Source organism: Pseudomonas soli (assembly GCF_021283165.2).
GTDB classification, from domain to species: domain Bacteria; phylum Pseudomonadota; class Gammaproteobacteria; order Pseudomonadales; family Pseudomonadaceae; genus Aquipseudomonas; species Aquipseudomonas soli.
This window is the reverse complement of sequence record NZ_CP128543.1, coordinates 1,239,682-1,294,906: the sequence shown is the minus strand read 5'-3', so window position 1 is coordinate 1,294,906 and position 55,225 is coordinate 1,239,682. Positions and strand designations below refer to the sequence as shown.

At 64.3% G+C, this 55,225-nt stretch carries 60 protein-coding genes and 1 tRNA gene (1 of these 61 cut by a window edge); 55 read left to right on the top strand and 6 right to left on the bottom strand.

The genetic code is table 11. From position 1 onward, the window contains the following. The first annotated feature begins 43 nt into the window (after positions 1–43). Complete coding sequence (gene dspII / locus LU688_RS05905; RefSeq protein WP_094010150.1) at positions 44–1,150, top strand: enoyl-CoA hydratase/isomerase DspII; 1,107 nt, start codon at positions 44–46, stop codon at positions 1,148–1,150. 27 nt (positions 1,151–1,177) lie between these two features. On the opposite strand, the gene LU688_RS05900 is transcribed toward dspII, so the two are convergent. Further along, positions 1,178–1,615 (bottom strand): hypothetical protein, encoded by a 438-nt coding sequence (locus LU688_RS05900; RefSeq protein ID WP_160290811.1) that lies wholly within the window; start codon positions 1,613–1,615, stop codon positions 1,178–1,180. 212 nt (positions 1,616–1,827) lie between these two features. On the opposite strand from LU688_RS05900, the gene LU688_RS05895 reads away from it, so the two are divergent. From LU688_RS05895 to LU688_RS05715, 37 genes are all read left to right on the top strand, one after another. Further along, entirely contained in the window at positions 1,828–3,318 is a 1,491-nt protein-coding gene (locus LU688_RS05895) for a sensor domain-containing diguanylate cyclase (RefSeq protein ID WP_046856882.1), read from the top strand. Beyond that, entirely contained in the window at positions 3,311–3,532 is a 222-nt protein-coding gene (locus LU688_RS05890; protein ID WP_023631641.1) for a cysteine-rich CWC family protein, read from the top strand. Before LU688_RS05895 ends, LU688_RS05890 begins: the two co-directional genes overlap by 8 nt. Positions 3,533–3,564: 32 nt before the next feature. Then, positions 3,565–4,257: a pseudouridine synthase gene (locus LU688_RS05885; protein WP_160290812.1), complete on the top strand. Its 693-nt coding sequence runs from the start codon at positions 3,565–3,567 to the stop codon at positions 4,255–4,257. Positions 4,258–4,635: 378 nt separating this feature from the next. Then, positions 4,636–5,520 carry an alpha/beta fold hydrolase gene (locus tag LU688_RS05880; protein WP_232888109.1) on the top strand — a complete coding sequence of 295 codons (885 nt, stop codon included), beginning with the start codon at positions 4,636–4,638 and terminating at the stop codon, positions 5,518–5,520. 116 nt (positions 5,521–5,636) lie between these two features. Continuing rightward, positions 5,637–5,710: transfer RNA gene (locus tag LU688_RS05875), tRNA-Gly, on the top strand. Between the two features lie 241 nt (positions 5,711–5,951). Next, positions 5,952–7,880, top strand: a complete 1,929-nt coding sequence (locus LU688_RS05870) for a tyrosine-type recombinase/integrase (RefSeq protein ID WP_003158602.1) — start codon at positions 5,952–5,954, stop codon at positions 7,878–7,880. Between the two features lie 551 nt (positions 7,881–8,431). Continuing rightward, positions 8,432–9,187, top strand: a complete 756-nt coding sequence (locus tag LU688_RS05865) for a hypothetical protein (RefSeq protein WP_003158603.1) — start codon at positions 8,432–8,434, stop codon at positions 9,185–9,187. 118 nt (positions 9,188–9,305) lie between these two features. Then, positions 9,306–9,518 (top strand): AlpA family transcriptional regulator, encoded by a 213-nt coding sequence (locus LU688_RS05860; protein ID WP_003158604.1) that lies wholly within the window; start codon positions 9,306–9,308, stop codon positions 9,516–9,518. Between the two features lie 42 nt (positions 9,519–9,560). Then, positions 9,561–10,436, top strand: a complete 876-nt coding sequence (locus LU688_RS05855) for a ParA family protein (protein WP_003158605.1) — start codon at positions 9,561–9,563, stop codon at positions 10,434–10,436. Next, positions 10,420–10,668 (top strand): hypothetical protein, encoded by a 249-nt coding sequence (locus LU688_RS05850; protein WP_003158606.1) that lies wholly within the window; start codon positions 10,420–10,422, stop codon positions 10,666–10,668. The genes LU688_RS05855 and LU688_RS05850 overlap by 17 nt, the downstream gene beginning before the upstream one ends. Further along, complete coding sequence (locus tag LU688_RS05845) at positions 10,661–12,289, top strand: ParB family protein (protein WP_003158607.1); 1,629 nt, start codon at positions 10,661–10,663, stop codon at positions 12,287–12,289. Before LU688_RS05850 ends, LU688_RS05845 begins: the two co-directional genes overlap by 8 nt. A gap of 15 nt (positions 12,290–12,304) precedes the next feature. Beyond that, complete coding sequence (locus tag LU688_RS05840; protein ID WP_003158608.1) at positions 12,305–12,865, top strand: DUF2857 domain-containing protein; 561 nt, start codon at positions 12,305–12,307, stop codon at positions 12,863–12,865. A 3-nt stretch (positions 12,866–12,868) separates the two neighbouring features. After that, positions 12,869–14,113, top strand: coding sequence for an STY4528 family pathogenicity island replication protein (locus LU688_RS05835; protein WP_003158609.1), 1,245 nt, complete (start codon positions 12,869–12,871; stop codon positions 14,111–14,113). 317 nt (positions 14,114–14,430) lie between these two features. Beyond that, positions 14,431–15,216: a PFL_4669 family integrating conjugative element protein gene (locus LU688_RS05830; RefSeq protein ID WP_003158610.1), complete on the top strand. Its 786-nt coding sequence runs from the start codon at positions 14,431–14,433 to the stop codon at positions 15,214–15,216. Further along, on the top strand, positions 15,213–15,740 hold the full coding sequence (locus tag LU688_RS05825; protein WP_003158611.1) for a DUF3158 family protein: 528 nt from the start codon (positions 15,213–15,215) through the stop codon (positions 15,738–15,740). The genes LU688_RS05830 and LU688_RS05825 overlap by 4 nt, the downstream gene beginning before the upstream one ends. Positions 15,741–15,813: 73 nt before the next feature. After that, positions 15,814–16,254, top strand: coding sequence for a single-stranded DNA-binding protein (locus LU688_RS05820; RefSeq protein WP_003158612.1), 441 nt, complete (start codon positions 15,814–15,816; stop codon positions 16,252–16,254). A 269-nt stretch (positions 16,255–16,523) separates the two neighbouring features. Then, complete coding sequence (locus LU688_RS05815) at positions 16,524–18,548, top strand: DNA topoisomerase III (protein WP_003158613.1); 2,025 nt, start codon at positions 16,524–16,526, stop codon at positions 18,546–18,548. A 524-nt stretch (positions 18,549–19,072) separates the two neighbouring features. Next, complete coding sequence (locus tag LU688_RS05810) at positions 19,073–19,318, top strand: hypothetical protein (protein ID WP_003158614.1); 246 nt, start codon at positions 19,073–19,075, stop codon at positions 19,316–19,318. Positions 19,319–19,646: 328 nt separating this feature from the next. Next, entirely contained in the window at positions 19,647–19,859 is a 213-nt protein-coding gene (locus LU688_RS05805) for a hypothetical protein (protein WP_003158617.1), read from the top strand. A gap of 21 nt (positions 19,860–19,880) precedes the next feature. Beyond that, on the top strand, positions 19,881–20,273 hold the full coding sequence (locus LU688_RS05800; protein WP_003158618.1) for a hypothetical protein: 393 nt from the start codon (positions 19,881–19,883) through the stop codon (positions 20,271–20,273). A gap of 212 nt (positions 20,274–20,485) precedes the next feature. Then, positions 20,486–21,223: a DUF5983 family protein gene (locus LU688_RS05795; protein WP_003158619.1), complete on the top strand. Its 738-nt coding sequence runs from the start codon at positions 20,486–20,488 to the stop codon at positions 21,221–21,223. A 94-nt stretch (positions 21,224–21,317) separates the two neighbouring features. Then, on the top strand, positions 21,318–21,596 hold the full coding sequence (locus LU688_RS05790) for a hypothetical protein (protein WP_003158620.1): 279 nt from the start codon (positions 21,318–21,320) through the stop codon (positions 21,594–21,596). Between the two features lie 279 nt (positions 21,597–21,875). Further along, positions 21,876–22,688, top strand: coding sequence for a hypothetical protein (locus LU688_RS05785; RefSeq protein WP_003158621.1), 813 nt, complete (start codon positions 21,876–21,878; stop codon positions 22,686–22,688). Between the two features lie 376 nt (positions 22,689–23,064). Next, on the top strand, positions 23,065–23,979 hold the full coding sequence (locus tag LU688_RS05780) for a DUF3577 domain-containing protein (protein ID WP_003158622.1): 915 nt from the start codon (positions 23,065–23,067) through the stop codon (positions 23,977–23,979). Between the two features lie 54 nt (positions 23,980–24,033). Next, on the top strand, positions 24,034–24,732 hold the full coding sequence (locus tag LU688_RS05775; RefSeq protein ID WP_003158623.1) for a DUF3275 family protein: 699 nt from the start codon (positions 24,034–24,036) through the stop codon (positions 24,730–24,732). Positions 24,733–24,826: 94 nt separating this feature from the next. Next, entirely contained in the window at positions 24,827–25,228 is a 402-nt protein-coding gene (locus LU688_RS05770) for a hypothetical protein (protein ID WP_003158624.1), read from the top strand. Positions 25,229–25,310: 82 nt separating this feature from the next. Next, a complete protein-coding gene (locus tag LU688_RS05765; RefSeq protein WP_003158625.1) occupies positions 25,311–25,961 on the top strand; it encodes a hypothetical protein in 651 nt (216 codons plus the stop codon). 64 nt (positions 25,962–26,025) lie between these two features. Further along, complete coding sequence (locus LU688_RS05760; RefSeq protein WP_003158626.1) at positions 26,026–27,147, top strand: DUF6094 domain-containing protein; 1,122 nt, start codon at positions 26,026–26,028, stop codon at positions 27,145–27,147. A 166-nt stretch (positions 27,148–27,313) separates the two neighbouring features. Beyond that, positions 27,314–27,559: a plasmid related protein gene (locus tag LU688_RS05755; RefSeq protein ID WP_425311439.1), complete on the top strand. Its 246-nt coding sequence runs from the start codon at positions 27,314–27,316 to the stop codon at positions 27,557–27,559. A 137-nt stretch (positions 27,560–27,696) separates the two neighbouring features. Further along, positions 27,697–29,976, top strand: coding sequence for a helicase-related protein (locus LU688_RS05750; RefSeq protein ID WP_003158628.1), 2,280 nt, complete (start codon positions 27,697–27,699; stop codon positions 29,974–29,976). A gap of 233 nt (positions 29,977–30,209) precedes the next feature. Beyond that, positions 30,210–30,788 (top strand): PFGI-1 class ICE element type IV pilus protein PilL2, encoded by a 579-nt coding sequence (pilL2, locus tag LU688_RS05745; protein WP_003158629.1) that lies wholly within the window; start codon positions 30,210–30,212, stop codon positions 30,786–30,788. Continuing rightward, positions 30,785–31,426: a hypothetical protein gene (locus tag LU688_RS05740; RefSeq protein WP_003158630.1), complete on the top strand. Its 642-nt coding sequence runs from the start codon at positions 30,785–30,787 to the stop codon at positions 31,424–31,426. Before pilL2 ends, LU688_RS05740 begins: the two co-directional genes overlap by 4 nt. 14 nt (positions 31,427–31,440) lie before the next feature. Then, positions 31,441–32,178: a TIGR03759 family integrating conjugative element protein gene (locus LU688_RS05735; protein WP_003158631.1), complete on the top strand. Its 738-nt coding sequence runs from the start codon at positions 31,441–31,443 to the stop codon at positions 32,176–32,178. Next, positions 32,160–32,765, top strand: coding sequence for a transglycosylase SLT domain-containing protein (locus LU688_RS05730; RefSeq protein WP_003158632.1), 606 nt, complete (start codon positions 32,160–32,162; stop codon positions 32,763–32,765). The genes LU688_RS05735 and LU688_RS05730 overlap by 19 nt, the downstream gene beginning before the upstream one ends. After that, positions 32,762–33,310, top strand: coding sequence for an integrating conjugative element protein (locus LU688_RS05725; protein ID WP_003158633.1), 549 nt, complete (start codon positions 32,762–32,764; stop codon positions 33,308–33,310). The genes LU688_RS05730 and LU688_RS05725 overlap by 4 nt, the downstream gene beginning before the upstream one ends. Positions 33,311–33,314: 4 nt before the next feature. Next, positions 33,315–35,501 (top strand): type IV conjugative transfer system coupling protein TraD, encoded by a 2,187-nt coding sequence (gene traD / locus LU688_RS05720; RefSeq protein ID WP_003158634.1) that lies wholly within the window; start codon positions 33,315–33,317, stop codon positions 35,499–35,501. Then, entirely contained in the window at positions 35,498–36,247 is a 750-nt protein-coding gene (locus LU688_RS05715) for a TIGR03747 family integrating conjugative element membrane protein (protein ID WP_003158635.1), read from the top strand. Before traD ends, LU688_RS05715 begins: the two co-directional genes overlap by 4 nt. Here the strand turns inward: LU688_RS05715 and LU688_RS05710 are convergent, their stop codons facing one another. Then, positions 36,248–37,618 (bottom strand): hypothetical protein, encoded by a 1,371-nt coding sequence (locus LU688_RS05710; protein WP_003158636.1) that lies wholly within the window; start codon positions 37,616–37,618, stop codon positions 36,248–36,250. A 161-nt stretch (positions 37,619–37,779) separates the two neighbouring features. On the opposite strand from LU688_RS05710, the gene LU688_RS05705 reads away from it, so the two are divergent. From LU688_RS05705 to LU688_RS05630, 16 genes are all read left to right on the top strand, one after another. Continuing rightward, positions 37,780–38,160 carry an integrative conjugative element protein, RAQPRD family gene (locus LU688_RS05705; protein WP_003158637.1) on the top strand — a complete coding sequence of 127 codons (381 nt, stop codon included), beginning with the start codon at positions 37,780–37,782 and terminating at the stop codon, positions 38,158–38,160. Further along, positions 38,157–38,390 carry a TIGR03758 family integrating conjugative element protein gene (locus tag LU688_RS05700; RefSeq protein WP_003050225.1) on the top strand — a complete coding sequence of 78 codons (234 nt, stop codon included), beginning with the start codon at positions 38,157–38,159 and terminating at the stop codon, positions 38,388–38,390. The genes LU688_RS05705 and LU688_RS05700 overlap by 4 nt, the downstream gene beginning before the upstream one ends. Positions 38,391–38,406: 16 nt before the next feature. Then, positions 38,407–38,766: a TIGR03745 family integrating conjugative element membrane protein gene (locus tag LU688_RS05695; RefSeq protein ID WP_003158638.1), complete on the top strand. Its 360-nt coding sequence runs from the start codon at positions 38,407–38,409 to the stop codon at positions 38,764–38,766. 12 nt (positions 38,767–38,778) lie between these two features. After that, a complete protein-coding gene (locus tag LU688_RS05690) occupies positions 38,779–39,189 on the top strand; it encodes a TIGR03750 family conjugal transfer protein (protein ID WP_003158639.1) in 411 nt (136 codons plus the stop codon). Beyond that, entirely contained in the window at positions 39,186–39,875 is a 690-nt protein-coding gene (locus LU688_RS05685) for a PFL_4703 family integrating conjugative element protein (protein WP_003158640.1), read from the top strand. The genes LU688_RS05690 and LU688_RS05685 overlap by 4 nt, the downstream gene beginning before the upstream one ends. After that, complete coding sequence (locus LU688_RS05680) at positions 39,872–40,804, top strand: TIGR03749 family integrating conjugative element protein (protein WP_003158641.1); 933 nt, start codon at positions 39,872–39,874, stop codon at positions 40,802–40,804. Before LU688_RS05685 ends, LU688_RS05680 begins: the two co-directional genes overlap by 4 nt. Continuing rightward, entirely contained in the window at positions 40,794–42,212 is a 1,419-nt protein-coding gene (locus LU688_RS05675; protein WP_003158643.1) for a TIGR03752 family integrating conjugative element protein, read from the top strand. Before LU688_RS05680 ends, LU688_RS05675 begins: the two co-directional genes overlap by 11 nt. After that, positions 42,193–42,633, top strand: a complete 441-nt coding sequence (locus tag LU688_RS05670) for a TIGR03751 family conjugal transfer lipoprotein (protein ID WP_003158644.1) — start codon at positions 42,193–42,195, stop codon at positions 42,631–42,633. The genes LU688_RS05675 and LU688_RS05670 overlap by 20 nt, the downstream gene beginning before the upstream one ends. Continuing rightward, positions 42,633–45,503, top strand: coding sequence for a conjugative transfer ATPase (locus LU688_RS05665; RefSeq protein ID WP_003158645.1), 2,871 nt, complete (start codon positions 42,633–42,635; stop codon positions 45,501–45,503). The genes LU688_RS05670 and LU688_RS05665 overlap by 1 nt, the downstream gene beginning before the upstream one ends. A gap of 15 nt (positions 45,504–45,518) precedes the next feature. Then, positions 45,519–46,271 carry a DsbA family protein gene (locus LU688_RS05660; RefSeq protein ID WP_031299380.1) on the top strand — a complete coding sequence of 251 codons (753 nt, stop codon included), beginning with the start codon at positions 45,519–45,521 and terminating at the stop codon, positions 46,269–46,271. Between the two features lie 186 nt (positions 46,272–46,457). Continuing rightward, positions 46,458–46,952 carry a RadC family protein gene (gene radC / locus LU688_RS05655; RefSeq protein WP_003158647.1) on the top strand — a complete coding sequence of 165 codons (495 nt, stop codon included), beginning with the start codon at positions 46,458–46,460 and terminating at the stop codon, positions 46,950–46,952. Positions 46,953–47,095: 143 nt separating this feature from the next. Further along, complete coding sequence (locus LU688_RS05650; RefSeq protein ID WP_003158648.1) at positions 47,096–47,542, top strand: TIGR03757 family integrating conjugative element protein; 447 nt, start codon at positions 47,096–47,098, stop codon at positions 47,540–47,542. Beyond that, positions 47,539–48,486, top strand: coding sequence for a TIGR03756 family integrating conjugative element protein (locus LU688_RS05645; protein ID WP_003158649.1), 948 nt, complete (start codon positions 47,539–47,541; stop codon positions 48,484–48,486). The genes LU688_RS05650 and LU688_RS05645 overlap by 4 nt, the downstream gene beginning before the upstream one ends. A gap of 10 nt (positions 48,487–48,496) precedes the next feature. Then, a complete protein-coding gene (locus LU688_RS05640) occupies positions 48,497–49,891 on the top strand; it encodes an integrating conjugative element protein (RefSeq protein WP_003158650.1) in 1,395 nt (464 codons plus the stop codon). After that, positions 49,888–50,247, top strand: coding sequence for a hypothetical protein (locus tag LU688_RS05635; RefSeq protein ID WP_003158651.1), 360 nt, complete (start codon positions 49,888–49,890; stop codon positions 50,245–50,247). The genes LU688_RS05640 and LU688_RS05635 overlap by 4 nt, the downstream gene beginning before the upstream one ends. A gap of 15 nt (positions 50,248–50,262) precedes the next feature. After that, on the top strand, positions 50,263–51,786 hold the full coding sequence (locus LU688_RS05630) for a conjugal transfer protein TraG N-terminal domain-containing protein (RefSeq protein WP_003158652.1): 1,524 nt from the start codon (positions 50,263–50,265) through the stop codon (positions 51,784–51,786). Between the two features lie 6 nt (positions 51,787–51,792). Here LU688_RS05630 and LU688_RS05625 read toward each other — a convergent pair whose 3' ends face one another. From LU688_RS05625 to LU688_RS05615, 3 genes are read right to left on the bottom strand one after another with little or no spacing between them, the layout of a single operon-like run. Further along, positions 51,793–52,155 (bottom strand): DUF3742 family protein, encoded by a 363-nt coding sequence (locus tag LU688_RS05625; protein ID WP_003158653.1) that lies wholly within the window; start codon positions 52,153–52,155, stop codon positions 51,793–51,795. A 27-nt stretch (positions 52,156–52,182) separates the two neighbouring features. Beyond that, on the bottom strand, positions 52,183–52,641 hold the full coding sequence (locus tag LU688_RS05620; protein ID WP_003158654.1) for a type II toxin-antitoxin system YhaV family toxin: 459 nt from the start codon (positions 52,639–52,641) through the stop codon (positions 52,183–52,185). Next, on the bottom strand, positions 52,641–52,958 hold the full coding sequence (locus LU688_RS05615; RefSeq protein ID WP_003158655.1) for a type II toxin-antitoxin system PrlF family antitoxin: 318 nt from the start codon (positions 52,956–52,958) through the stop codon (positions 52,641–52,643). Before LU688_RS05615 ends, LU688_RS05620 begins: the two co-directional genes overlap by 1 nt. Positions 52,959–53,269: 311 nt before the next feature. Between LU688_RS05615 and mobH the strand changes: the two genes are divergently transcribed. Beyond that, complete coding sequence (mobH, locus tag LU688_RS05610) at positions 53,270–55,132, top strand: MobH family relaxase (protein ID WP_003158656.1); 1,863 nt, start codon at positions 53,270–53,272, stop codon at positions 55,130–55,132. A 10-nt stretch (positions 55,133–55,142) separates the two neighbouring features. On the opposite strand, the gene LU688_RS05605 is transcribed toward mobH, so the two are convergent. After that, positions 55,143–55,225 carry the final stretch of a DUF2130 domain-containing protein gene (locus LU688_RS05605; RefSeq protein WP_023465076.1) on the bottom strand. The gene runs 784 nt beyond the window's last position, so the window shows 83 of its 867 coding nt (coding positions 785–867); its start codon lies beyond the right edge, outside the window; the stop codon is at positions 55,143–55,145.

Here is a 55,225-nt window from a genome sequence, read left to right as displayed (position 1 = left end):
CGCGGCAGGCCATACTGAGGGGATGATTTGCGCGAGGTAACCCATGTCCATTCAATGCGAGGTATTGACCGGCGCCGACGGCGCCCGTATCGGCATCGCCACCCTTGACGCGCCCAAGGCGCTCAATGCCCTGACGTTGCCCATGATCGAAGTGCTCGACGAACGGCTGCGCGCCTGGGCCAGCGACCCCGGGATCGTCTGCGTGCTGCTGCGCGGCAACGGGCCGAAGGCCTTCTGTGCCGGCGGCGACGTGCGGGCACTGGTCCAGGCGTGCCGCGAACACCCCGGCAGTGTACCGCCGCTTGCGGCCACCTTTTTCGCCAGTGAGTACCGTCTCGACCATCACCTCCACACCTACCCCAAGCCCCTGCTGTGCTGGGGCCATGGCCATGTGCTGGGCGGCGGCATGGGCCTGCTGCAAGGCGCCGCAGTGCGCATCGTCACACCCAGCAGTCGCCTGGCCATGCCCGAGATCAGCATCGGCCTGTATCCCGACGTCGGCGCCAGCTGGTTCCTGGCCCGCCTGCCCGGCAAGCTTGGCCTGTTCCTGGGGCTGACCGGCGCGCCCCTCAATGCCCGCGACGCACTGGACCTGGGCCTGGCCGACCGCTTCCTGGGCGAGCATCAGCAGGAGGCGCTGATCGAAGAGCTGCTGCAGTTGAACTGGCAGGAGCAGACCGCCCTGCAGCTCAACAGCCTGCTCAAGGCCGAACAGCACCGTGCCTGCGTGGAGCTGCCCGAAGGGCAATGGCTGGCACGTCGGGCCGTGATCGACGAAGTGCTCGACGTGGCCGACCCCGTCGCGGCCTGGCGGGCATTGGCCGGCCTGGCCCGGCATGCCGATCCGTTGCTGGCGGCGGCGGGTCAGCGCCTGCATGAGGGCTGCCCGCTGACGGCGCACCTGGTATGGGAACAGATCCGCCGGGCACGGCACCTTTCGCTGGCCCAGGTATTCCAGATGGAGTACACAATGAGCCTGAACTGCTGCCGTCACCCGGAGTTCAGCGAAGGGGTGCGCGCCCGCCTGCTGGACAAGGACAACACCCCGCACTGGCACTGGCCGGATGTGGCGCAGGTACCAGCGGCGGTGGTGGAAGCGCATTTCAGCAAGGTCTGGGAGGGGCGGCACCCGCTGGCAGAACTGGGATGACGCATCGCGGTGCCTGTGCGCACGCGGTCAACGCGACCAGCCCCGCTCGCTACCTCGCCCGCCGTCTGGTCGACGGTCGCGATTGCCCTGGCCGTTCGAATGCCAGCGATTACCTCGGCGATCGTCATTGCGGTAGTCGTGGCGGTCGCGATCGCGCCCATAGTCGTAGCGCTGGCGGTTGCCATAGTCGTAGCGTGGGTTGCCTTGCCAGCGCGGCTGCACGCCGGGCGCCGGATAAGGGCGGTACTGCGGCACCGGTGCGGGCCGGTAGTAACGCGGCGCGGGCTGGTAGTAATAGCGTGGCTGCGGCGCCACATAGTAGCGATCCTGGCGGTAGTAGCCAGGGTATACGTAGCGATCGCTGGTGTAGTAGTCACGCCGGTAATAGCCGTTGTCCGCGTAATAAGGGGCACAGGCCGATGTCAGCAGTCCGAGCAGGACGATGAGCAGGATTCGTGGGTACATGGCGGCCTCCTGGACCGCAGGGGTGCCCGGCACAGCGGCGCTGGCGGGCGTCGATGGCAATGCGTTCATCGACACTGGATAAGACAGTCGCGCCAGGGTTCGGTGCCATTTCTGCAACAAATTGAAACAGGTCGTATAACCCTGAAAAACATGCAGTCATTTTTCGGTCATCTCACTAGAATGTGGCCACCGGCACACTTCACGGGAAGATCATGCCTTCGCCCTCCGCCCTGTTCTCGCAACGCTCGCTGATCCTTGCCCTGCTGCTGTTGCTGGCCTGCGGCTTCCTGGCCACCTCGCTGTTGAGCTACTACGCCTCGCGCGGGGCGATCCGCGACGGGATCGTCAACACCGAGCTGCCGCTGACCTCCGACACGGTCTATTCGGAAATCCAGAAAGACCTGATTCGCCCAGTGCTGATCTCATCGATGATGGCCCAGGACACCTTCCTGCGGGACTGGGTACTGGGCGGCGAGCAGGACACCACGCGCGTCACCCGCTACCTCGGCGAAGTGATGGGCAGCCAGGTCACCTGCACCAGCTTCTTCGTTTCCGACCGCAGCCTCACCTACTACCAGGCCAAGGGCGTGCTCAAGCAGGTACGCCCCGATGCCTGGCGCGACGCCTGGTACTTCCGCCTGCGCCAGTCGAACAAACCCTACGAGATCAATGTCGACCTGGACATGGCCAACCAGGACAAGCTCACCGTATTCATCAACCACCGCGTGCTCGACTACCAGCAACGCTTCATCGGCGCCGCCGGGGTGGGCCTGAGCGTGGAGTCGGTGGTGCGCCTGATCGATGACTATCAACGCAGGTACCAGCGATCGGTGCTGTTCACCGATGCGCAGGGCAAGGTCCTGCTGACCGGCTCCGACGGTGGTCCCCACGGCTTGCGCGCCGGCCAGCAACTGGCCGACAGCAACCAGTGGCAGGCATTGCTGGCGCGCATGCCGACACCCACCACCGGCAGCCATGAGTACACCGACAACGACGGCCACAGCCACTTCCTCAACGTGCGCCTGCTGCCGGAGCTGGGCTGGTACCTGCTGGTGGACAAGCGCGAGACCGGCGCCCTGGAGCGCATCCGCCAGTCGCTGTACCTGAACCTGGCGATCTGCGCGATGATCACCCTGGTCGTGCTGTCGCTGCTCAACGCCATGGTCAAGCGCCACCAGGACAACGCCGAGGCGCTGGCCACCCTCGACAGCCTCACCGGCCTGCCCAACCGCCGCAGCTTCGACCTGCTGGCCGGCCAGGCGCTGGTCGAGGCCCAGCGCGACAGTGCGCCGCTGGTCGCCCTGCTGATCGACCTCGATCATTTCAAGGCCCTCAACGACACTCACGGCCACCTGGCCGGCGACGAAGTGCTGCGCCAGTTCGCCAATGTGCTGCAGAGCAGCCTGCGCCAGTCCGATATACTCTGCCGCTGGGGCGGCGAGGAGTTCATCGTGCTGCTGCGTGAAGCCGAAGGCCGCCAGGCCATCGAAGTGGCGGAGAAGATCCGTCGGCGCACCGAGCAACTGACCTTCAGCTATGCCGACCAGCCACTGCGCCTGACCGCGAGCATCGGCCTGTCTGCCCTGCAGCGCGGCGACAGCCTGCACAATCTGCTGACCCGCGCCGACCACGCCCTCTATCGTGCCAAACAAGGTGGACGCAACCGCGTCTGCAGCGAGATGCCCGGAACCGACCATGCCTGACCCCCAACGCTGCCCCGCCTGCGGCGCCCTCAACCAATGCGGCCTGGCCGATCCACGCAGCGCCACGCAAGGCTGCTGGTGCTTCGAGGTGGTCATCGACTCGGCAGTCATCGAAGCCCTGCCCGCAGAACTGCGCGACAAGGCCTGCCTGTGCCCGCGCTGCGCACAGGTGGACGCGCAGCTCAAGGCAGCGCAGGCGCGCACTATCCGTTAGACTGCGCGCCGATTTCCCGCAGACGACCCACCATGCGCCTCGACCGATTCCTCGGCAACCTGCCCTGCTACAACCGCCAGCAAGTGCGCCTGCTGCTGGCGCAAGGGCGTGTGCGCGTGGACGGAGTGGCGACCGCCGACCCACTGCTGGAGGTGCGTGAATTCAGCCGCGTCGCAGTAGACGAGCAGGTGCTCCAGGCCGGGCACCCGGCACGCTACCTGATGCTGCACAAGCCCAGCGGTTGCGTCAGCGCCACCCAGGACCCACAGCACCGCACCGTGCTCGACCTACTGCCGGCGGCGCTGCGCGATGAGTTGCACATCGCCGGGCGCCTGGACTACAACACCACCGGGCTGATGATCCTGACCAACGATGGCCAGTGGTCGCGGCGCCTGACCCAGCCAAAGACCAAGCAGCCCAAGACTTATCTGGTGCACACCGAAGACGAGATTGGTGCGCACTACGTCGAGAGGTTCCGTGAAGGCTTCTACTTCGCCTTCGAAGACCTCACCACCCTGCCCGCGCAGCTGGATATCCTCGGCCCGCGCAGCGCGCGCCTGACCATCGTCGAGGGCCGCTATCACCAGGTGAAGCGGATGTTCGGACACTTCCAGAACAAGGTGGTGGCGCTGCATCGGGAAAGCATGGGGTCGATCACCCTGGACCCGATATTGCATACTGGAGAGTTCAGGGCGTTGACCGACGCGGAAATCGCCTCGGTCTGAGCCGATCACCATTCGGCGGTTTCCCACCAAAGATTGTCCCGACGGCACTTGCGCGATCCTAGCCGCGCTGCTTGACTGCTAACTCGTCGGTCTGCATGTGACCAACCAGTCACAACCGCAGTCCAAGACGCCCTTTACCGGCCACCTGGGGTCTCGATGCCCTGGGGCACGGTAATCGCCCGCCACAACAATACCGTCGACACCAGCGTCAAGGATCGACACAAGGGCCCACCGGTTTTCAGTTCCAGGCGAATGCCTACCTGTCATAAAGCACGTGCACCCTGATGGCCATTCCGGTCGGTTCGGCGCCAGCCCGCCAAGCGACCACGCAGGCCACGAGGTGACGCGAATACCCTTTTTGCGCCAGGAGTCGATGACATGAGGCCAGAAATCGCTGTACTTGATATCCAAGGGCAGTACCGGGTTTACACGGAGCTCCATCGCGCGCAGGGCGCCGAGAAGACGATCATTCTGATCAATGGCTCGTTGGCCACGACGGCGTCCTTTGCACAGACAGTGCGCAGCCTGCACCCGCAGTTCAACGTGGTGCTGTACGACCAGCCGTACGCCGGCAAGTCGAAACCCCACAACCGCCATGAACGGTTACTGACCAAGGAAACCGAGGCGCACATCCTGCTTGAGCTGATCGAGCACTTCCGTGCCGATCACGTGATGTCGTTCTCCTGGGGCGGCGCCTGCACCCTGCTGGCCCTGGCGCACCAGCCGCGGCTGGTGAAGAAGGCCATCGTCAGCTCGTTCTCGCCGGTGATCAACGAACCGATGCGCGACTACCTCGACCGCGGTTGCCAGTACCTCGCCGCCTGCGACCGCTACCAGGTGGGCAACCTGGTCAACGACACCATCGGCAAGTACCTGCCGTCGTTGTTCAAGCGCTTCAACTACCGGCACGTCAGCAGCCTGGACAGCCATGAGTACGCGCAGATGCACTTCCACATCAACCAGGTGCTCGACCACGACCTGGAGCGGGCGCTGAAGGCCGCGCGCAACATCGACATCCCGGTGCTGTTCATCAACGGCGACCGCGACGAGTACACCACCGTCGAGGATGCGCGCCAGTTCAGCCGCCATGTCGGACGCAGCCAGTTCAGCGTGATCCGCGGTGCCGGCCACTTCCTGGACATGGAACACAAAAGCGCCTGCGAGGATACCCGCGATGCCATGCTCGGTTTCCTCAAGCCGGCCTTGCGTGAATCCCGCCAACGCTACACACAGGAACCGGGGCAGCATGCACTGGCGATCTGACCGCATCGGCGTCCTGTAGCCCTCGCCACCCTCAGGCTACGGGCCGCCGACAGGCTTTTTTACAAGCTTGGGGCTTCTCATTCGAGGAGGGTTCTGGTAAAAAGTCTTGCTTCGAAGCGGGTATAGTTTATTGGTAAAACTATAGCTTCCCAAGCTATTGAGGAGGGTTCGATTCCCTCTACCCGCTCCACTTCGACTTTCCAGGGTCTTCCGCCGAACGCCAGGGAACGTCGTAAGTCATTGTCAGGATTGAGGATTTTCACCCAATATCGATCCACTGACATCCAGCGAAATCCACTCACAGCCGGTTCCAACTGGTACGTTGAGTGGTACATTGGCAATGCGGAGGTTCCCAAAACCGTATTGTTGCTGGAGGAGCCGGGGTTCCGTCGGGAACATGGCATCCAACTCGTTTCGCAGGAGTTGGGCTCATGCTTTCAGACCTCCAGGTTCGACAGGCCAAGGTGACCGGCAAGGCGTATTCGCTTGTCGATTTCGACGGTCTCTACTTCCATATCTCAGCCACCGGCTTCAAGGCCTGGCACTTCCGCTTCACTTGGGGCGGCAAGCGCGAGCGCATGTCCTTCGGCGGCTATCCCGCGCTTTCCCTGAAAGATGCCCGTCATCTGCGCGACGAGGCCCGGGCCATGCTGGCCAAGGACATCAACCCGCATTCGGAACGCAAGCGCAAACGCCACGTGATTGTCCTGGCGGGCGAGCACACCTTCCAGGCCATCTACGACAAATGGCTGGCCCACCGCAGCCTCTCTCTGGAAAATGAGGGCCGCCAGAGCACGCCCAAACAGATCGGGCGCGTCTTCGCCAAGGATGTGTTTCCCGTATTGCGCCACCTGACCGTCTACGACGTCACTCGCGCCCACCTGCTGGACATCATCGGCAGAGTGGAAAAACGTGGCTCGCTGTCGGTCGCCGAGAAGCTGCGCACCTGGTTCAGCCAGCTATTCACCTACGCCTCGGTGGTGGTGCCCAACATGGGCGACAACCCGGCCAAGGATTTGGATGTGGTGGCGATGCCGCTGCCGCCGGTGGAGAACAACCCCTTTTTGCGCATGCCCGAACTGCCGGCCATGCTGCAGACGTTGCGCAAGTACAGCGGCCGCCTGAATACGCAACTGGGTCTACGTCTGCTGCTGCTCACGGGCGTGCGCACCGGTGAATTGCGCTACGCCACGCCCGATCAGTTCGATCTGGAGCGCGGTCTGTGGATCATCCCGGTTGTCAGGCTCAAGCAACGCAAGCAGCTCACCAAGAAGAAGCGCCAGCGTTTCGCCGACATCCCGCCGTACATCGTGCCACTGTCGTTGCAGGCACAAGAAGTCGTTCGTCATCTGCTGGGAAATCTGAAGCCAGCGCAGGTCTATCTCATCCCCGGTGATTGGTGCCTGAAAAAACCTCTCAGCGAGAACACGCTCAATGGCGCGCTCAAGCGCATGGGCTATGAAGATCAGCTCACTGGGCACGGCGTTCGCGCCACCGTATCGACCGCGCTCAATGAATTGGGCTATCCGCCCAAGTGGGTAGACGCCCAACTCTCGCATGCCGATCCGGATCGGATCAGCGCGACCTACAACCACGCCGAGTACGTCGAGCAGCGCCGCGTCATGATGCAAGACTGGGCCGACCGCCTGGACTTGTTCGAGCAGAATCAGCTCGAAGTTGCCAGCACGCACCTGACCATCACGCTGCAGGGTCTGCCCACGATTGCCGGACAGGCGGCAGCGCAGCCGCCCGCCCTGAATCCAAACGCCCCTCAGTTGATCGTTGCGCCTGCACCGGATGCGCCAGCGGTTCCAGCTTCCGTCTATCGACTTTCGGCGGTGCATCTGCCCGAGTACGCGCGACCCACGCTGTCAGAGGTGCAGCGCGAGCGCTTGCAATTGCTGGAGATGTTCGAGGCATCCCACAACCTGTCGGTGGCCGACTACGCCAAGCTGGTTGGCAAGTCCCGCCGCTGGATCACTTACGAGATTCAGGCTGGCAATCTCCTGTCGATCCATCTGGGTCACCGTGGACAGCGCGTCCCGGACTGGCAACTCGACCCCATCAAACGCAAGCTGATTCAGGCTGTCCTGAAGCTGGTGCCGCGCGGCATCGACACCTGGCACATCTATCACGCACTGCTGCGGCCATACGATGCCCTGGGCAAGTGTCCAGTCATCGAGGCAGTCGATCCGACCAACCTGCATCTTGCAGCTCGACTGGTCGCCGCACATGCCATAGAAACCGATGAGCTTGCAGAGCAATCGGAAGTATCTCCGGTGCTGGCCAGGCAGACTGTAGAGCGCCTGGTAAAAACGGCAATGTTGGTTGATACGCCCGAAGATCTGGTCGCCCGTTGAGCTGAGGCCGGACGGCAGCCCGTCCGGTCAAGGTCCAAGCAGGGAACCAATAGGTCGATCGTTGCATGACCACCCGCCAACTCGCGATTTCCAAGTATTGGCAGGCAGTGTTTAGCGTCGAATCTGCGCTTGGCAGTCACCATAGGCGACTTCTCTGTGATGCTATCTCGCTATATCAGTATCCTGATCGGATATGACGCCAGCGGATTTCCGCAGCCAATCCCAAGCCCCGATCAATAGATTCCGACCGCTCGCAGCTTTTTCAAACCGCTGCCGTATCAGACCATACCGATACGGTTTTGCGTGAACCGCCACTTCTCACGATCCTGATAGCGCAAGCGTCACTGTCGAGCCGCGACGGACGCTCGCTTTTCTTGTGCTCAATGGATTTTTGTACATCGAGCACACAACGCCTACTCGTTGCGCGAACTGATCAGAAGTAATCAAAAGCGGGCGTCATCACTCGCGTCTTGCGCGGACAACAGGCCGACCATGGGGACGGCTGCAAAAGCAGTCGGCCCTGTAGTTCTTCTCCTGGAAGGAGACGGAGCATGCACGAGAACAAAAATGATGCACCAACATCAAAGGTGTTCTACCGCCCGCTCGAAGCGTCCATCCGCTGGGCCGGACTGCTGCGATACGAGCAGGTGATTCTGGCTTCGGTCTCGTCGCCGATGAATCTGCCGCAGTCGCTGGACTGCCCACGTTTGGGCGAACTGCGGCTGTACACCGACCGCATCTATGACGGCATCCTCAACGGGGAACTGCCCTTCGGGCAGCACGGCATCACGACGCGCGACACCACGTTGATCGAATCGCCTGATCTGACGGTGCGCCATGTCGATCTGAAGTGCTGGATGCGCCAGCACTACCCCGAGCAGCGGCCCGGCTTTCTCTTCTCCCGCAGCGAGCGCATCACCCATCCCTTCATCTCTCTGGAAACAGGGCAAGCCATGCTGGTCGAACGCCAGGCTTTGAAATCCGTCCTGGAACAGACCAAACGTCAGCTTCGCGAGTTGCAGGACAAGCATGACGCGCTGCTCAAGCAGCCCACGGTGATTCCGGCATGCGCGCAGTGTCCGATCAGTGATCGAGCCGAGGCCACCTACCTGAACATCGTTGGCGGCCTGTTGGAGCTGATGCTCGGCCAGTCGCCATCGGGCACGCCGTACTCCAGCTTCAAGACGCAGGAGGCCGTGGTCAGCGCGCTGGTCGCCCATCACAGCGGCGCCATGGGCATCGCGGAGCGGACATTGAACGGTAAGTTTGCCACCGCCAGGCGCCGGCTGCGTAGCGCCTCCCGCTGAGATTTGCCAGCTTGTATGTGCAGTCGCGGAGATTGCATTTGCAATGTCTTTTCGCAGCCGTGTCTATTGAATAGAGGTCACGCCAACAAACGCCGCTGAGCGTTCAGGAGTGACTGCCATGTCGCAAACATCTGTACTGCAGCCAAACGAGCGCCGCATCCTGCGCTTGGAAGAAGTCGAAGCGAAATCAGGTTTCAAGCGCGCCCACATCTACAACCTGATGAAGAAACGCCAGTTCCCGCAGGCCCTGCGTCTGGGCGTGCGCGCCGTGGGCTGGGACTCCATCGAAATCGATCAGTGGATCGACGAGCGCGTCAACAACCGGGCCTGACCCGTTCTCCCGCGGACTTTTCATCTTGACACGGAGAACGCCATGCAGGTCGTATCCATCATTTCAACCAAAGGTGGGGTCGGCAAGACTACCACCGCTGCGAACCTCGGCGGTCTCGCTGCGGACGCCGGACTGCGCGTGCTGCTGCTCGACCTCGATGTGCAGCCCACCTTGTCCTCATACTATGAGCTGGCTCACCGCGCGCCGGGCGGTATCTATGAATTGCTGGCCTTCAACGAGCGCGACCTCGACCAGCTTGTGTCCCGCACGATCATCGCGGGCCTGGACTTGGTGCTCTCCAACGACCACCGAGGCGAACTGAACACTTTGCTGCTGCACGCGCCGGACGGGCGCTTGCGGCTGCGGCATCTGCTTCCGGCGCTCAATCCCCTCTACGACCTGGTGCTGATCGACACCCAGGGCGCGCGCTCGGTGCTGCTGGAGATGGCGGTGCTGGCCTCCGACCTCGCACTGTCACCCGTGACCCCGGAAATTCTCGCCGCCCGCGAGCTGCGGCGCGGCACCATGCAGTTGCTGGAGGACATTGCACCGTACCGGCAGCTGGGCATCGCGCCGCCGCCGCTGCATCTGCTCATCAACCGCGTCCATCCGGTGTCCGCCAACGCCCGCCTGATCCAGCAGGCGCTGCGCGATCTGTTCCAGGACCATGCTGACATCCGTGTGTTGGCTACCGACGTGCCGGCCATTGAGGCTTATCCGCGTGCTGCTACGCGCGGCCTGCCGGTGCATCGGGTCGAGTACCGCCAGCCAGTGGGCAGAGTCGCTCCCGCCGCGCTCGCCACCATGCGCGATCTTGCCGGCGAATTGCTCCCGCAGTGGCAGGATCGATTTGCCGCAGTGTCCGGCCGTCCGCCACAGCCTCTTGATACCAGGAGGCCCCATGGCCAACGCACATGAACTGGCCCGAGGTCACAGCCGGCTGCGCGCCCTGATCGAGTTCGCCGTGGGCGAAGGCTGGCACGTCAAGCGCACGGCGGGCGGTCACCTCAAGTTCACCAAGTCAGGCTGCGCCGCGATCTACACCAGTTCGACGGCCAGCGATCACCGGGCAGCCCTCAACGCCCGTGCGCAGATCCGTCGCGCCGAGCGCGAGACCCGATCCCAAGCGCAGGGGGGCGGCCATGACTGAGATCACTTCCCAGCAGATGGCCGGCAAACTGCTTGCGTCCGGGTTCGAGCGCAGCGGCCCGTCAGCAACGACCTTGAGCGACCCGATCGCCGACACGCCCATGGTCGTGACGCTCGACCAATTGCGCCCCTACGACCACGACCCGCGCAAGAAGCGCAATCCGGTGTACGAGGAAATCAAGGCATCCATCCGCGAGCGTGGTCTGGACGCGGCTCCGGCCATCACCCGGCGGCCCGGCGACGATCACTACATCATCCGTAATGGCGGCAACACGCGACTGGCAATCCTGCGCGAACTCTGGTCGGAGACCAAGGACGAACGATTTTTTCGGGTCTCATGCCTGTTCCGCCCGTGGCCCGAGCGTGGCGAGATCGTCGCGCTCACCGGGCATCTTGCGGAAAACGAACTGCGCGGTGGCCTCACCTTCATCGAGCGGGCTTTGGGCGTCGAGAAAGCGCGCGAATTCTACGAACTGGAAAGCGGCTCCACCCTGAGCCAGTCCGAGCTGGCCCGCCGCCTGGCCGCCGACGGATACCCCGTGCAGCAGTCGCACATCAGCCGGATGGCCGACGCAGTACGCTACCTGCTGCCCGCAATCCCGACCGTGCTCTACGCCGGCCTGGGGCGTCACCAGGTCGAGCGGTTGTCGGTCATGCGCAAGGCCTGCGAGCGCACCTGGGCGCATTACGCCAAAGGCCGCTCACTGGTTCAGGACTTCGACGAGTTCTTTCAGGAAGTGCTGTCGCAATTCGATGTCCAGGCCGACGAGTTCTCTGCGCAGCGCATACAGGACGAGCTGATCGGCCAGATGACCGAATTGCTGGGTGTTGATTACGACGTGCTCGCTCTGGACATGACCGAATCCGAGAGCCGCCAGCGCGCCTTGGTCAGCGAGCCGACGCCGCCCTCGACGCCGCCTGCCCTGCCAGAGCCAGAGGCCATTGCGCGCCCACCTGCCGATACTGCGCCACCTGCTGCGAGGCCGACGGCAACTCCCTCGACGGGCGAGAGCGACGCGGAAGCCAGTCATTCGGACGCGGTCAGCCCGGCGACAGATGGCGACCGGCTTCAGGAGCACATCGTCTCGCCGGCGCCGACAACGGAACGGCTTGAGTCCATCCAGCGCATGGTCGCCGACCAGTTGGGCGATGCACTGCCGCACGACTTCTCGGCGAATGTCTTGCAGTCCATCCCGGTGCAGGCTGGTGGGCTCTATCCGATCTCGGATGTCTGGTACATCGCCCCCGGCCTGGACACACCCGAGCACCTGCGCATCCACGTCGCGCAGTTTGCCCGCGAGATTGCGGGCGAGGCACACCTGGGCGAGTGCATCGATGACCGTCCAGAAGGCATCGGCTTCGCCTGCCGTGCCCATACCTCAAGCCTGGCGCCAAAGGGCCGTGCCGTCCATGCGCTGTTGGCTTGCCTGGCCGGTCAGCAGCCCGCCGACGTCGGTCTGGACAACGGGCAACTCGTCATCGACCTGCCGGCGCTGCTGCACGGCCAGGGCGACGTAACCCGACGATTGAGCGACACCGCGCTGGTCAAGCTGTTCCGCCTGCTGCGACTGGCCCGCCGCCTGCTCGATCTCGAAGCCGGCGCTGCGGACTCTGGAACCTAAGCGAGGGAGGCCAGCATGTCCACAGCACACCCGCTCAACCAGGCTGTCATCGCCCAGGCCCTCTATGACCTGCGCAATGGGCAACTGCGCCGCTGCAAACTGATGGGGTTTGGCGAGGCAGAGCTGGACGCCCTCAAGCATCCTGCGCTGATCAGCGTGCTGGCCAACGCCAACGTCTCCTGGTGCTCAGTGACGGTCAACCGCGAAGTGCTGCGGCGGCTGCTCCAGCAGGCGCAGGACGTGGAGAAGGAAATCGCCACGGTCGATCGCATGCTCAGGCTGGGCGCGAGCACGGAGATGGTCAGCAAGTTCTATGGCTTGACGCATCAGGAAGTAGCGCTTCGCCGTGAAATCCTCGGTCTGCCCAAGCGCAAGGGCCGGCACCCCGTGCTGGACGAGGAGCAGGACACGGAGCTGTGGCGGCAATGGAAGGCCGTGACCAACAGCAGAACCGTCGATCTCGAAGATGACACTTCCATCCTCGATGCCGCCATGGACTTGGCCGAAGGAATGTCGCTGCCTCTGTCGGTGGTCTGGGCCTCGATCAAGAGCTGGGTCGATCAGGGATTGGCGTGAGTCATGGCCGTGGACGACACCGCACCACGAGCCCTACGCCAAGGCCCCATCGCACTGGCAGAACTGTTCGATGCTGCGCTGAAAGACCTTGCGCCCAAGCCCGCCCCCAGCGCACCTGCGTCTACACCTGCACAGTCGCCCACGCCCACCTCCGGCGATGCTTTCCTGTTCAGTGGCAACCGGCACGAGACGGTGCCACGCAAGTTGTTCCTCGACCGCCGCCTGACGCCGCTGGAACGAAACGCCTGGCAAGTGTTCCGACTGATGCTCAACGACGATGGCGTGACCGCATTTCCCACCTACGAGCAGTTGCGCCCCTGGCTAGCGTCCATGCCCTGCGCAGGCCAGGCCTCGCATGAAACCGTGGCACGGGCGCTGACACTGATGCGCCTGACCCGCTGGCTGAGCCTGGTTCGGCGACGGCGCGACCCCAAGACCGGCCGCATCCTCGGCAATCTGTACGTGCTGCACGACGAACCCCTGACACCGTTCGAGGCCATGCAGCTCGACCCGGACTACCTGCAACTCGTCAGCCAGGCGCTCGGCCATTCTGCCAAGGCCGTGCAGATCGTGGGCCTGCACACGCTCAAGGAAATCGGCGAAGACCCATTACTGGCCGGACGCACCCTCCCGTCACGGTTGCAGGTGATGGCCGAACGTCTCGCCAACCAGAACCCCACGGCCTGCGAAAGTTATCCACAGGAAGACGCCATTCACGATTCCGAAGAAGGGGCTCCGAGCCTTCTTCGGAATCGTGAACGACCCGCTACGGATTCCGAAGCAGGGCTGAAACCCGCGCCAGACGTCTCTCTTCGGAATCCGAAGCAGGCCCGTACAGTACGTAGTAGTTGTATTAATGAAATACGTACTACTGCGCAGGCGCGCGCGCTGGGCGATCTGCAATGGCCCAAGCGCTTTGCACAACTGAAGGCGGAACAGCAGGCGGGTGCCAAGGTGGCATTGCAGCAAGTTGATCCCTCGCTGAGGCAGGACGTGCTGGACGAATGGGCCGCGCGTTGTAGCAACCCCGGCATCCGCAATCCCGCAGGGTATCTGTTCGGCATCATCCAGCGGGCCATCCACGGTGAGTTCAATGCCTGGGCAAAGAAAGACCCGCCACCGGCACCCACTCAACCAAACGAACGGCCACCACCCGCACCGCCGACCCAAACGCAGGGTAAGCCGGTGCCACCAGAAGTCGCCAGGCAGCACATCGAGCGGCTGCGAAATCTGCTCGCCAGCAAGTGAGCAGGCCGGCAAGGCGGTGAAGTGGACGCCCATGGATGCCAGTAGAGCTATCCCCTGGGGATAGTTCCACCGTTGGGGCGGATGCCGTGCAGTCGCAGGCCTCGCCTCGAACATCTGCCGCAGCATCGGCCTTGTCCGTCCTGATCCTGACGTGCAGCGTTCGCTGGCGCTCCTTGGAGCTATCCCCTGGGGATAGCTCGCGCCGCAGGCGGCCACCACGCGCTGAACCGGGGTCTGGCAGGTTTCGGTTTGTTGACTGACGGCCTTCCGCTTCCTGCCGAAGCTGACCGCTCCTTTCCCCACAACGAGCGGACACCATGGCAACCAATGAATCTCTGCAACTGAATCTCGGCTCCCTGCGCAGCGCGATGTCGCTGACGCTTCACACCCACCACGCTTCGCGCATCTGGCATGGCCGTGCCGCCGCCGAGGGGCGACCGGGCATCGTCGGCCTGAACGGCTACATCGCCCAAATGAACAAGATGCGGCGCGGTTCGGAGCAGGACGACCCGTACTCGGATTGGTGGATGCTGCGCATCGAGGTCAAGCTCGACCAGACCAAGACCACGCTGCAAGCGCTGCGCGAGCAGGTGGATCAGGCGCTGGCAAGCGTACCGCCGGCACTCAGCCTGGGCGAGAACCTCAACGTGCAACCCGTCAAGTTGCCGCTGTTCGTCAATGCGCAGCTCGGCTTTGCCGCCGTCTATCTGCTGGCCGACTACGACGACATCGCCCGCAAACTGATCCTCGCCCATCACACGGCGCTCATCGACCGCAGCACCTTGGAGCGCTGGCTCAACGAGGGCGCCCATGCACTGCGCAGCCTGTTCTCGCTGGCCCAGCAATACCGCTATTCGGGCTGTACGCGCGACGACTTCGTGTCAAAGAACGCCGCAGCACGGGCGGCGCTGGAGAAATTCGGCGAACTGCCGCAGGACGTGCTGGAAGGCACGCACCGCTCGAAGTTCGCGCCGCCCATCGTGCGCCGTGGCCTGCAACAGCGTGTCGAGAGTCCTGCTGCAGCGCCTGCCCCCAACGACGAGGCCGCCACCGGCGCGGTGCCCGAGGTCGGCGTCGGCGAGATCAAGGGCGAGCAGGCATGAGCGATCCGAACCGCGAACCCCGCTACTTCCAGGGCCTGCAACAGGCTGCCTTCGTGAAGCTGGAACACGCGGCCTCTCTAAAAGGCCTTTTAAAGCCTTTTAAGGGTAAGGGGGATCTTGAGGCCTGGGCCAGCCAGTGCTTCGCCATGCGCGACGAGTTGATTGGCTTGGCTCAGCGGCAGGTGCTGCAACAGGCAGTCGGGCATCCCTTCCACCTGCTGCCCGTGGAGTTGGCCCAACAAACCACTGGCGCAGGAACGGCGTTTTTGCGCTGGCGCAAGCACGACCGCTCAGCCATGGGCGTAGCCCTGTGGCAGGAATTGATGGCGAGCACCGGCACGCCGGTCAACTTACTGGCCGAGCTGCACGCGATCGAGCTTCAGCGCATCACGCTGAACATGCAGATCAGCCTGTTGCACACCCTGGGCAGGCAGGCCCAGGAATGCGCCAGCAAGGCGGCTGTGGCGGAAGACGCCTACCTGCGCCGGCTCAAGTCCATCCCACCTGGAATGCGTGATCGGTGATGGCACCGGACACCCCAGCACACACCCGACGCCGACGCGGCACGGGTATTTCAACCACCATGGAGATTGCAACATGAGCACGCACTTTTGGGGCGAAGGCAACATTGGCTCCCCGCCCGAATACCGGGAGTTCCCCAACGGCAACGACGAGCCGCGGCGCTTGCTGCGGCTGAACGTGTATTTCGACAACCCCGTTCCCACCAAAGGCGGCGACTTCGAGGATCGCGGCGGCTTCTGGGCGCCCGTGGAAATCTGGCACCGCGACGCCGCGCACTGGAAAAGCCTCTACCAGAAAGGCATGCGCATCCTGGTCGTCGGCCGCATGGAGCGCGAGCCCTGGACGGACAACGAAGATCAGCCGCGCGAAACCTGGCAGATCAACGCGCGCAGCGTCGGCATCCTGCCGTTTCGCATCGAGTCCGTGACCCTCAGCCCGAAGCCGCAGGATGCGGAGGCAAAGCCCCAGGCCGCCCAGGAACCGGCTGCGCCAAAAGAGCCGCGGCGTAGGAAGTGACCCGGCATGGGTCGGCCACTGTTCGCCGCTCCATGCACCCGCGAGCTATCCCCAGGGGATAGCTCCATCTACGTCCACCGGATTCCACGTGCTCCCGAAAATCGCGGCTCCCGGCCCGCACACCCCGGCTGCATACCATCTCCGCCCCAGCCATTCCATCCCGTGAAAGTGGTCGCCACCGCTTGCGACTTGTTTGCTGTTGCCCCTGGTGGGGACCGGCATCCTCGATTCCAGCAACTCAATGAACCACGGAAATCGGATGGACGGATATGCGGCTGTTCTTGTGCGAGAAGCCCTCCCAGGGCAAGGATATTGGTCGGATTCTCGGCGCGACACAGCGCGGTGAAGGCTGCCTCAACGGCTCCGGCGTCACGATTACCTGGTGCATCGGCCATCTCGTAGAAGCGGCAGCACCCGAGGTCTATGACGCGGCGCTCAAGCGCTGGTCGCTGGAGCAGTTGCCCATCATTCCCCAGCAGTGGCGGGTCGAGGTCAAACCCAAGACCGCCACGCAATTCAAGGTCGTCAAGGCGCTTCTGGCGAAGGCGACCCATCTCGTCATCGCCACCGATGCCGACCGCGAGGGCGAGCTGATCGCCCGCGAGATCATCGACCTGTGCGGCTACCGTGGCCCCATCGAGCGCTTGTGGCTGTCGGCGCTCAACGATGCGTCGATCCGCACTGCGCTCGGCAAGCTGCGACCATCATCCGATACGCTGCCGATGTACTACTCGGCGCTGGCGCGTTCGCGGGCAGACTGGCTCGTCGGCATGAACCTCAGCCGTCTGTTCACGCTGCTCGGGCGGCAGGCGGGCTACGACGGCGTGCTGTCGGTCGGACGTGTCCAGACCCCGACCCTGAAGCTGGTCGTTGATCGCGACCGCGAAATCGCGGCTTTCAAGTCGGCGCCGTTCTGGGCCATCGACGTGTCTTTGTCCACAGAGGGTCAGGCTTTCTCCGCGCAGTGGGTTGCGCCCGACGGCTGCACCGACGACGCCGGTCGTTGCCTGCAACAGCCGGTCGCCCAGCAGGCGGCGCAGCAGATTCGCGCTGCGGGCAGCGCCCAGGTGGTGTCGGTCGAGACCGAGCGCGTGCGCGAAGGCCCGCCCCTGCTGTTCGACCTGGGGACGCTTCAGGAGGTCTGTTCCAGGCAGCTCGGGCTGGACGTACAGGAGACATTGCAGATAGCCCAGGCCCTGTACGAGACGCACAAGGCCACAACCTACCCGCGCTCGGACTCCGGCTACCTGCCCGAAAGCATGTTCGCCGAGGTGCCCACCGTCCTGGACAGCCTGCTCAAGACCGACCCGTCGCTGCGCCCGATCATGGGTCAGCTCGACCGCACCCAGCGTTCGCGTGCATGGAACGACGGCAAGGTCACAGCGCACCACGGCATCATCCCGACGCTCGAACCGGCGAATCTTTCCGTCATGAGCGAGAAGGAACGGGCCGTGTACCGGCTAATCCGGGCGCATTACCTGGCCCAGTTCCTCCCTCACCACGAGTTCGACCGCACCGTGGCCGAGCTTTCCTGCGGCCAGCAGAAGCTGGTGGCTACGGGCAAGCAGGTCGTCGTCAAGGGCTGGCGCCTGGTGCTGGACGAGCCCGAACGTGAAGGCAGCGCTGATGAGGACGCCGACGCCTCTGCACGCAGCCAGGTGCTACCCGCGTTGCGCGAAGCGATGGCATGTCAGATCGCTGGGGCCGACATCAAGGCACTCAAAACGATGCCACCCAAGCCCTATACGCAGGGCGAACTGGTCAAGGCGATGAAGGGTGTTGCGCGTTTCGTGACCGACCCGCGCCTGAAGCAGAAGCTGAAGGACACGACGGGCATCGGCACCGAGGCGACGCGGGCCAACATCATCAGCGGGTTGATCACTCGCGGCTACATCGTGAAAAAGGGACGCTCCATCCGTGCATCGGATGCGGCGTTCACGCTGATCGATGCCGTGCCTGCGGCGATTGCTGACCCCGGCACCACCGCCGTGTGGGAACAGGCACTCGACATGATCGAGGCTGGTCAGCTCACGCTGGACGTGTTCATTGGCAAGCAGGCCGCCTGGATTTCGCAGTTGATCGCGCAGTACGGCAGCATGTCCCTGTCCATCAAGCTTGCCCATGGACCAGCATGCCCGCAGTGCGGCGCATCGACGCGCCAACGCACCGGCAAGAGCGGTCCATTCTGGTCGTGCAGTCGCTACCCCGACTGCAAAGGCACGCTGCCGGTCGAATCTGGTCCGCCCAAGCGTGGCGCTTCGCGCTCGCGTAGCAGCGGCCGCAAAGGCGCCTAACCGACTCCGTTTCCCGTGGGCCGCACCCTGTTTCAAAGGCGTGGCCCGTGTCCCGCACGCCCCTGCGGGTCGCCCAGCGCGCAACGCCTTCTTGTCCGTGTGCGCGTCCCGTCGAGCCGTCCCCGGCTGCGGGACCTGAAGGTAGTTTTTCCGCGAACCGCCTCCCGCGTGTTCTGCTGGTCTGTGTTTCTCCCGCCCACTGCGAAGTGGTCCCCCGATGGCTTGCCTGGCAGCGCGAGCCACCCGGAGACCCTTTGTGGTCAGCGGTATTCAGTGCCGGTGCCCACCGGCGCAAAAACGGGCTCCCTTTGTGCGCGGATGTGCGCCAGACGATGCCGGCCCCAGCCACGACATGGGCCGGGTGTGATTGCTGATGAGCAGACGGTTCGAGCGACGACCGGGCCTGCAACAGCCCACGGGTGGTTATTTCCTCCCGAGCCGAAGGTCAGCGAGCCTTCGGCTCCTTTGTCTCGTCGATCAACGTTCCGATCCAAGGGCCGGCCACAGCAACAGGAAACCGACGCATGCAACAACCGGAGAAAGTACGAGCCGCGTTCGAGCGCGACCTTGGCAACAAGGTGCTGTTCATCAAGGACGGCAAGCTGCTGTTTATCGATGGCATCAACCTCAAGGCCATCGCCGACCGTAAGGCGTATTTCGCTTCGCTGCGTGCGCGGCAAACGCAACCCATTGTGGTCCTGGCCGAACTGGGACAGGACGAGGCATTCGCCCTGTGGAAGCAGTATGTCCTGGGCGACAAGACCGAGTGAGCCAACGCACCCACGCCCCCCCTGACAGCCCGCACTCGATGCGGGTTTTCTGTCTCCGCGCCATCAATCCGGGCTGGGCCGATTGCCGTTTTCCAACTGACGCAGCGAGGCTCCCGGACGAAGCTGCCCGCATGTTCGCTGATTCGTCAGCACATGCCAGCAGCCATGGGTTCCAGGCTGCCGTGGGTTCTTCCCGCGTAACCCGCCAGTCCGTATCGCATCAAGTCTGCGGACGCGCGTCCCCGTGACGCCGATGCTTTTTATCCACCACGTGCGGGAGCTGCCATCCCGTGAGGGACAAGGCCTCGCTTTTCCAAGGAGCCTACCCATGTCCCACAAAGCCTCTTTCGGCCAGTTGGCCTTGACCTATTGCGGCAAGTTCCTGCCGCTCGAAGTCCTGCAAAGCGCCGCCGGCCACTACATCGGCACGCGCGATACCGAAGGTCCCGTTTCGCGGGAATCGCACGAGTACTTCCGCAGCCATGCGGCGGCTCAACGTGCCCTCGAAAGAGGCGGCTGGTCCCAGCTCGCCATTCCCTGATCCAACTGGAGGAATCACGCCATGAATCAACTGCTGCCGCAGGAAGTCGTCGATCAGATCATGCGGGAAGAGCAGCATTTCGCTGCCGCGCCCCAAGCCTTCTTCGAGGCATGGAAGCGTGGTGCCGAGATCGCTGGCCCCGAATGGTTCGGCGACGGCACCCGTGAAGGTCTGAACCAGGCCAAGAGCAAGTGGGATCTGCGTCCCAACATGCTGCTGCTCAATGATGCCCTCGGCGTCCTGAGCAGCGGCGAACGCATGTTCCTGTCCGCCATGGTCAGCTTCTACAACGCGCGCGAGGGCGGTGCCATGCTCAAGCGCTGCCACTTCGACGGGCTGTCGGACTTCGACGGCCTCGATCTGCAACGCCGCAAGGTCATCGCCGACTTGATGGTGAACTACAGCGGCTGGTGAGCCCGTTTCGGGCACACCCCCGTCTTTTCGTTCCCCACGAGGGACATGCGTCCACACGGCCATGTCCCTCGATTTCCTTTCCGTAGCCCAGCGTAAAGCGGCTGAATCAAAGCCAACGATCAGCGCCGACTGACGCATTTTCCCTTTTCAACCCACTGGGTCCAATTCCCGGTGGCGGGAATTGGCTCCATTATTCAATCTGGAGCGTTCCCATGTCTCAGAATCCCAATCCCTTTGTTCGCGGCTACTGGAACTTGAAAATCGTCCGCACGCTGTCCATCAGCTACGAGGACGGAAGCCCGCATGTCTGGCGAAATATCCACCCGAGCCAGCAACATCTTTCCGACCAGGAACTGATTTCATCTTCCTGCATCGTCACCAGCGATTTCGCGGTGGTCACGAACGGCTCTGAACCTATAAGCGCCGAGGTGCTGGCCGAATGCGATGCCGATGAGGGCGTTAACGGCGAAGGCGTGATCGGTGCCGTGGTCTATGCCATTCATGGCGAGGACTTCGACGATCGCCTGATCCACGTCGGTGACAGCTATTCGGTCGAGGCCGCGCGGGAAATCGTGCAGCGCCTGAGTTTCGAGACCGGCTACTACAGCCGCTGCTGGGAAATCAGCAGCGCGCACATCAGCCAGGAAACCGGCCAGTACCTCGCCAATCTGGCGGACCTCGCCACGCCGGAGGCCTTTTTGTTCATCGCCTTTCGGGTTCCGTACAGCCCGGCGATCGGCGTCAAGCTGATCTCAACGCCCTGGACGGACCAGAACCTGGAGCACGCCGATGGCATCACCGCCGAGCAGCTTCGGCAGGAGCACCGCAGCAAGGGCATGCCAGACGACCTGGCGAACATCCTGGAACTGGCTGGCCAGGCCGATGTGCGCATCCTCATCCTCGACGCCGACGCGCCCGTGTTGCCGGGCTTGCCGCTGGCCGAGTCCTAGCAAACACACCACGAGCCCACCTTCCTCTTTGCCCTCCATGCCAGCCCGTCTCCTTTCTAGGAGCCGGGCTGGTCCAATTTCATAGGAGCACTTTATGTTCCCCGACCTCATCTCGCCCGCACGCGACTTCGAGCATCAGCTTGGAGCCTGCGTCAACGCCATGGGCCAGGACGACGCCATCGGCCAGATCCTGGTATTCGAGCGCTTGAGTGGCACGCTGCACATGCGCCATATCGCCAGCGCCGATCTGGCCGACACCGACATTGACGACTACGAAATGGTCGTTTTCGACGGTGGCAACACCGGCGGCGACACGTGGAAGCACGTGTTCTTTCCACGTCAGCGCGAACACTACTTCGTGTACCAAGCCTGACCACCCAGCCCCTTTCGAGGGGCCTTTTCTTGTCCCGGCGCAGGAAAGCGGGTGCGGCGCGGTGCGGTTTGCTGAGCGCAGGCCGCTCACTCAAGGGCCATCCTTACCCCATGTTCGTCGGCGTTGCCGACACATGCCCAGGCAGCCAAGACCTTCAAGGCTGCAAGCGCGGGAAACCGTGCTGGTTGTTTCTTCCTACGGACGCATCGCGCCCATTCACCCACAAGGGACCTCTCCCTTGCGGGCGGGAATCCCTTGTTCTTCCTCAAGGAGATTCACATGGATCGCTCTCTCATCAAGACCCTGATGCCTTCGCTGGTCGCAGGCCATGTGCCGCGCAACGTGCGATCGTTCAAGTACCGCGTGTTCGATGATCAACCACAGTCCTCGACACTGGGCTTCGTCATTGATCCCCAGCCCTTCGACGGCAAGGTGGTAGCAGCCAGCAAAGACGCCATCGTCGTCAAGCTCAAGCCCAGCGAGTTCGCGGTACTCGATCCCAACCTGGTGACCACCGTTCCCAGCGAGGGCACCAAGGTGCATGTCCAACCCTATGCCCGTCGCCGTTTCGACGGCCTGCGTGCGGACACGCCAGAAGAGCGCACCGAGATGATGTCCGACGGCACTCCCTACACCGTCAAGACACACATCCTCGGCTCCGCGCCGGCCAAGCTGCCCATTCCCGAGCCGCAGTGCATGGAACTGGGTCAGCTCATCGAGCAGTTGGAGGAAATGCCGGCGCCCGACAGGTTCCGGCGCATCACCCACATGCTGGTCGATGCGGGCGCCCACGACTTCACCTGGGTCGATCCGAAGCCGTCCAGGATCATCGAAACGCCCCCGGCGATCAGTTTCACGGTTTCGACCGCGAAGTTCGCCGGCCAGGTGACGATCCTCTACCAGCGCGGCAGCGATACCTATGCGGTGGAGCTGCGCCGCGACGGCGAGTTGGTCGATCGGCACGACGAGGTGTACTTCGACATGCTCGGCGAAGTGCTGGAGCGGCTCATCGACGACGGACGCTGGCGTCTGATCGATGTGAGCGTGATCGGCGCGGAGACGTCCCGACGGCGCCGCGCTGTACCTGCGTGACACCACGAAAAAAACCAGGCGACATGCCCCCACAGGCTCTCCCTCCATTCGGAAGGAGGGCCTTTTTTCTGCCTGGGAGATTCATCAAAGGGAATCGCCCGGATGCCGATTGATGGCTGCCTCGCGCGCGAGGCGAGGCCATGCTGAGCCCATGCCTGCTGACGTTGTCAGCGACATGCCAGGCAACCATCGGTCTTCGAGGTTGCGGCGCAGCTCCCACTGCGTGACCGAGCCAGCTCGCACCGCATCCATCCGCGAGCGGCCACCAGTCTCTGGTGGTGGATGCTTTCGCCTTATCAACCCATCGCGGGGTTACGCACCTTTCCCCGCAGCGTGGGACTGGCGTGTCTCCGCTTCATCCCTATGGAGATTCACCATGAGCACCACGTCCAACGAGAAATCGTATTTCGACCTCCACACCTCGGGCATCGGTTACATCCAGCGTGTCCGTGAAGTGCCTGTTCGGGGCGGCCGCCGTGCGCAGCCTTTTCTGGCATGCACCATCGCCGCGCTGGTCGGTTCCGCAAAGGACCCCAGCTATCGCTATTTCGATGTCAAGGTCTCGGGTGCCGAGGCCAAGAAGCTGGTCGAGCGCTGCATCGGCGTTGACGATCCCAAGCAGCGCCCGCTGGTGCGCTTTCGCCTCGGCGACCTGTGGGGCGATGCGTACATCCGCGACAAGGGCGAGCAGAAAGGCCAAGCCGCCGCGTCCCTCAAGGCGCGACTGCTCAAGGCCGAGCCACTTGACCGAGCCGAACTGGCTTCGATCAGGCATCACGAGCTGATCACCCGCGGCATCGGCTACCTCAGCCGTCCGAAGGACGTCACGCCCAAAGATGGCGACCCGTTCCTCTCTTGCACCGTCGCCGCGCTGGCCGGGCCTGTCGATGAACCGGAGTATCGGTACTTCGACACCATCGTTACCACCCCTGAAGCCGAGCATCTGGTTCGCCGGTGCGTGCAGGCCATCGAAGGGGACTGCAAGGTGCTGATCGCCTTCCGTCTCAACGACATGAAGATCGATCCGTACATCCGCACCAAGGGTGAACGCGCTGGGGAACCGGCCGCAAGCCTGGAATCGACGCTGATCCACATCGGCCTGATCAAGATCGACGGCACCAAGGTCTATCCGACGAGCCCCGCGCAAGCCGAGACGCCGCCAGCCCAGGACGCATCCGCGTCCGAAGCCGAGGACGCCGGCCCCGCTGCCGATCAGCCTGCCGAGCCCGCCGAGCGCGAGCCCGAAGGTGAAGTCGAGAAGCAGGAGCCGGCATTGGCTGATTCGTTCTGATCGGCAAGGCCCTCGCGGGCCTTGTCGTTTTCCCAATCGCTAAGGAGAACCATCATGGCAGCCACATCGGCATCCGATAAATCGGTTTCGCCCATTGTCGTCCCCGGCCAACTCACGCTGCGCACCATTCGCGGCAAGAACGGCCCCTTCACCGTCGGTCGCCTCGCCACGCACCTCGGTACGTTCGAGGTCAAGGACCCGGAGCTGGAGCAATACCCCGAAGGCAAGTACGACGGGGAGTTCATCATCAGGTACATCTTCCCGAAGTCCTACCCGGTCGGTGGTGGCATGCGTTTCGAAATCCGCGCCAGTCTGGACGGAATGACGCTCTACGACATCGACAAACTGAGCCGTGACGAGGCACGCAGCTTCGCCACTCAGGACCTCGATCCACTTGATGAAGAGCTGGGCGAACAGCCTGCGGTAACGCCGGCCAAACCAGCCAAACCAGCCAAAACGTCCAGGCCCGCCAAGCCCGCACCTGTGCAGGCATCCGCAGACCCGCTGGTCGATACCACCCCCTTTGGTGTGGATGCGCCGACGCCCGCTACGGCGACTGCCTCCGGCAGTACCGAAGAGGGCGATGCCGCGCTGTTCGGCCTGCTGTGGCCGCTGGATGAGTCCGTGAAACTGGATTCGACCATCGACCGCCGCACCCTGCGCGCGCAGATCGCTCGCTTGAGCGAACTGGGTTATGCGCTGGACTTCAAGACGCAAGAGTGGAGCCGCCAGGCCGAACTGCAACCCGCGTAGTACGGAACGCTGCATCTGCGGTGTTCCTCACCCACCCGCCGGGGGCCTTCCCCTCGGGGGAAGCCTCCGGCTTCATTTCTCCCGGAGGCCTCTCATGGGCTGGTATTTCTCCCCCCAATCGCGGTCTGAACTGATCGCGGAACTGATCACACCGCAAGAGACCGAGCGCACCAGCGTGAAGGTCATCGCCCACGCACTGCGTGGCAACGTCCTCTGGTCTGTTACGCAAGTGACGGCCAAAGCCGACGGCGTACATCGTGATCTCGCGCCAGGTCAGTCCCTGCGCTATATCCGCTGCGATCTGCTGCAACGCAGCGGCGGCCAGTGGGGCTACAAGCCGCTGGACGAATCCATGCACCCGTACTACTACTCGTGCCCGCTGTCCTATCTGGATCTCGCACCGGAGCAATCCGCCGACTGGCGTGCAGGCGTTCGCGCCTACCACGCGCAGAGGCGCATACCCAAAGCAGCCCCGGCTACGACGCTGACGGCCTGAGCCAGGGCGTTTGCCCTACCACCCCAAGGGGCAGCACTTGCCCCAGCGGCGCTGCTGTTCCCGCTTATCCGAGGACACCACTATGCCCGCAAACCCTTCTTCCACCACGCTGTATCGCATCGACGAATGCCCGGACGTGATGGCCGACGCTTGCGTCGGCGATGACCAGGGCAATCTGATCTTCCTGTCGATCTGGGCGCGGGACACCGCCGTCCAGCAGTTCCTTGCTCGCCTGACCCTCGGGCGTGACGAGCAAGGCCTGGAGCAGTTCCACGTCATCACCGACCAGGGCGGCAGCGTCCCGGTGTTCGTCGGCAACGTCGATCGCCTGGAAAAGCGCATGACCCGCGCCTACCGGCGAACGCTGTTCGGTTCGCTGTCCAACGTGTGGCTGTTCGATCGGCGCTGCGTCAAGCCCGACAAGGCCAACGCCAGCGCACTGGCATTGCTGCCCCGCGATAGCGACCACCGGCTTGACCGCCTGTGGACGTTGGTGCAGGACACCTGCCCACTGCCATTGCTCGACCACTGGCGCGAAACCGTGCTGGAACTGCTGCAAAGCCGCGAGATGCTGACCCGCCTGCCGTTCGCCCTCGGGCCTTTGGTGGGCCATCGGCTCGCCATCGACGTGCCGGCGCTGACCCAGGCGCTCGGCTCGCTGATCCGCAGTGACGTGCTCACCGCCTATCCCTATCCGGCCAAGATTTGGACGCCGGAAACGGTAGCGGCTTGACCCACCTGCGCAGGCACGCCAAGGCGTGCCTGCGCCAATCATCCCCGCCAACCAGGAGACTTCCATGGCTCTCATGTTCCCGCGGCTCGCCCGCAATTTCGTGAAAAACGGGTACTTCCCGACCGACGAACCCACGCTCGAAAGAGCGCTCAACGCATTGATGCCCAGTAACTCTGAATCCAATGGGCCGATGTGCATCCTCGATCCCTGCGCCGGCGAAGGCGTGGCAATCGCTGAAGCGGCTCATGCCCTGGGGCGCGAGCATGCCAAGGCGTTCGCCGTCGAGTTCGACGCAGAGCGGGCGCGCCATGCCCGTGGTCTGGTCGATCACTGTCTGCACGCGGACCTGATGGACACGATGATCTCCAAGCAGTCCTTCGGTCTGCTCTGGCTCAATCCGCCGTATGGCGACCTGTCCAAGGACGTCAACGGCAACATTGGCTATCAAGGTCAGGGCCGAGCCCGCCTCGAAAAGCTGTTCTACCAGCGCACGCTGCCCCTGTTGCAGTACGGCGGCGTGCTGGTCTTCATCGTCCCCGGCTACGTGCTCGATGCCGAGCTGGTCGGCTGGCTGACACGCCACTACACCGACCTGCGGATCTATCGAGCGGTGGAAACGCAGTTTAAGCAGGTGGTGATCTTCGGGCGACGGGTGCGTCAGCGTGAGCAGACACCCGATGCCGTCAAGGCCGTGCGCAGTCTGTTGCTGCAGATTGGGCTTGGCGAAATCGAAGCCGAGGAGCTGCCGAGCGAATGGCCGTTCCTGCCGTACATCGTCCCCGCCAGCCCGGCGGAGCCGGGGCATTTCTTCCGCGTGACGATGGAGCCGGAGCAGTTCGCCGATGAGGTTGGCAGACTGCAAGGCCTCTGGCCGTCGCGGGATACGCAGTTGGGGGCCGCGCAGCAGACGCTACGTCCACCGGCGCGGGCCTTGTCCCACTGGCATCTCGCCCTGGCTCTGGCCGCAGGCGCGATCTCGGGAGTCGTGCAATCCAAGACGGGGCGCGTGCTCGTCGTCAAAGGTGACACCCACAAGGACAAGACGCTCCAGCGGGAATTCACCGAGCGCGAAGACGGCTCGATCGCCGAGACGCGCATCCTCACCGACAAGTTTGTTCCCGTCATCCGCGCGTGGGACATGACGCCTGATTCCCCGACACGGGGCGAGGTGTTGACCATTCGCTGATTGTTTTTCACCGCCGACGGTTCGCCGTCGATTTTTCCACCTACCGGGGTCCAGTCGCCCCGATGGGGTGCCGTGGCCCCTCCATATCCAGGAGCCTTCCATGGCAGCCCAAGCACTTTCCATCAGCCAAACACCGAGCCTGCGCTTCTCGCCAGGCCAGGTGGTCATGACCTGCGGCGTCGATGACCTGGTCCGACAGGGCCGGCTCAACCCGACTCCCTACCTGCGTCGCCACCTCGGCGGCGATTGGGGCGACCTCGACGACAGCGACAGGCGGCAGAACGATGCCGCGCTGAAGTCCGGCGAGGATCGTCTGTTTTCTTCTTACGAGGTCACACCCGGCCTGAAGATTTGGATCATCACCGAATGGGATCGCAGCGTCACCACGCTGTTGCTGCCCAACGAGTACTGACCGCGAGTTGTCACCGCAGGCCAAGGAGTGCCTGTACTGTCCAACCACCGACGGTTCGCCGTCTCTCTTCCCACCACGGGGCATGTCATCGCCCCGCTGGGGTGGTGCATGCCCCATTCTTTTTATGGAGCATCACCATGCCCGTTGATCTCGACACCACCGCCAGCAATGCAGCGCCCGTACCGGGCGAACTGCTCGAAGCGGAATCATCCCCTCTGACCCTGAGCCTTCAGGATTTTGTCGGCGAGTTCGGCGACGAACTGCTTGATTCTCTCAACCGCGCCAACCCGCCGGTCTATACCGGCCAAGCGCAAGCACAGCGGCAACTCGTCGTTGCCAGCCTCAAGCGCAAGCTGTTCCAGGCCCAGGCCGACGTTGTCCATGCTGCCGCCGAGCTGCTGGTCGATCAAGGCGAACGCGCTGCGATCGTCAATGGCGAAATGGGCTGCGGCAAAACGACCGTCGGCATCGCCACGGCCGCGGTGCTCAACGCCGAAGGCTACCGCCGCACGCTGGTACTTTCGCCTCCCCACCTGGTCTACAAGTGGCGGCGCGAGATCCAGGAGACGGTGGCCGGCGCCAAGGTCTGGGTGCTCAATGGCCCGGATACGCTGGTCAAGCTCATCAAGCTGCGCGAGCAGTTGGGTGTGCAGCCCACGGGCCAGGAGTTTTTCGTCCTGGGGCGCGTGCGGATGCGGATGGGGTTCCACTGGAAGCCGGTCTTCACCCAGCGGCGCACCCGCCACGGCGACGTGGCAGCATGCCCGAACTGCGGCACGGTCATTACGGACCTCGACGGCGAACCGGTCAACCCGATCTCGCTCGAAGCCGAGGAGTCCCGCAGGAAGTGCAGCCACTGCGCCGCGCCCCTGTGGACGCTGATCCGCCCGCGTAGTCTGTCCGGCAGTGACCAGTCCTCTGTCGTCCTCAAAGCCTTGAAGCGCATCCCGACCATCGGGGAAGTCACCGCGCAGAAGTTGATGCAGAAGTTTGGTGACGGCTTCCTGGCCTCGATGCTGGGTGACAACATCCACGAGTTCATCAACCTGATGGACGGCAATGGCGAGCTGGTGTTTTCCGACCGTCAGGCCACGCGCATGGAACGTGCGATGGCCAACATGGAGTTTGGCTTTGGCGAGGGCGGCTACCAACCGTCCGAGTTCATCAAACGCTACCTGCCGCAAGGCACGTTCGACCTGCTCATCGCCGACGAGGCGCACGAGTACAAGAACGGTGGCAGTGCCCAGGGCCAGGCCATGGGCGTGCTGGCGGCGAAGGCTCGCAAGACCTTGCTGCTGACCGGCACGCTGATGGGCGGCTACGGCGATGATCTGTTCTACCTGCTGTTCCGGGCACTGCCAGGGCGGATGATCGAAGACGGCTACCGCCCGACCACGAGCGGCAGCATGACCTCGGCTGCGATGGCGTTCATGCGCGATCACGGCGTCCTCAAGGACATCTACTCCGAGAGCGCCGGCACGGCGCACAAGACGGCCAAGGGCACCAAGGTATCGGTGCGCACGGTCAAGGCTCCCGGCTTCGGCCCGAAAGGGGTCTTGCGTTGCATCCTGCCGTTCACCATATTTCTCAAGCTCAAGGACATCGGTGGCAACGTCCTGCCACCGTATGACGAGGAGTTTCGTGAAGTCCAGATGGACGTGGCGCAAGCTGCGGCCTACCGCGATTTGGCGGGTCGGCTGACCGCAGAGCTGAAACAGGCTCTGGCGCGACGCGATACGACCTTGCTGGGGGTGGTGCTCAACGTGCTGCTGGCCTGGCCGGATTGCTGCTTCCGGTCGGAGACCGTGGTGCATCCACGCACGCGCAACACCTTGGCGTTTGTCCCGGCTCAGTTCAATGAGTTCGAGATCAGCCCCAAGGAGCGTGAGCTGATCGAGATCTGCAGGCAGGAGAAGACACAGGGCCGCAAGGTTCTGGCCTACACGGTCTATACCGGCACGCGCGATACCACGTCGCGCCTGAAGGGGCTGCTGGAGCAGGAAGGCTTCAAGGTGGCGGTGCTGCGCGCAAGCGTGGATGCCAGCCGCAGAGAAGACTGGATCGCCGAGCAACTGGACCGTGGCATCGACGTGCTCGTCACCAATCCCGAGCTGGTCAAGACGGGGCTGGACCTGCTGGAGTTCCCGACGATTGTGTTCATGCAAAGTGGCTACAACGTGTACTCGCTCCAACAGGCAGCACGCCGCTCCTGGCGCATCGGGCAGAAGCAACCCGTGCGCGTGATCTACCTCGGCTATGCCGGTTCCTCGCAGATGACCTGCCTGGAACTGATGGCCAAGAAGATCATGGTCTCGCAGTCCACCTCGGGCGATGTGCCCGAATCGGGGCTGGATGTCCTGAACCAGGACGGTGATTCCGTCGAAGTGGCGCTGGCCCGGCAATTGGTCACCGCCTGATTTCCACGCCACAAGCCGGCCTAGCGCCGCCGGCTTTCTGTTCTTCCCACCTTGCAGCCCCGTCCGCGTTCTTCGTGGGCGGGGCTGCGTTTTTCTCTCATTCCAAAGTGTTCCCGTGAAGGCCGAGCGCTTGCCCAAGGCAGCAAACCGGGCACCACCCAGTTCGCATTCCTGGCTGACCGCACGGCATCGCGCCGCCAATGTATCGGCATCGCAACAGAAGAGCCGATGCCATGCCCGCCATCCATGTATCCCGGCGTCTGGTCGGCGCTGGTCTCCTGGCCGCTGCCCTGGCCAGCGGCTGCGCCACCACGACCGCGCCACTGGCACCAGACGCCATAGAGGAAATCGCCTCCGTTCCCCAACCCGAGGCACCCGAGTTCATTCCCGTCGTGCGCTATGGCCGCTACACGCTGGTTGAGCTGGCACCCTCGGCAGCGCAGCGTGACTTGCTGTTGCAGACCATCGATGTGTCCATGCCGGAGGATGCCCGTGCCACGGTGGGCGATGGCCTGCGGCATGTGCTCAAACGCAGTGGTTACCAGCTTTGCGAGATGGCCCACGCCGTGACCGAGTTGTATGCGCTGCCGCTGCCGGCGGCGCACCTGCATCTTGGCCCCATGACCTTGCGCGATGCGCTGCTTACCCTGGCTGGCCCGGCCTGGGAACTGCACGCGAATGACCGGGCACGGCAGATTTGCTTTGAGCAGGCTGGAGGCAGTGCGACCGCCGAGCACGAACACGAACCGCCTGCTGCCGAGGCGGTGCAGACGTTTCCGCTGATGCCTTCGGTTTCGGGAGGCCAGCCATGAATGCCGCGCAGTCTCCCCGTCGCCCGATCACCGCCATGATGTTGCAGAGCCTGATGTGGCTCTGGCTGATCGGCCTCAGCGTTTTCGTCGCTCTCGGCTACCAGGCGGTGAACGAGCAGGTCGACCAGGAGCTGCTTAATTCCCGCCTGCAACGTCTCGAAGCGCAGGCGGTAGGTCTGGCCGAGGCCATTGAGGCCATCCAGCAGCGTCCAACCGTCGCAACGGCGGCAGACCTTAAAGACACCCGCGAACTCCTGGAAGCACGCGCTGCCCAGGTCGAGACAACGCTGAGCGGCTATGCCGCTGCTGACGACCTTCAGGCGCTGCGCACGGAGGTCGAGCAAATCAAGACGCGCCAGACCGTTGCGCGCACCGCAGCACCCGCTCAGCCGCGCACACCGCGCAGGCCTAACGCCAAGCCGGAACCGCTGCCACTGCCGTTCCGCATCGTCGGCGCCGAACTTCGCGCCGGCCAGCGCAGCCTGTCCGTCGCGCCGAGCAGCGGGGACTTCACGCCCGACCAGCTTGAGGTACTGCTGCCCGGCGATTCGCTCGGCCCATGGCGCTTTCAGGCGGTCGAGGGCAACTCCGCCGTGTTTCAGGCCGGCGACCAGACCCGTCGCGTGGCGATCCCTTGAGCTGAGGACATGACATGAAGCCTGCCATTATCCTTTCCGCGCTTCTGCTGGTGTCTGCCCAGTTGTCCGCTTGGGCGCAGCAACCGACCACGGCCCCCGCCGGCAATGCCCAGAGCCAGGAGCGTCCGCTGGTCACTCGCGCCTTGGACGACCGGGTGGCAAGCGACTGGGGCTTGCAACCGCAGGAGTGGGCGCGCTATCGCGAACTGATGGATGGGCCGCTGGGTATCTACTCACCCAACCTGGACCCGCTGTCCGCCCTGGGCATCGAGGCGCGCACCGACGAGGAACGGCTCCGCTACGCAGAGCTGCAGGTACAGATCGAGGCACGCCGTGTCGAGAAGCTGCTCGCCTACCAGCGTGCCTACGACGAGGCCTGGCAGCGCCTGAATCCCGGCATGCAGCGGGTGAACCTGCCTGACGACAAGCCCGACACCGGCACAAGCGCCAATCCCTTGCGCGGTTCAGGCCGCACGGCAGTGTTCATCAAGGACGGCTGCGCGGCCTGCGGGCAGCTCGTGCAGCGCCTGCAATCCTCTGGTACCGAGTTCGACCTGTACATGGTCGGCAGCCGCCAGGACGACACACGTATCCGCGACTGGGCCAAGCGGGCGAACGTCGATCCGGCGCGCGTGCGCAGCGGTGGCATCACGCTCAACCATGATGGCGGGCGGTGGCTGTCGCTGAGCTTGCCCGGAGACCTTCCTGCGGTCGTGCGCGAGGTGAACGGTCAATGGCAGCGCCAGCCATAGTGGCCACCTCCGTTTCGCAGTGCTTGCGCGCACTGGTGATCGCGGCGGGCCTGTGCGCCTGCGCCGCCCATGCCCAGGAGCTTCCGCCACCGGCTTACCAGCTTGCCGCACAGCGCGCAGGCATCCCCTCGACGGTGCTCTACGCCGTAGCCTTGCAAGAGAGCGGCATCCGACGCAATGGACGCATCGTCCCGTGGCCGTGGTCGCTCAACGTCGCTGGCCAGTCGCGTCGTTACGCAACACGCGCCGACGCCTGCGCCGGTTTGCAGCAGGCGATGCGCGCCACGCCGCACACGCGCATCGACGCGGGCCTTGGCCAGATCAACCTCGGCTACCACCAACAGCGCTACGCCAGCGCGTGCGACCTGCTCGACCCGTACCGCAATCTTTCCATCGCCGCTGAAATCCTGAAAGAGCAGCACACCACTGGCGAGGACTGGTTGCTGGCAATCGGTCGCTACCACCGTCCTGCGGGCGGAGAACCTGCCGCCCGTTACAGGCGGAGCGTGTCGCGCCACCTTGCCCGTGTGCAGGGCACGCACCCAACCACCGCGGCCCTCGCTGCGCGCCAGGAGACATCCCCATGACGAACCTCCCTCTGAGCAACTTCACGCTGAAGGGTCTGCTCGTGCTGCTGGCGGCTCTGCCGCTGGCCTCGCGTGCCGGCGAGCCGCTGATCGTGGTCGAAGACCGTGGCGGCGCGTCGGCGCTGCCGTACTACGAGGCTCTGAACCTTCAGCCGCGCGCCGATGCGCCGGCCCGACCGCCCATCCCAATGCTCCCGGTGCCCGCCACGCCCATGGACGAGGCCGCGATGTTGCCGGTGCGCAGTGCCAAGCTCACACCTGGCACCGTCGCGCGGCGGGTGATAGAGGCGCCGGGCCTGCGGCCCTTTGTGGTCATCGGCGACGACGAGGCGTCCCGCGCCTGGCTTCGTCGTCAGGCGGCCTCGCTGCGCCAGCGCGGCGCGGTGGGCCTGGTGGTTAACGTCGAGACCGTGCAGGGCCTGGCACGGCTGCGCGCCCTGGTGCCGGGCGTAGCCCTCGCGCCTGTGGCCGGTGACGACCTGGCCGAGCGCCTGGCTCTGCGACATTACCCGGTGCTGATCACAGCCACCGGCATCGAGCAATGAAGCCATGTCGGGGAAACAGCCGGTCGAGGTTTTGCTGCGCCCAGCGGTGGAGTTCTATACCGTCGCGGCGTGTGCAGGCGCCGCGTTTCTGTCCCTGGTGGCCCCGTGGTCGCTCGCGCTGAGTCCGGCCATGGGCGTCGGCAGTGCGCTGGCGTTCTGCGCCTACGGTGCCATCCGCTACCGCGATGCCCGCGTCATCCTGCGCTACCGGCGCAACATTCGCCGCTTGCCGCGCTACGTGATGACCAGCAAGGACGTACCGGTCAGCCAGCAGCGTCTGTTCGTGGGGCGCGGGTTTCTGTGGGAGCAGAAACACACCCATCGGCTCATGCAGACGTACCGACCGGAATTTCGCCGCTACGTCGAGTTGACGCCGGCCTACCGGCTGGCGCGCAGGCTGGAGGAACGGCTGGAGTTCGCGCCGTTCCCGCTGTCTCGGCTGCCCGCGCTCACGGGCTGGGATGTGTCTTTCAACCCGGTGCGCCCGCTGCCGCCTGTGGGCGGCCTGCCGCGCCTGCACGGCATCGAACCCGATGAGGTGGACGTCAGCCTGCCGCTGGGTGAGCGCGTCGGGCATTCGCTGGTGCTGGGCACCACGCGCGTGGGCAAGACGCGGTTGGCCGAGTTGTTTGTGACCCAGGACATTCGGCGCAAGAACGCCGACGGCGAGCACGAGGTCGTCATCGTCATAGACCCCAAGGGCGATGCCGATCTTTTGAAGCGGGTGTACGTCGAGGCCAAACGCGCGGGTCGTGAGGGTGAGTTCTATGTCTTCCATTTGGGCTGGCCCGACATTTCCGCGCGCTACAACGCTGTGGGCCGCTTTGGGCGCATCAGCGAGGTGGCCACCCGTGTTGCAGGGCAGCTCTCCGGGGAAGGCAACAGCGCGGCATTTCGCGAGTTTGCGTGGCGCTTCGTCAATATCATCGCCCGCGCCCTGGTGGAACTGGGCCAGCGCCCGGACTACATGCTGATCCAGCGCCACGTCATCAACATCGACGCGCTGTTCATCGAGTACGCCCAGCACTACTTCGCCAAGACCGAGCCCAAGGCCTGGGAGGTGATCGTCCAGATCGAGGCCAAGCTCAACGAGAAGAACATCCCGCGCAACATGATTGGGCGCGAGAAGCGCGTGGTGGCGCTGGAGCAGTACCTCTCCCAGGCCCGTAACTATGACCCGGTGCTCGACGGCCTGCGCTCGGCGGTTCGCTACGACAAGACGTATTTCGACAAGATCGTCGCATCGCTGCTGCCGCTGCTGGAGAAACTCACCAGCGGGAAGATTTCCCAGCTTCTGGCGCCGAACTATTCCGACCTGGCCGACCCCCGCCCGATCTTCGATTGGATGCAGGTCATCCGAAAGCGCGCCGTCGTCTATGTGGGCCTGGACGCGCTATCCGATGCCGAGGTCGCCGCAGCGGTCGGCAACTCGATGTTCAGCGATCTCGTTTCGGTGGCAGGCCATATCTACAAGCACGGGATCGATGACGGCCTGCCGGGCGCATCGGCTGGCACGCGCGTGCCGATCAACGTCCACGCGGATGAATTCAATGAACTCATGGGTGACGAGTTCGTGCCGCTGATCAACAAAGGCGGCGGCGCCGGTCTGCAAGTCACCGCGTACACCCAGACCCTTTCGGACATCGAGGCTCGCATCGGCAACCGCGCGAAGGCCGGTCAGGTGATCGGCAACTTCAACAACCTGTTCATGCTGCGCGTGCGCGAGACGGCCACCGCTGAACTGCTGACCCGGCAATTGCCGAAGGTCGAGGTCTATACGACCACCATCGTCTCCGGCGCGACCGACAGCTCCGACATCCGCGGGGCGACGGATTTCACCAGCAACACGCAGGACCGCATCAGCATGTCCAGCGTGCCGATGATCGAGCCGTCGCACGTCGTCGCCTTACCCAAGGGTCAGTGTTTCGCGTTGTTGCAGGGCGGCCAGCTTTGGAAGGTTCGCATGCCGCTGCCGGCACCGGACCCCGATGAGGTCATGCCGCAGGATCTGCAACAACTCGCGGGCTACATGCGCCAGAGCTACAGTGAGGCCACGCAGTGGTGGGAGTTCACCAGTTCCCCGGTCTTGCAGGACACGGCCTTGCCCGATGACCTGCTCGATGAGGTGGCCACCGCCGACGCTCCTGCCTCCGGCACGGGCGATATGGCCAGAGACGAGGCCGCACCATGAGCGATGCCGCCGGCACCACACGAAGGGAGCAAGGCCGCCGCCAGGGTCTGGTCATCGGCACGATCACGCTGCCTTTTCGGCTGCTTGGGGTACTGATCGGCTCGCTGCTGTTCTCCATCGTCATGGAGTGCGTGGGCATGCACTTGTTCTGGAAGGATCAAAGCTGGCGGCACTCCCAGCAGATGCTGCAGTACGAGCTGGGGCACCTGTCTAGCCATTTCACGCGCAGCGTGATCGTGCAGGAGCCGGGGCGCACAGCGCACGAGTTGGTAGATACCGGCTACGAATGGGTGTTCGTGCGTTCGGGGCTGCTGGAGCGCATGAGCCAGACCGCCGAGCGCGCCCGTGCGTCGAGCCAGGGCCAGACGCGCAACTTCCGCTATTTCATCAGCCAAGTCTATGTTTGGACCGAGAGCTACCTGATTGCGGCAGCGTTCACGACGCTGACCTTTCTCGTGCGTCTGTTGGTCCTGGTGCTCACCCTGCCACTGATCTTCACGGCGGCATTCGTAGGTCTGATCGATGGCCTGGTGCGCCGTGACGTGCGGCGCTTCGGCGCGGGCCGGGAATCCGGCTTCATCTACCACCGCGCAAAGGCGAGCCTGATGCCGCTGGCCGTGCTGCCTTGGGTGACGTACCTGGCGCTGCCGGTATCGGTGCATCCGCTGCTGATCCTGCTGCCGAGCACCGCCTTGCTTGGACTGGGTATATCCCTGACTGCGGGGAGCTTCAAAAAGTACCTCTAGCTATATTGTGCTGAACGCCCCGTCATCATCTGGACCACCATAACGCTGTAGTCGCACTGCGCACTCAATCAATACGATCCGTGCGAGGTAGGCTGCATACTGCCGCTCTGCCGCGAATGATTCCAGTCTGTCGTAGTGCGTGCCATGCAGTATCTGCGATCGACCATGGTCATAGATGTCCTTGACCAATTGCTTCAGCGTGCGAGGACGGTTGCCTCGTATTACCTGCGTGTCGTCACTCGTTCCGGTCAGATGCACGACCATTTTACAGATACCGCCGTTCCTGCCGCCGCAGCTCAGTACATCCAGGCAGGTTCCGAGCTTCGCCAACGCTATAGCATCGCTTAACTCACGGTTTCCTTCGCCGAACCAATCCAGCGCAGTAGCCCATCGATTGGCAAGCTTGGGATGCGGGTGACTCGATGGATCAAGCAGCCCATCAAGGATCGCCGCGAATGCCGGAAGAATAGATGTCATGTCATCCAACGCTTGCCTTACTCGTTCAGGAGGTTGCGAAGGAATCCGCTTCCCGAGCGAGCTTCCAGGCAACCACAGAAACCCTTTGGTTTCGACCAGGCGATCGCTACCCGCAGGCGGTAGGCGCTCGTCTTGAAGCGCCTGTTGCAGGAAGCACTCGGGGGCTCCAAAGCCCAGAGAGATAGCGTCAAGCGCTGTCTTGCCAACCAATCTCGCCAGCTTGCGTGAGAATTCACGCTCATAGCCACGGACTGTTACCTTGACCAAGGCTGGACATCCGACTATCGCACTGTAGACGGCGTTGGCCAGCCCTTCGATGGAGGAGCCATCATTGGCCTTCTGCAAGGCATCCTTGAGAATTTCCTTCCAGCGGTGGTTCGCCTCTGGTTGGTTCAGATAGTGATCCTTTCCCTGCTGAGGGAAATCTACAGAATCTATCCAGTCCGACCTATTCAAGAATGTCACCGGGCCGAGGGAGAACGGAGACTTCCTCTCCATGCCCAGGGTCCAGGCAGGGAAATAGTGCGTGTGTTCGTTGGTGATGCTTGCGAGTCGTTCCTCGATAAGCAATTTCAGTTTGGGAAGCAGCCCGCCCTGATCGCATTCATCAAACCCCGAAAGCTCACCCGAGGCGTGCATATCGGCAACGGCTTGGCGGGCAATTTTCTGAAAGGCCTCGGGTTCGATCTTCACTGAGTTCAGAGTCCGATTCTGATGGAGGGTGCTGGAGAACTGCCCAAGCGCCTCTCTTGCCTTCTTGGTGAAGTACCGCTGCATACCGTTCTCAGCGGTGATGAAATCAGGAATGCCGGCCTCTTCGGACCATGGAGTGGCCCCCTTGTGCACGCGATCTAACTCATCCACCAGAGCTTTCAGCTCGGTCTTTAGCCCCATAAATTCCTCCTCGATCTACTTCTGACCGCAGGATAGCCCAGGCTGACACCAACAGCCTCGGCATCCATCAATCCGGTCATCCGCGGGTTCCTATTGTTTGCGGCCTAAAGCAGCCCTGATCTCCACGATCGAGCCATTGCTGATCACACAGGAATGGCGCGATGGTGGCTTCAACCTGGCTGCGTGCCGCGCATCGCGGCGTGCCCACTTTTCTCGTGACGGCCCTCCTGCTGGGCCAGTCCCCGATGGCGTTGGCCGAGCCCCCCGCGCAGCGTCAGGAATTGGTCGCGGCGCTGCGCCAGCTCGACGCGCTGGAGCGCACCGTCGCCGACAGCGCCGCGCATGCTCCCGTCCAGCCGGGCGAGCGCTACCACTTCGATTACCCGCGGCTGCTGGCTGACCTAGCGCGCGTGCGCGCCGGCATCCAGGCGCACCTCTCTCCTTCGCGTGCTCAGCCGCGCGACCCCGCCGAGCTGGCCGGCGACTACCGCACCGAGCGGGCCGTCGAGCCATCGCCGACGACCGCGGAGGCCAAGCCATGAACGGCGCCCAAGTCTCGGCATTTCAAGCCAACAGCGGCATCGCGCCTTCCGCGATGGCGACCGTCCTGGTCGGCGTCGTGTTCGCGGTCCTGCTCGTCTGGGGCGTCTGGGCCATCCGAACGGCTTACGTAGGGTGGTCCGAGAGCCGCCTCAACCAGCGCCAGTTCCTCGGCGTCTGCATCCGCTTCGTCGCGATGTACCTCGTCCTGAGTTTCTTCCTCCTCTCCTGACCTGAAAGGCCTGACCATGCAAAACCGCATCCTCACTTCCCGTTTTGTCCAGCGCACCACCGTGGCTCTGGGCGCCGCCGCGCTGCCGGCGCTGTCGTTCGCGCAAGGCCTGCCGCAGTTGGAGAACCCGACCCGGGGCGCCGGCAGCGGCATCATGGAGACGATCAGGAACTACGGCTACGACATCATCATGCTCGTGGCCCTGCTGGTTGTGGCGTCGATGTTCATTGGCGTGTGCTACCACGCCTACGGCACCTACGCGGAAATCCACACTGGTCGCAAAACCTGGGGCCAATTCGGCCTCACGGTCGCCATCGGCGCGGTGCTGCTCGTGATCGGCATTTGGCTGCTCACCGAAGCCACCGGCATCCTGTAAGGCGAGGCCGGTATGTCCGAGCAGCAGCACGTCCGTGCTGACGGGACGGTCACGTTCCTTCCGCACCGGCTCAACCGCCATCCCGTTGTCGTGCGCGGCCTCACCGCCGACGAGCTGTGGATCTGCTGCGGCCTGTCCGGTGCCGCCGGCCTGCTGGTCGGTGCGCCGCTGTCCTGGGTGTTCCGCACGATCGCGCTCGCGCCCACGTTCGTCGTGCTGGGCGTGGCCTTCGGCGTGTTCATCGGGGGCGGCATCCTGCGTCGCCTCAAGCGTGGGCGTCCCGACACCTGGCTGTATCGGCAACTCCAGTGGCGCATCGCCACGCGCTATCCGCTGGTGGCGGGCTGGGTGGGCGGCCATGTGCTGATCTCACGCTCCGGCTTCTGGACCACCCGAAGGTCTGCTGCAAGGGGGGCACGATGAGCCGCTTCAAGAACGAGATCACCCATCTGCAGGCGCACATCAAGACGCTTCGCCTGGGTGCTGGCGCGCTGGTCATCGTCGCCCTGGTGATGGGCGGCGGCTGGTGGAGCGCTCCGCGCGACCTGACCATCCACGTCCCGCCTGATCTGCGCTCCGGCAGTACCCGCAAGTGGTGGGAAGTGCCGCCCGAATCGGTCTATGCGTTCACGTTCTACGTGTTTCAGACCCTCCACCGTTGGCCCACGAATGGCGAAGAGGACTACGCACGCAACCTTCACACACTCTCGCCGTATCTCACGCCGTCCTGCCAGGCTTTCCTGCGAGCCGACTACGACTACCGCCGCAGCACGGGTGAGTTGCGCCAGCGCGTGCGCGGCATCTACGAAATCCCGGGCCGTGGCTACGGCGACGACCCTACGACGCGCGTGCGCGTGGTCTCCGACCGCGACTGGGTGGTGACACTGGACATCAGCGCCGACGAGTACTACGGCGCGGAACAGGTCAAGCGCGCCCTGGTGCGCTACCCCATCAAGGTCACGCGCGTGGACATCGATCCCGCCCGCAACCCGTTCGGCCTGGTACTCGACTGCTACGAAGGGGCGCCGCAGCGCATCGGCGCCCCGGAGCCGACGCGCCCGGCGCCCGGTGGTTTGGCTCCGCAAGCGCCCCAAGGAGAAACCCCATGAAGCATCCTGTACTCGCACTGCTGGGGCTGCTGGTCGTAGTCGCAGCACCTGTCGCCCATGCGGTGGAGATCCTGCGCTGGGAACGTCTGCCGCTGGCCGTGCCGTTGCGTGTCGGCCAGGAGCGCATCGTGTTCATCGACAGGAACGTCCGCGTGGGCGTGCCTGCCGGCGTGGGCGAACGTCTGCGCGTGCAGAGCGCGGGCGGTGCGGTGTACCTGCGCGCCAGTGCGCCGATCGAACCAACACGGCTGCAACTGCAGGACGCCGACACGGGCGCATTGATCCTGCTGGACATCGCCGCCGAGCCGGCCAAGGACGGCGAAGCCGAGCTGGAGCCGGTGCGCATCGTCGAGGGCAACAGCACCCCGGCGCGCTATGGCGATCAGCCGGAGGGTGCCGACGCGCCCCCGGCGCACACCCAGAATCAGGCAGGCGCGCGGACGGCGCGGCGCGAAACCCCGGTCTCGGTCGCGCTGACGCGCTTCGCCGCGCAGAACCTCTATGCGCCGCTGCGTACGGTCGAGGCGCTGCCGGGTGTCATGCGGGTCAATCTGCGCCGCGACATGGACCTGACCACGCTGATGCCGACGCTGCCGGTGCGCGCGGTCGCGCTCGCGTCGTGGCGGCTGGAAGACCAGTGGGTCACCGCCGTGCGTCTCACCAACGGCAGCAGCGGCTGGATCACCCTCGACCCGCGTGTGCTGCAAGGCGATTTCCTCACGGCCAGCTTCCAGCACGAGGCGCTGGGTCCACGCGGAACGCCCGAGGACACCACCGTTCTGTACCTGGTGACGCGCGGGCGTGGCCTCGCGCAGTCGCTGCTGCCCGCTATCCACCGCTTCGACCCGGCTGCGCATCTGCCGCAGCCGCAAATCGAGACACGGGACAACGAGGCCGCGGATGGCAAGGAGACTCGCCATGCGCAGTAACGGACTCCTGAAGTGGCTGATGATCCCCGTGGCCCTGTTGGTGCTGTTCGTCGCCATCCGGCTGTTCTCCGGTGGGAGCACGTCGACACAGCCCGCAGCCGATGCCGGCGCCCAGCTCACGCCCGAGGAGATGAAGGCGCTGGGCATCGAGGGCGATACCCCCCGCGATACCGTGGCGACCCTGGTGGCGCAGGTGAAGCAATTGCGCACCGAGCTTCAGACCACGCTCTTGGACAACAAGTCTCAGCGCGAAGAGAACCAGCGCCTGCGCCAGCGCGAGAACGCCATCGACCAGCGCATCAATTCGGCGCTGGAGACCGAGCGCTCCAACCTGCGCCGCGACCAGCAGCAGGCAGCCAGCGAGCGCCAGCAGACCGAGGGACTGCTCGCCGACCTGCAGCGGCGCCTGGAAGGCATCGGCGGGCGCGGCGGCGGCCACGCCGATCTACCCGTGGGCCTGGGGCTGCGTAACGGCGACGAGGCAGGCATGGAAGGCGGCGTGCGCTGGGTCGAGCCGGACGACGCGAAGCCCACTGATGGGCGTAACGGCAGTCGTGGCACGGGTGGCGGCATGAGCTTTCCGACGAGCTTCGGCCCCGCGCAGAGCACGCTGGAAACCACGGCACAAACCGTGGCGAACGCGGGCGCCCGCGCCGCAGGCGTCAAGAGCGCCAAGCCGGTCTATACGGTGCCGACCAACTCGACGCTGATGGGATCGGTGGCAATGACGGCGCTGATCGGCCGCGTGCCGATCGACGGTACGGTCAACGATCCGTATCCGTTCAAAGTCCTGGTCGGTCCCGACAACCTCACGGCAAACGGAATTGACATTCCCGACGTGGCGGGCGCCGTGTTTTCCGGCACGGCCTCGGGTGACTGGACGCTCTCTTGCGTGCGCGGCCAGGTGCGCAGCATCACCTTTGTGTTCCATGACGGGACCATTCGGACGATTCCCGAAGACCGCGAGGGCAACCAGCAGAACAACCAGCAGCGCGACGGCCTGGGCTGGATCAGCGACCCCTATGGCATTCCCTGCGTCAGCGGAGAGCGGCGCAGCAACGCCCAGCAGTACCTCGGCTCACAGGCGCTGATCACCGCGGCGGGTGCCGGCGTCGCCTCGCTCATCGACAGCGACAGCGGTCAGATGTCCTACGTGGGCGCCGATGGCTCCATCGGAAGCGTCGGCATCTCGGGCAACGAAGCCGTGGGCCGCATCCTGGCCGGCGGCGTTCGGGACATGGCCGATTGGGTGAACAAGTTGTACGGCCAGGCCTTCGCCGCCGTCTATGTCCAACCCGGCGCAAAGGTCGCCGTCCACCTCGAAAAGCCGCTCGCCATCGATTTCGATCCCGAAGGTCGCAAGGTCGATCACCGTGCAGGAGAAAGCCATGCTCTCGAACTTGAATAAGGGCCTGGCGCTGGCCCTTGCCGTCGCGGTGCTCGGCGGCTGCGCCACCAGCAAGGAAAAGCTGCTGCCCCACGGCGACAGCACGATGATGGACATCTGGCAGCAGAACGCCGGTGACGGCGGCGGTGGCGCCGGCCAGGTGGCACGCAGGCAATTGCTCGACGCGCGCCAGAGCCTGCGCCGGCCGCTGACCGAGATGGATGTACAGGCCGCGCCCGCCGAGCAGATGCGCTACACGCGCACAGCGCGCAACGAGGTCTATCGCCAGTTCCAGCGCCTGCCGAATCCCGACCTGGTGATGTACGTGTACCCGCACCTGGCAGGCACGGACCCGGTGCCCGTGCCGGGCTATACGACGGTTTTTCCCTTGTACCAGCGCGTGCAGTACGCCATGCCCGGCGAGCGCGTGGAGGACTACTGATGCGCTGGAAACTCCCCTGGCCGAAGCTGACTGCATCCGACGCAGACGATGACGAGCAGCCGGACGGCTGGCAGCGCCACGTCGAGGCCCTGCGTCAGGCCGGCATCCCCGAACCCGGCACGGCGGTCCATGGCCACAGGCCGGCGACCGTGGCCGACGAGCAGGCGCTGTACGACGTTGCGCCGTCGTTCGCGGAATTCCTGCCCTGGGTGGAGTTCCTGCCCCAGTCGAAGTCGATGCTGCTGGAAGACGGGCAATCGGTCGCGGCGTTCTACGAGCTGGTGCCGCTGGGCACCGAGGGCCGGGAACCCGGCTGGCTCGCGCATGCCCGCGACGCCTTGGAGAACGCGCTCCAGGACTCGTTCGATGAACTGGACGAGAACCCCTGGGTACTCCAGCTCTACGCCCAGGACGAACCCAGCTTCGACCAGTACATGCAGACCCTGCGCGACTACGTGCAGCCGCGCGCCCGCAATACGGCTTTCACCGAGTTCTACCTTCGCTTCTTCGGACACCACCTGCGCGCGGTAGCGAAGCCCGGCGGGCTGTTCGAGGACACGGTGGTCACACGGCTGCGCTGGCGCGGCCAGACGCGGCGCGTGCGCATGGTCGTCTATCGCCGGGCCACCGGGCAGGCGAACCGCCGCGGCCAGACGCCCGAGCAGATGCTGAACATCGTCTGCGATCGCTTGTGTGGCGGGCTGGCGAACGCCGGCATCCAGGCCCGGCGCATGGCCGCGGCCGACGTCCATGACTGGCTGCTGCGGTGGTTCAACCCGCGTCCCACGCTGCTCGGCCCTGGGATCGAGGACCGCGAACGCTTCTATGCGCTGGCACGCTACCCCGACGAGACAGAAGACGGCGAGATCGAGCTGGCGAGCGGGCGGGATTTCAGCCAGCGGCTTTTCTTCAGCCAGCCACGCTCGGACGCGGATCACGGCACCTGGCACTTCGACGGCATGCCGCATCGTGTGCTGGTCACTGACCGGCTGCGCATGCCGCCCGGCACGGGGCATTTGACTGGCGAAACCCGCAAAGGCGATGCGATCAATACGCTGTTCGATCAGATGCCCGAGGACACGACGATGTGTCTGACCATGGTGGCGACACCCCAGGACATCCTCGAATCGCACCTGAACCACCTGGCGAAGAAGGCAGTCGGCGAAACACTGGCATCGGAGCAGACGCTCAAGGATGTGCAGGAGGCCCGCTCGCTGATCGGCAGCGCGCACAAGCTGTACCGGGGAACACTGGCGTTCTATTTGCGCGGCCGGGATGAAGCCGAACTGGACCGGCGCGGCCTTGATCTGGCGAACGTGATGCTTAACGCCGGTTTGCAGCCCGTGCGCGAGGACGATGAAGTCGCGCCTTTGAACAGTTATCTGCGCTGGCTGCCGTGCTGCTACAACCCGAGCCAGGATCGACGGAACTGGTTCACCCAACTGATGTTCGCCCAGCACGTGGCGAACCTCTCACCGGCCTGGGGCCGCAGCCAGGGCACGGGCCATCCGGGCAATACGTTCTTCAATCGAGGCGGCGGGCCGATCACCTTTGACCCGCTCAACCGCCTGGATCGGCAGATGAACGCGCACCTGTTCCTGTTCGGCCCCACCGGCTCCGGCAAAAGCGCAACGCTCAACAACCTCTTGAACCAGGTCACGGCCATCTACCGGCCGCGCCTCTTCATCGTGGAAGCCGGCAACAGCTTCGGCTTGTTCAGCGATTTCGCCAAGCGCCTGGGCCTGACTGTGAACCGGGTCAAGCTGGCCCCCGGCTCGGGCATCAGCCTGGCGCCGTTCGCCGACGCGCGTCGGCTGATCGAAACGCCGAGCGACGTGCAGACGCTGGATGCCGATGTGCTGGACGAGGACATGCCACCCGATGCATCGGCCATGGAAGCGGACGAGCAGCGCGACGTACTCGGCGAGTTGGAAATCACCGCACGGCTGATGATCACCGGCGGCGAGGATAAAGAAGAGGCCCGGATGACGCGGGCCGATCGCTCGCTCATCCGCCAGTGCATCCTCGACGCCGCCGAGCATTGCGTGGCCGAGAAGCGCACGGTGCTCACGCGCGACGTGCGCAACGCGCTGCGCGAGCGCGGCCAGGACCCAACGCTGCCAGAGATGCGGCGCGTGCGGCTGCTGGAGATGGCAGATGCCATGGACATGTTCTGTCAAGGCACGGACGGCGAAATGTTCGACCGCGACGGTTCGCCGTGGCCCGAAGCCGACATCACCCTGGTCGATCTGGCGACCTATGCCCGCGAGGGCTACAACGCGCAGCTCTCCATTGCCTACATCAGCCTGATCAGCACGGTGAACAACATTGCCGAGCGCGATCAGTACCTGGGCCGCCCGATCATCAACGTCACCGACGAAGGACACATCATCACCAAGAACCCGCTGCTCGCCCCCTACGTGGTGAAGATCACCAAGATGTGGCGCAAGCTGGGGGCCTGGTTCTGGCTCGCCACACAAAACATCGACGACTTGCCGCGCGCTGCAGAGCCCATGCTCAACATGATCGAGTGGTGGATCTGCCTGTCGATGCCGCCCGATGAGGTGGAGAAGATCGCGCGGTTCCGCGAACTCTCGCCTGCGCAGAAGGCGCTGATGCTTTCCGCGCGCAAGGAAGCAGGGAAGTTCACCGAGGGCGTCATCCTCTCCAAGAGCCTTGAAGTGCTGTTTCGGGCCGTGCCACCGAGCCTCTATCTCGCGCTCGCGCAGACCGAACCCGAGGAAAAAGCCGAGCGTTACCAGCTCATGCAGCAACACGGCATCAGTGAACTCGACGCGGCCTTCAAGGTGGCCGAGAAGATCGACCAGGCGCGTGGCATCGAGTCGCCAGCCTTGGGCCTGCCGCAATAGCAGCCGGAGAATGCCGTGAAACCGAAACGTCCTTCCATTCCTATGCCGGTACAGGCGCTCCGCCATCGGCGCTGGCCCTGGTTCGTGGCGATTGGACTGATCACACTGCTGTTGATCTGGCTCGTGTCCCGCGCACCCAGTGAACCCGCGTTGCAGGCTCCCGCGCAGGTCAGCACCGCGCAGGTGGCCGGGCCTCCCTGGCAGATGGGCAACGCGCAGGGCCGTTTCACGCTGACGCTCTATGCCGACCTCGAATGTCCGTTCTGCCGAGCGTACTTCCCGCAGCTCAAGCGCTGGGTGGGTGCCAACGCGGACGTAGCTCTGCAATGGCACCACCAGCCGCTGGCCGCGCACGAACCGGCCGCCTCCGCCGAGGCACGCCTGGCCGAGTGCGCCGCCGAAAGTGGCGGGCATGCTGCGTTCTGGCAGGCCATTGAATGGATCTATGCGCACACACGTAGCGACGGCTTGGGCTTGCCCGAGGGTCTGCGCTATCCCGGCCTCAACCCAGCCGTCGAGCAGTGTTTGGCCAGCGAGCGACCGGATAGGGTGATTCGCGCTCAGGCCGAGGAAGCCACCAAGGGCGGCGTGACCGCGACGCCTTCGATTCGTCTGCAGGATCGCCAAACCGATCAGGCAGTCGTGTTGCAGGGGCCGATCGAAGGCGATGCACTGCTGTCGGCCATGGACATGCTGGTGGCTGAGGATGCCGCCGCTCCACCGACCACCGAAATGCCTGCCGACGTTGTCGGCGACATGCCCAGGTAGCCTGCGGTCTTTGAGGCTACGGCGCAGCACGCTGCGCTGACCGTCACCCGTTCGCCTCGCATCCTGGGCGCGAACGATCACCGCAGCAGCGGTGATGGATGCACCTTGTTCCGTTGTTCCATTCCCTGGAGGGCCTGCCCTCCAGGGGCATGTGCGCTCTCCGATTTCCCTGCCTGGAGGTTCGCCATGTCTGTCGTCATCAATGACTCCTGCCTGGAGTCGCTTTCCGATATTTCTATTCAGAACGAGGACTGGATCGTTCAGCAAGCCATCGTGTTGCTGGAGCGGCGGGTTTTCAAAGCAGGGCCACGTCTTGAGCGGCCCGCAGCGGTCAGGGACTACCTTCGTTTGAAGCTGGTCGCCGAGCCCAACGAAATATTCGTCGTCGTGTTCATGAACAGCATGCACGCCGTGCTGGCCGTGGAGCCGATGTTCCATGGAACGATCAATGCGACCTCGGTTTATCCACGTGTCGTGCTGCAGCGAGCGTTGCAACTGAACGCCGCTGCGGTCATCTTCGCGCATCAGCACCCCTCGGGCACCACCGAGCCATCCAATGCGGATCGGTTGCTGACCGAGCAGTTGAAGACGGCCTTGGCGCTTATCGACGTGCGGGTACTCGACCATTTCGTGATTGGTCAAGGCGCACCGTACTCGTTCGCCGAGTCTGGTCTTTTGTAATCACAGCGGAGGCTTCGGCCTCCGCTTTTTCCATGCGACAGCACCGAAAAGGTATGCGGGGTGCCCGCGATGCGCATTGTTTGTTGGGGCGGCAGCGGGTTCGCGTTCGACTATGGCTCTGATCAACTTCCAGGGCACGCGACATGCCAGCATCTTTATTCCGCTTCGCATCCGGCTGGCGAACCCTTGGCCTGGCCGTTGCACTGCCGGCATCCTTGGCCGTTTTCAGCCCAGCCACCTTCGCCGCCGATGTGGTGGTCGTCACCGACAGCCGCCACCCGGTCAAGACTATGGGTGGAGAGCGGCTGATCGAGCTGGATGAAGGCCAGCGCATCGAAGCCGAGCTTTCCGCACAGCTGCCCGCCGATCCCGAGCAGGCCACGGCCATCGTCAAGCGCCGCCTGAACAACGGCGGTGCCGGCCTCCAGCGCCGCATCGCTTCCGCATACCAGGGCGTCGCCGACGCCTGGAGCCTGGGCGTCACCAGCATTCCGGCAGTCGTGGTGGATCAGCGTTACGTGGTCTATGGCGAGCCGGACGTGGCCCGTGCCGTCGCGCGCGTTGCGCAACACCGGAGGCCGCAGCCATGACCCGCCCCTTCGAGCGGATGCGCCTCCTGCGTGCTGGCGTGGCCTCAGTGCTGCTGCTCAGCGCCACGGGCAGCTACGCCCTCAACACCGCAACCATCGTTGGCTCAGTGGCATCGCCAGACTGCCTCGAATACCGCGTCGTCGGCATCTGCTACTGGCTCTACTGCACCTGGACGGGCTGCACGGTGCGCACGTCCATCAAAGTTCGCCACTACATCCCGGATGCGGTCGTCTCCAGCTACAGCAACACCGGCGAGAACCCCTGGGTCGAAGTTCGTCCGATGAGCACGCCCAACCCTTCGGCCCAGGCCGGCGGAGACGGCACCACCAACGAAGACCACGAGAACAATCTCGCCAAGTTCAAGAACGCGGACGTCATCGGCCACCCCGGCGTCGAGGTGTTCAACCAGTTCGTCTCATCGTCGGGCTACTTCTGCGAGGGTGCGGGTACGGCGTTCATGCCATACCTGCTCAGCACCCTGGACACGCTGGCCTGGCGCTACAACGTGCCCGAGATGGCCTACCCGGAGGCGCTGATTCCGGGCAGGCGCGAGGTCGGCGCGCGCACCACGCTGAACCTGTGGGGCAACGTGTATCCGCGCGGCGGCTTCCTGCACCAGGCCGACGACCACAAGGCTGGCGCCGTGGTGGCCCAGCGCGCCGGCGATGTCGTCACGCGCCGCGGGCAGATCCACGTCTACCAGCCGCTGCTCGCGAACTCGCGGCCCGGCTACTGGCCTGCCGGCGCGCTGATGGAAGGCGATGCCTCGACCGGCAAGTGGCAGGAACTCACGCCCGTCCTGTCCTCGTCCTGCACGGTCTTCCCGCGCAGCGGCTTCCTGACCCAGGCCCAGCAAGGCGACTACGCCTGGGCGCTGTGGCGGCCTTATTCGTGCTGCGAACGCCGGGGCCAGGTGTTCCTCGGCAGCGTCGATTTCCAATGAGGGTACGGCGATGAAGCGTCCTGAACTGATGAACCTCTCCACCAAGGCATGCCGCCTGCTGCGCCCCACAGTGCTGGCCGGCGCGCTCGCCCTGGGCTGCGGCCTCGCGTGGGCGCAGGCTGGCTTCCAGACCAGCGGCCCCGTCATCGGCGATGAAGTCATGTACTCGATCGGCGGCGGCAGCGCGGTATCCATGGGCCGCGCCGCCGGCATGCGCTCGATCGGGGTCGGCGTGGGCTGGAACAGCAATCTCATCTGCGGCGACATGAGCATCCAGACCACGCTGCGCAACCAGCTCAACGGCATCACGAACGGCTTCCAGCAGATCATGAGCAACGTGATCCAGAGCGCCACGAGCGCCGTGGCATCCCTGCCTGCGCTGATCATCCAGCGCGCCGATCCCGGTCTGTACAACCTGCTGACCAACGGCGTGCTGCAGGCGCGGCTGGATTTCGACCGCTCGAAGCTGACGTGCCGCGCCATGGCCGAGAGGATGGCCGACACGGCGGGCGGCCAGTTGGGCTGGAGTCAGATGGCCGAAGGCATGGCGTTGCGCGATGCGGTGTCGAGCACGGATGCCGTGTCGGCGATCGAGCAGGCCGAAACGCGCCGTGGCAACGATGGCGTGCCCTGGGTCGGCGGCAGCAATGCCGGTGGCGCGGGCCAGCCCGCCGTCCGGGTGGTCGGCGACGTGACCCGCGCGGGTTACAACCTCGTCAACGGCCGCGGCGTGACTGACACGTCCTCCATCGCGCCCACCAGTTGCGCAAGCCTGTCCTGCCAGACCTGGACGTCGCCGCAGCAGGCCACCGAATGGGCGACACGGGTGCTTGGGGAACAGGTGCAGCGCACCTGCGATGCCTGCACCAAGACCGAGACGGTGCCCGGCGTCGGACTGACGCCGCTGATCCAGGAGGAGTACGAGGAGAAACTGGAAGCCCTGCAGGAACTGGTCTCGGGGACGCGCAACACGACGTTCGAGCACTTGCGTGCGGCCGGCAGCACCTCGCTGCCCATTACGCGGGGCGTGATCGAGGCGCTGCGTGACGAGCCGGACAAGGAGCTGCTGGCGCGGCGCCTGGCATCGGAGGTCGCGCTGTCGTCGGTGTTGGAGAAAGCGTTGCTGCTCCAGCGCACGCTGCTGACCGGCAAGAAGGAACCCAACGTGGCGGCGAACCAGCTGGCGGTCGCGGCGGTGAACCACGAAAGCGACACGCTCGACCAGGAGATCCGCAACCTTAAGACCGAACTGGAACTGCGCCGCGAGCTGGCCAACAACTCGCCGATGGCCATCATCCAGCGCCACGGCACGCGCGCGGCCGGCTCGCGCGGCATCTACGAAGGCGACCCGGTGCCCGACCGCCTCGACCAGTTGCAGAAGGGCAACCCAGGGAGCCGGCCATGAGCACGACCTCGTGGCGCCCGCGCTGGCTGTTCAGCCGGCGCGTGGGGCAGGCACTGCTGTGGGCGGTGATGCTCGTCGCCGCGGCCGTGGGCGCCAACATCGTCGGTATCTACCTCGTCGGCAGCGTTGCTGGATGGGAGCAGTGGCTGGTGGCTGCCGCGGGCTACTTCCTGGTGTGGCGGTTGTGCCTGTATGGGGCGACGGCCTATGGCTGGGTCTGGATGCGCCGCCGGCTGCTGGCACGCGAGGAACAAAACGGGACAGATGGGCAGGCACGGCGCCGCCTGGTGCGCAGCGAGATCGCCGGCGTCTTCGCCATCGTGGTGCTGGAAGCCAGCCTGCTGATGCAGGGCTGAAGGGAGATTCGGGCCATGACGCTTTTCACGACCGACTACCTGGAGTACTACCTGACCCTCGTGTCCTGGATCGTCCATAACGGCATCTGGGCGGTGCTGGTCTCCAGCGGTGTCTTCGCGCTGCCGTTCGTTGCGATCATCGTGCAGGAATGGTTGAAGGCCCGCTCGGAGGGAGCCGACGAAGGCAACAAGGGTGTGCTCTCGGCTGCGCGCATCGAGAACCGGGTGTTCGTCGCCATCGTGGTGGTGATGTTTGCGGGCATCCCGTTCATCGACGTGGATCTCAACACCATCCAGTACGACAGCTCGCGCTCGGCCCAGTGCCAGGTCAGCGTGCCGCAGCCCACGGATACCGGCTGGTCGCAGTCCTTCAGCACCATCAACAACCAGAGTGCCAAGGTGCCGGTCTGGTGGGGTTTCATGCACGCGCTCTCGCGCGCCGTCACGGGGGCCTCGGTGGCCGCAATCCCGTGCGGCACCGATCTGCGGCAGATGCGCATGGAGATCGACGCCACGCGCATCGACGATCCGGTGCTGGCTCAGGAGGTGGCGGATTTCTCGCGCGACTGCTACGGGCCGGCGCGCGCCAAGCTGTTCATGCAGCGCCCGAACCTCGATGAGACGCAGATGCACGACGTGACCTGGATCGGTTCGCACTTCTTCACGGACACGAGCGGCTACTACGACACCTACCGCTCCAGCACGCCGCGCGACGACTGGCCCTACGACAGCACCCGCGATGCGGGGCTTGCGCAAGTGGCCAGCGGTGGCGGCTACCCGAACTGCAGGCAGTGGTGGGCCGACGGCAGCAACGGCCTGCGTGCGCGGCTGCTGGGGCAGGTGGACCCGAGCCTGTTGAATCGCCTGGCGGGCTGGGCCGGATTCCTGAGCCGTGCCGAGGTGGACGATTCCGTGATCCGCGCGATTGCCTCGCCACGGCAGCAGAAGCTCAACCAGGGTTCGGTCTATACCGACTACGGCGGCCAGATCGACAAGACCTTGCCGAACATCGTGACGCGCGCGGCTGGCGACGTCGGGATGGCCGTGGGGGCGGTCGCCGCGTTCCCGGCGATGGACGTGGTGCGCCAGGCGCTGCCCATGGTGCTCGCGCTGCTCAAGATGGCGCTCGTGATCTGCATCCCGCTGGTGCTGGTCGTGGGCACCTATGACCTGAAGACGGTCGTCACCGTGAGCGTCGTGCAGTTCGCGCTGTTCTTCGTGGATTTCTGGTTCCAGCTCGCACGCTGGGTCGATTCAACGATCTTGGATGCGCTCTATGGCTGGGGGTTCGGCTGGAACCGGCCGCACACCAACTTCGACCCGTTGGTGGGGCTGAACAATGCCTTCGGCGACATGCTTCTGATGTTCGTCATGGGCACGATGTTCATCGTGCTGCCCACGTTCTGGATCATGGCCTTGGCTTGGGCGGGTGTTCGCGCCGGGAATGTCCTGCAAGGCCTCGCCGGGGCAACGGGGGACGCCAAGGCTGCCGGAGGCAAGGGCGGAGGCATTGCGATCAATGCCATCTCAAAAAAGTGAGCAGCGCTACTCGTCGTCCTCGATGTGCGGATCGATTCGGAAACCATCGTAGGTGTACAGACCGAATCCAGCAGGCCCGTTGCGCCATTCCGGCTCGGTCGGGTCGTCGTCCAGGCCCGCATTGCGCGCCACCCATGCAGCCACCACCGCGGCCACCAGCAGCAGCGCCAGCCAAGACGCGGTGTACAGCAGCACACCAAGTGCGACCAGCTTGACCACCCACAATCCCATAGCGGCACCAACGACCGGCACCCCCTTGGAGGCGAGCCAGTTCGACAACCGTCGCTCGCCACGCACATAAGTGCGCCATCCACGACCGACGGTGCGGCCGAGGCGCTCCGAGGTGCTGATTCGGGTCGTCGTGTTCATGGTCGTCTCCTGCTACGTGAGGAATGCCTACTCCAGTTTGCTCCAATCCTGCCTGCTTACCTGTACCAATGCGTTCCAGTCGTCTGGCGGATTTCCCCGCCCGAGCATCTTCTCGAACACTGCGTATGGATCTGACTTGCTGCCCGATGACCGCAAGGTCTGCTCGTCGTTGACCCAGGCATATACGATGACCTTCGCCTTCGAGTCGTACCGGAAGAACAGCCGGTACCGTCTTCCAAGTTTGGCCCGCCGCCAATGGCGATAAGCCGGCCCCATGGTGTTGCCCTGACGATATTCGTCGCGGGCTGGATCGCCCGGCACCACATCTTGCATCAACTGGACCAAGGCCCGGAAGAACTTGACGTTGGCGTTGGACCCGAAGCGCTCCGGGTCGCTCTCTTGCGCACGCAGCACAGCTGCGCGCAGTTTCATCATCTGCTCGATCAAGTTGTCGTGGAACAGCAGCGTCCAGCCATGCTGTTGCATCAAATTTCCACGTCCTCATCGAAATCGTCGGCCAGGCTCACCTTGTGGCCCGCATGCTCTAGCATCGTGCGAGCCAGATCCTTCGGCAACCCGCGAATGTTCCGGCCAGCCTCAATATCGCGGGCCAGAAGGGTCAGGAACGCGGCAATGGCGGGGTCTTCGTGCTCGGCATCAGCACGGGTCACGACGACTTCACTGCCACGCAGCTCGAACGCGAGCTTGCTGCCGGTATCGGCGCCAAGCGCCTGCCGGATTGACTTGGGTAGCGTGATCTGGCCTTTGGAGGTCAGCGTGGCAACTTCATGAATGGCAGGCATGGCGGTTCTCCTGGAGGCAATGCCTGCATTGTAAGGAAACTTCCTTACATCGTCAATGCGGTGGGGCCTCATGGCGTCCTCCCGAGTCCAAGAATCGGCCCATCGTAGGCTGGGAACAGCCCGCCTTCCCGCATCAATCCGGCCCCGCTGCAACCCGCATTGGTGGTGGACGATCAACGCCTGGCGCCCTATACCCAAAGGCTGTTAAGGGCCAAAAGGCCGAAAGGGGAAGGGAATGGAGTGCAAGGGGAAAGGCCCTACCTCGAAAAAGCAAAAAGGCCTCCCGGTCGGCCCGCCATCAGGACACCCTCATGCTCTCCCTGTTCCAGCGAAAACGGGCCTCGGTCGCTGCCGCTCCGTCGCCAACGCCAGCCACTGATCTTCCGAAAGGGCTGCTGCGGCCCGAGTCGGCCGCATCCCTACTGGCGATACCGCGCCGGCAAAAGCTGCTGGAACACATCTGGCAGCGCACATCGCTGTCGCGCAAGCAGTTCGCCATCCTCTATCGCGCTCCGCTGGAGTGCTACGCCGAGTTGGTCCAGCAGTTCCCTGCATCGGAGGCCCATCACCATGCGTACCCCGGCGGCATGCTCGACCATGGCCTGGAGATCGTCGCCTACAGCCTGAAGCTACGGCAGTCCCATCTGCTACCTATCGGCGCCAACCCCGAAGACCAAGCGGCGCAGTCCGAGGCCTGGACCGCCGCCGTCGCCTACGCTGCGCTGCTGCATGACATCGGCAAGATCGCCGTCGATCTGCATGTCGAACTGGCCGACGGCAGCACTTGGCACCCTTGGCACGGCCCGTTGCAGCAGCCGTACCGCTTCCGCTACCGCGATGATCGCGAGTACCGCCTGCACAGCGCCGCGACGGGATTGCTCCACCACCAACTGCTCGATCGCCAAATCCTGGACTGGCTCAGCGGCTACCCCGCGCTCTGGGGACCGCTGCTTTATGTTCTTGCCGGCCAATACGAACACGCTGGGGTGCTTGGCGAACTCGTCGTGCAGGCCGATCGCGCTTCGGTCGCCCTGGAACTGGGCGGCGATCCTGCCCGCGCCATGGTCGCGCCCAAGCACGCACTGCAACGCAAGCTGCTGGACGGGTTGCGTTACCTGCTCAAGGAGGAGCTGAAGCTGAACCAACCCGAGGCCTCCGATGGCTGGCTCACCGAAGACGGCTTGTGGCTGGTGAGCAAGACGGTCTCGGACAAGCTGCGCGCACACCTGCTGTCCCAGGGCATCGACGGCATCCCTGCGAACAACACCGCCGTGTTCAACGTGCTGCAGGATCACGGCATGTTGAAGCCCACGCCGGACGGGAAGGCAGTCTGGCGCGCGACCGTGATCAGCACGACGGGCTGGTCCCATTCATTCACCTTGTTGCGACTGGCGCCGGCGCTGATCTGGGAATCCGGCGAGCGGCCAGCACCTTTTGCCGGTACGGTGGCGATCGACGCGACGCTCGCAGAAAACGACGCCAGTGCGCCAGCTACCCCGCCTGCGGTCGTGATGAAGCCCGCCCAGGAAGACCAGGGGCCCCGACCTTGGGAAGGCGGCAGCGCCGCTGCCTTGGCTCCGCCGCCCACGGCCCACCAGGCCTTGCCCGACGCGCTGGAGGACATGCTCACGATGGTTGGCATGGGTGATTCGAGCGGCACCCAGCAAGATGCGGAAGTCGTTTCGAGCATGACGCCTGCCACGCGCCCCGAGGCGTCCATGCCAGCGATGGTCACGGTTTCACCGACGTCTATGCCCACGGCTGCGACATCGCCCTCAACGGCGCGGCCCTCCGGCGAGCACTTCATGACATGGCTGCAACAGGGCATCGCATCACGCCGGCTTATCATCAACGATGCGAAGGCGCTCGTGCATACGGTGAGCGATACCGCTTACCTGGTCAGCCCAGGCGTCTTCCAGCGCTATGCGCAGGAGCACCCACAGGTAGGCGCATTCGCCAAGCAGGAGAACCAGCAAGATTGGCGGTGGGTGCAAAAACGCTTCGAGCGGCTGCAACTGCATCGCAAACAAGCTAGCGGACTGAATATTTGGACTTGCGAAGTCACCGGGCCGCGAAAATCGCGCAAGCTACACGGCTACCTGCTTCTTCAGCCGCAATCGGTATTCGGTGACGTGCCACCAAACAATCCCTACTTGGCCGTGCTTCCGACGTGAATGACCAGACTCATTCAGCATCAGAAGATCCGCCGTCCTTGAGTTCGGCGAACTTCGCAGCCATTGTTGGGTTACCCCGAGTCAACTTCTTGA

Coding starts and splice junctions, on each gene's coding strand:
- dspII (WP_094010150.1), top strand. CDS start 44: ATGTCCATTCAATGCGAGGTATTGACCGGCGCCGACGGCGCCCGTATC.
- LU688_RS05900 (WP_160290811.1), bottom strand. CDS start 1,615: ATGTACCCACGAATCCTGCTCATCGTCCTGCTCGGACTGCTGACATCG.
- LU688_RS05895 (WP_046856882.1), top strand. CDS start 1,828: ATGCCTTCGCCCTCCGCCCTGTTCTCGCAACGCTCGCTGATCCTTGCC.
- LU688_RS05890 (WP_023631641.1), top strand. CDS start 3,311: ATGCCTGACCCCCAACGCTGCCCCGCCTGCGGCGCCCTCAACCAATGC.
- LU688_RS05885 (WP_160290812.1), top strand. CDS start 3,565: ATGCGCCTCGACCGATTCCTCGGCAACCTGCCCTGCTACAACCGCCAG.
- LU688_RS05880 (WP_232888109.1), top strand. CDS start 4,636: ATGAGGCCAGAAATCGCTGTACTTGATATCCAAGGGCAGTACCGGGTT.
- LU688_RS05870 (WP_003158602.1), top strand. CDS start 5,952: ATGCTTTCAGACCTCCAGGTTCGACAGGCCAAGGTGACCGGCAAGGCG.
- LU688_RS05865 (WP_003158603.1), top strand. CDS start 8,432: ATGCACGAGAACAAAAATGATGCACCAACATCAAAGGTGTTCTACCGC.
- LU688_RS05860 (WP_003158604.1), top strand. CDS start 9,306: ATGTCGCAAACATCTGTACTGCAGCCAAACGAGCGCCGCATCCTGCGC.
- LU688_RS05855 (WP_003158605.1), top strand. CDS start 9,561: ATGCAGGTCGTATCCATCATTTCAACCAAAGGTGGGGTCGGCAAGACT.
- LU688_RS05850 (WP_003158606.1), top strand. CDS start 10,420: ATGGCCAACGCACATGAACTGGCCCGAGGTCACAGCCGGCTGCGCGCC.
- LU688_RS05845 (WP_003158607.1), top strand. CDS start 10,661: ATGACTGAGATCACTTCCCAGCAGATGGCCGGCAAACTGCTTGCGTCC.
- LU688_RS05840 (WP_003158608.1), top strand. CDS start 12,305: ATGTCCACAGCACACCCGCTCAACCAGGCTGTCATCGCCCAGGCCCTC.
- LU688_RS05835 (WP_003158609.1), top strand. CDS start 12,869: ATGGCCGTGGACGACACCGCACCACGAGCCCTACGCCAAGGCCCCATC.
- LU688_RS05830 (WP_003158610.1), top strand. CDS start 14,431: ATGGCAACCAATGAATCTCTGCAACTGAATCTCGGCTCCCTGCGCAGC.
- LU688_RS05825 (WP_003158611.1), top strand. CDS start 15,213: ATGAGCGATCCGAACCGCGAACCCCGCTACTTCCAGGGCCTGCAACAG.
- LU688_RS05820 (WP_003158612.1), top strand. CDS start 15,814: ATGAGCACGCACTTTTGGGGCGAAGGCAACATTGGCTCCCCGCCCGAA.
- LU688_RS05815 (WP_003158613.1), top strand. CDS start 16,524: ATGCGGCTGTTCTTGTGCGAGAAGCCCTCCCAGGGCAAGGATATTGGT.
- LU688_RS05810 (WP_003158614.1), top strand. CDS start 19,073: ATGCAACAACCGGAGAAAGTACGAGCCGCGTTCGAGCGCGACCTTGGC.
- LU688_RS05805 (WP_003158617.1), top strand. CDS start 19,647: ATGTCCCACAAAGCCTCTTTCGGCCAGTTGGCCTTGACCTATTGCGGC.
- LU688_RS05800 (WP_003158618.1), top strand. CDS start 19,881: ATGAATCAACTGCTGCCGCAGGAAGTCGTCGATCAGATCATGCGGGAA.
- LU688_RS05795 (WP_003158619.1), top strand. CDS start 20,486: ATGTCTCAGAATCCCAATCCCTTTGTTCGCGGCTACTGGAACTTGAAA.
- LU688_RS05790 (WP_003158620.1), top strand. CDS start 21,318: ATGTTCCCCGACCTCATCTCGCCCGCACGCGACTTCGAGCATCAGCTT.
- LU688_RS05785 (WP_003158621.1), top strand. CDS start 21,876: ATGGATCGCTCTCTCATCAAGACCCTGATGCCTTCGCTGGTCGCAGGC.
- LU688_RS05780 (WP_003158622.1), top strand. CDS start 23,065: ATGAGCACCACGTCCAACGAGAAATCGTATTTCGACCTCCACACCTCG.
- LU688_RS05775 (WP_003158623.1), top strand. CDS start 24,034: ATGGCAGCCACATCGGCATCCGATAAATCGGTTTCGCCCATTGTCGTC.
- LU688_RS05770 (WP_003158624.1), top strand. CDS start 24,827: ATGGGCTGGTATTTCTCCCCCCAATCGCGGTCTGAACTGATCGCGGAA.
- LU688_RS05765 (WP_003158625.1), top strand. CDS start 25,311: ATGCCCGCAAACCCTTCTTCCACCACGCTGTATCGCATCGACGAATGC.
- LU688_RS05760 (WP_003158626.1), top strand. CDS start 26,026: ATGGCTCTCATGTTCCCGCGGCTCGCCCGCAATTTCGTGAAAAACGGG.
- LU688_RS05755 (WP_425311439.1), top strand. CDS start 27,314: ATGACCTGCGGCGTCGATGACCTGGTCCGACAGGGCCGGCTCAACCCG.
- LU688_RS05750 (WP_003158628.1), top strand. CDS start 27,697: ATGCCCGTTGATCTCGACACCACCGCCAGCAATGCAGCGCCCGTACCG.
- pilL2 (WP_003158629.1), top strand. CDS start 30,210: ATGCCCGCCATCCATGTATCCCGGCGTCTGGTCGGCGCTGGTCTCCTG.
- LU688_RS05740 (WP_003158630.1), top strand. CDS start 30,785: ATGAATGCCGCGCAGTCTCCCCGTCGCCCGATCACCGCCATGATGTTG.
- LU688_RS05735 (WP_003158631.1), top strand. CDS start 31,441: ATGAAGCCTGCCATTATCCTTTCCGCGCTTCTGCTGGTGTCTGCCCAG.
- LU688_RS05730 (WP_003158632.1), top strand. CDS start 32,160: ATGGCAGCGCCAGCCATAGTGGCCACCTCCGTTTCGCAGTGCTTGCGC.
- LU688_RS05725 (WP_003158633.1), top strand. CDS start 32,762: ATGACGAACCTCCCTCTGAGCAACTTCACGCTGAAGGGTCTGCTCGTG.
- traD (WP_003158634.1), top strand. CDS start 33,315: ATGTCGGGGAAACAGCCGGTCGAGGTTTTGCTGCGCCCAGCGGTGGAG.
- LU688_RS05715 (WP_003158635.1), top strand. CDS start 35,498: ATGAGCGATGCCGCCGGCACCACACGAAGGGAGCAAGGCCGCCGCCAG.
- LU688_RS05710 (WP_003158636.1), bottom strand. CDS start 37,618: ATGGGGCTAAAGACCGAGCTGAAAGCTCTGGTGGATGAGTTAGATCGC.
- LU688_RS05705 (WP_003158637.1), top strand. CDS start 37,780: ATGGTGGCTTCAACCTGGCTGCGTGCCGCGCATCGCGGCGTGCCCACT.
- LU688_RS05700 (WP_003050225.1), top strand. CDS start 38,157: ATGAACGGCGCCCAAGTCTCGGCATTTCAAGCCAACAGCGGCATCGCG.
- LU688_RS05695 (WP_003158638.1), top strand. CDS start 38,407: ATGCAAAACCGCATCCTCACTTCCCGTTTTGTCCAGCGCACCACCGTG.
- LU688_RS05690 (WP_003158639.1), top strand. CDS start 38,779: ATGTCCGAGCAGCAGCACGTCCGTGCTGACGGGACGGTCACGTTCCTT.
- LU688_RS05685 (WP_003158640.1), top strand. CDS start 39,186: ATGAGCCGCTTCAAGAACGAGATCACCCATCTGCAGGCGCACATCAAG.
- LU688_RS05680 (WP_003158641.1), top strand. CDS start 39,872: ATGAAGCATCCTGTACTCGCACTGCTGGGGCTGCTGGTCGTAGTCGCA.
- LU688_RS05675 (WP_003158643.1), top strand. CDS start 40,794: ATGCGCAGTAACGGACTCCTGAAGTGGCTGATGATCCCCGTGGCCCTG.
- LU688_RS05670 (WP_003158644.1), top strand. CDS start 42,193: ATGCTCTCGAACTTGAATAAGGGCCTGGCGCTGGCCCTTGCCGTCGCG.
- LU688_RS05665 (WP_003158645.1), top strand. CDS start 42,633: ATGCGCTGGAAACTCCCCTGGCCGAAGCTGACTGCATCCGACGCAGAC.
- radC (WP_003158647.1), top strand. CDS start 46,458: ATGTCTGTCGTCATCAATGACTCCTGCCTGGAGTCGCTTTCCGATATT.
- LU688_RS05650 (WP_003158648.1), top strand. CDS start 47,096: ATGCCAGCATCTTTATTCCGCTTCGCATCCGGCTGGCGAACCCTTGGC.
- LU688_RS05645 (WP_003158649.1), top strand. CDS start 47,539: ATGACCCGCCCCTTCGAGCGGATGCGCCTCCTGCGTGCTGGCGTGGCC.
- LU688_RS05640 (WP_003158650.1), top strand. CDS start 48,497: ATGAAGCGTCCTGAACTGATGAACCTCTCCACCAAGGCATGCCGCCTG.
- LU688_RS05635 (WP_003158651.1), top strand. CDS start 49,888: ATGAGCACGACCTCGTGGCGCCCGCGCTGGCTGTTCAGCCGGCGCGTG.
- LU688_RS05630 (WP_003158652.1), top strand. CDS start 50,263: ATGACGCTTTTCACGACCGACTACCTGGAGTACTACCTGACCCTCGTG.
- LU688_RS05625 (WP_003158653.1), bottom strand. CDS start 52,155: ATGAACACGACGACCCGAATCAGCACCTCGGAGCGCCTCGGCCGCACC.
- LU688_RS05620 (WP_003158654.1), bottom strand. CDS start 52,641: ATGCAACAGCATGGCTGGACGCTGCTGTTCCACGACAACTTGATCGAG.
- LU688_RS05615 (WP_003158655.1), bottom strand. CDS start 52,958: ATGCCTGCCATTCATGAAGTTGCCACGCTGACCTCCAAAGGCCAGATC.
- mobH (WP_003158656.1), top strand. CDS start 53,270: ATGCTCTCCCTGTTCCAGCGAAAACGGGCCTCGGTCGCTGCCGCTCCG.